This window comes from Aeromonas sp. 600948 (assembly GCF_049174875.1).
GTDB classification, from domain to species: domain Bacteria; phylum Pseudomonadota; class Gammaproteobacteria; order Enterobacterales; family Aeromonadaceae; genus Aeromonas; species Aeromonas veronii_A.
In genome coordinates this window covers 1-57671 of sequence record NZ_JAAKTY010000006.1, presented here as the reverse complement: position 1 = coordinate 57671, position 57671 = coordinate 1, and the positions used below count along the sequence as shown (strand labels likewise).

At 58.9% G+C, this 57671-nt stretch carries 45 protein-coding genes and 1 tRNA gene (1 of these 46 running past the window's edge); 21 read left to right on the top strand and 25 right to left on the bottom strand.

From position 1 onward, the window contains the following. The 9 genes from G5182_RS07065 to flaA form a co-directional block, all read right to left on the bottom strand. On the bottom strand, positions 1–161 hold the 5' portion of the coding sequence (locus G5182_RS07065) for an acyl carrier protein (protein WP_227340795.1). It extends 73 nt beyond the left edge of the window; 161 of the gene's 234 nt are visible here — the first part of the coding sequence; its start codon is at positions 159–161; its stop codon lies beyond the left edge, outside the window. After that, complete coding sequence (locus G5182_RS07060) at positions 154–1773, bottom strand: HAD-IIIC family phosphatase (protein WP_227340796.1); 1620 nt, start codon at positions 1771–1773, stop codon at positions 154–156. The genes G5182_RS07065 and G5182_RS07060 overlap by 8 nt, the downstream gene beginning before the upstream one ends. An 85-nt stretch (positions 1774–1858) precedes the next feature. Beyond that, a complete protein-coding gene (locus tag G5182_RS07055) occupies positions 1859–3943 on the bottom strand; it encodes a 6-hydroxymethylpterin diphosphokinase MptE-like protein (RefSeq protein WP_227340797.1) in 2085 nt (694 codons plus the stop codon). Between the two features lie 6 nt (positions 3944–3949). Then, on the bottom strand, positions 3950–4258 hold the full coding sequence (locus G5182_RS07050) for a hypothetical protein (protein ID WP_129503714.1): 309 nt from the start codon (positions 4256–4258) through the stop codon (positions 3950–3952). After that, positions 4255–4677 carry a flagellar export chaperone FliS gene (gene fliS, locus G5182_RS07045; RefSeq protein ID WP_005346697.1) on the bottom strand — a complete coding sequence of 141 codons (423 nt, stop codon included), beginning with the start codon at positions 4675–4677 and terminating at the stop codon, positions 4255–4257. Before fliS ends, G5182_RS07050 begins: the two co-directional genes overlap by 4 nt. Positions 4678–4702: 25 nt before the next feature. Beyond that, the gene (gene fliD / locus G5182_RS07040) at positions 4703–6121 is read right to left on the bottom strand and encodes a flagellar filament capping protein FliD (protein ID WP_216954022.1); all 1419 of its coding nucleotides are present in this window, start codon (positions 6119–6121) and stop codon (positions 4703–4705) included. A gap of 26 nt (positions 6122–6147) precedes the next feature. Beyond that, on the bottom strand, positions 6148–6588 hold the full coding sequence (locus G5182_RS07035) for a flagellar protein FlaG (RefSeq protein ID WP_227340798.1): 441 nt from the start codon (positions 6586–6588) through the stop codon (positions 6148–6150). Between the two features lie 33 nt (positions 6589–6621). After that, positions 6622–7527 carry a flagellin B gene (gene flaB / locus G5182_RS07030; RefSeq protein ID WP_129503711.1) on the bottom strand — a complete coding sequence of 302 codons (906 nt, stop codon included), beginning with the start codon at positions 7525–7527 and terminating at the stop codon, positions 6622–6624. Positions 7528–8106: 579 nt separating this feature from the next. Next, positions 8107–9018, bottom strand: a complete 912-nt coding sequence (gene flaA / locus G5182_RS07025) for a flagellin A (protein ID WP_129503710.1) — start codon at positions 9016–9018, stop codon at positions 8107–8109. Between the two features lie 382 nt (positions 9019–9400). Between flaA and G5182_RS07020 the strand changes: the two genes are divergently transcribed. Next, positions 9401–10033, top strand: coding sequence for a trimeric intracellular cation channel family protein (locus G5182_RS07020; protein WP_129503709.1), 633 nt, complete (start codon positions 9401–9403; stop codon positions 10031–10033). A 99-nt stretch (positions 10034–10132) separates the two neighbouring features. After that, positions 10133–10525 (top strand): hypothetical protein, encoded by a 393-nt coding sequence (locus tag G5182_RS07015; protein WP_042053183.1) that lies wholly within the window; start codon positions 10133–10135, stop codon positions 10523–10525. Positions 10526–10597: 72 nt separating this feature from the next. Here the strand turns inward: G5182_RS07015 and thiI are convergent, their stop codons facing one another. Then, positions 10598–12046 carry a tRNA uracil 4-sulfurtransferase ThiI gene (thiI, locus tag G5182_RS07010; protein ID WP_042053185.1) on the bottom strand — a complete coding sequence of 483 codons (1449 nt, stop codon included), beginning with the start codon at positions 12044–12046 and terminating at the stop codon, positions 10598–10600. A 177-nt stretch (positions 12047–12223) separates the two neighbouring features. Here thiI and G5182_RS07005 point away from each other — a divergent pair, with 177 nt between their 5' ends. Next, entirely contained in the window at positions 12224–13189 is a 966-nt protein-coding gene (locus G5182_RS07005; RefSeq protein WP_227340799.1) for a hypothetical protein, read from the top strand. A gap of 426 nt (positions 13190–13615) precedes the next feature. Here the strand turns inward: G5182_RS07005 and pbpC are convergent, their stop codons facing one another. The 4 genes from pbpC to G5182_RS06985 form a co-directional block, all read right to left on the bottom strand. Further along, on the bottom strand, positions 13616–15961 hold the full coding sequence (gene pbpC / locus G5182_RS07000; RefSeq protein ID WP_421254316.1) for a penicillin-binding protein 1C: 2346 nt from the start codon (positions 15959–15961) through the stop codon (positions 13616–13618). Between the two features lie 52 nt (positions 15962–16013). After that, on the bottom strand, positions 16014–20897 hold the full coding sequence (locus G5182_RS06995; RefSeq protein WP_227340800.1) for an alpha-2-macroglobulin family protein: 4884 nt from the start codon (positions 20895–20897) through the stop codon (positions 16014–16016). Between the two features lie 165 nt (positions 20898–21062). Beyond that, the gene (locus tag G5182_RS06990) at positions 21063–21722 is read right to left on the bottom strand and encodes a DedA family protein (RefSeq protein WP_043819426.1); all 660 of its coding nucleotides are present in this window, start codon (positions 21720–21722) and stop codon (positions 21063–21065) included. Between the two features lie 215 nt (positions 21723–21937). Beyond that, a complete protein-coding gene (locus G5182_RS06985) occupies positions 21938–23626 on the bottom strand; it encodes an FAD-dependent oxidoreductase (protein WP_227340801.1) in 1689 nt (562 codons plus the stop codon). A 135-nt stretch (positions 23627–23761) separates the two neighbouring features. Between G5182_RS06985 and G5182_RS06980 the strand changes: the two genes are divergently transcribed. From G5182_RS06980 to G5182_RS06970, 3 genes are all read left to right on the top strand, one after another. Next, a complete protein-coding gene (locus tag G5182_RS06980) occupies positions 23762–26698 on the top strand; it encodes a sensor domain-containing phosphodiesterase (protein ID WP_227340802.1) in 2937 nt (978 codons plus the stop codon). A gap of 65 nt (positions 26699–26763) precedes the next feature. Further along, complete coding sequence (gene pflA / locus G5182_RS06975; protein ID WP_005333994.1) at positions 26764–27561, top strand: pyruvate formate lyase 1-activating protein; 798 nt, start codon at positions 26764–26766, stop codon at positions 27559–27561. Positions 27562–27648: 87 nt separating this feature from the next. Next, a complete protein-coding gene (locus tag G5182_RS06970; RefSeq protein ID WP_227340803.1) occupies positions 27649–28290 on the top strand; it encodes an energy-coupling factor ABC transporter permease in 642 nt (213 codons plus the stop codon). An 84-nt stretch (positions 28291–28374) separates the two neighbouring features. Here G5182_RS06970 and G5182_RS06965 read toward each other — a convergent pair whose 3' ends face one another. Further along, positions 28375–29667 (bottom strand): NAD(P)/FAD-dependent oxidoreductase, encoded by a 1293-nt coding sequence (locus tag G5182_RS06965; protein ID WP_019445491.1) that lies wholly within the window; start codon positions 29665–29667, stop codon positions 28375–28377. A gap of 74 nt (positions 29668–29741) precedes the next feature. After that, positions 29742–30281 carry an alpha/beta hydrolase YcfP gene (gene ycfP / locus G5182_RS06960; RefSeq protein ID WP_139734373.1) on the bottom strand — a complete coding sequence of 180 codons (540 nt, stop codon included), beginning with the start codon at positions 30279–30281 and terminating at the stop codon, positions 29742–29744. 505 nt (positions 30282–30786) lie between these two features. Here ycfP and G5182_RS06955 point away from each other — a divergent pair. Further along, positions 30787–32193, top strand: a complete 1407-nt coding sequence (locus tag G5182_RS06955) for a nucleobase:cation symporter-2 family protein (protein WP_201957677.1) — start codon at positions 30787–30789, stop codon at positions 32191–32193. Between the two features lie 63 nt (positions 32194–32256). Here G5182_RS06955 and G5182_RS06950 read toward each other — a convergent pair whose 3' ends face one another. The 3 genes from G5182_RS06950 to G5182_RS06940 form a co-directional block, all read right to left on the bottom strand. Next, on the bottom strand, positions 32257–34053 hold the full coding sequence (locus G5182_RS06950; protein WP_227340804.1) for a M3 family oligoendopeptidase: 1797 nt from the start codon (positions 34051–34053) through the stop codon (positions 32257–32259). Between the two features lie 123 nt (positions 34054–34176). Next, the gene (locus G5182_RS06945) at positions 34177–35097 is read right to left on the bottom strand and encodes a DUF808 domain-containing protein (RefSeq protein WP_227340805.1); all 921 of its coding nucleotides are present in this window, start codon (positions 35095–35097) and stop codon (positions 34177–34179) included. 1 nt (position 35098) lies between these two features. Continuing rightward, the gene (locus G5182_RS06940; RefSeq protein WP_201906305.1) at positions 35099–35239 is read right to left on the bottom strand and encodes a hypothetical protein; all 141 of its coding nucleotides are present in this window, start codon (positions 35237–35239) and stop codon (positions 35099–35101) included. Positions 35240–35489: 250 nt separating this feature from the next. Here G5182_RS06940 and G5182_RS06935 point away from each other — a divergent pair, with 250 nt between their 5' ends. Beyond that, a complete protein-coding gene (locus G5182_RS06935) occupies positions 35490–36092 on the top strand; it encodes a DUF924 family protein (protein WP_159143493.1) in 603 nt (200 codons plus the stop codon). Between the two features lie 67 nt (positions 36093–36159). Here the strand turns inward: G5182_RS06935 and G5182_RS06930 are convergent, their stop codons facing one another. From G5182_RS06930 to G5182_RS06910, 5 genes are all read right to left on the bottom strand, one after another. Further along, entirely contained in the window at positions 36160–37779 is a 1620-nt protein-coding gene (locus G5182_RS06930; RefSeq protein ID WP_227340806.1) for a methyl-accepting chemotaxis protein, read from the bottom strand. Between the two features lie 104 nt (positions 37780–37883). Then, positions 37884–39143, bottom strand: coding sequence for a dicarboxylate/amino acid:cation symporter (locus G5182_RS06925; RefSeq protein ID WP_005334018.1), 1260 nt, complete (start codon positions 39141–39143; stop codon positions 37884–37886). Between the two features lie 204 nt (positions 39144–39347). Further along, positions 39348–39779, bottom strand: a complete 432-nt coding sequence (locus G5182_RS06920) for a CC0125/CC1285 family lipoprotein (protein WP_216980324.1) — start codon at positions 39777–39779, stop codon at positions 39348–39350. A gap of 216 nt (positions 39780–39995) precedes the next feature. Further along, positions 39996–40072: transfer RNA gene (locus tag G5182_RS06915), tRNA-Pro, on the bottom strand. A 112-nt stretch (positions 40073–40184) separates the two neighbouring features. Next, positions 40185–41528 carry a dihydroorotase gene (locus G5182_RS06910; RefSeq protein WP_227340808.1) on the bottom strand — a complete coding sequence of 448 codons (1344 nt, stop codon included), beginning with the start codon at positions 41526–41528 and terminating at the stop codon, positions 40185–40187. Positions 41529–41608: 80 nt separating this feature from the next. Between G5182_RS06910 and G5182_RS06905 the strand changes: the two genes are divergently transcribed. After that, on the top strand, positions 41609–42484 hold the full coding sequence (locus tag G5182_RS06905; RefSeq protein WP_167558073.1) for a 6-pyruvoyl trahydropterin synthase family protein: 876 nt from the start codon (positions 41609–41611) through the stop codon (positions 42482–42484). A 69-nt stretch (positions 42485–42553) separates the two neighbouring features. Here the strand turns inward: G5182_RS06905 and G5182_RS06900 are convergent, their stop codons facing one another. Beyond that, the gene (locus G5182_RS06900) at positions 42554–44566 is read right to left on the bottom strand and encodes a methyl-accepting chemotaxis protein (RefSeq protein WP_227340809.1); all 2013 of its coding nucleotides are present in this window, start codon (positions 44564–44566) and stop codon (positions 42554–42556) included. A 249-nt stretch (positions 44567–44815) separates the two neighbouring features. Here G5182_RS06900 and hinT point away from each other — a divergent pair, with 249 nt between their 5' ends. The 12 genes from hinT to tyrA all read left to right on the top strand — a co-directional run bounded on the left by hinT (position 44816) and on the right by tyrA (position 57271). Continuing rightward, complete coding sequence (gene hinT / locus G5182_RS06895; protein ID WP_167558071.1) at positions 44816–45166, top strand: purine nucleoside phosphoramidase; 351 nt, start codon at positions 44816–44818, stop codon at positions 45164–45166. Continuing rightward, positions 45166–46602, top strand: coding sequence for a COG3014 family protein (locus G5182_RS06890; RefSeq protein ID WP_227340810.1), 1437 nt, complete (start codon positions 45166–45168; stop codon positions 46600–46602). The genes hinT and G5182_RS06890 overlap by 1 nt, the downstream gene beginning before the upstream one ends. Before the next feature lie 83 nt (positions 46603–46685). After that, the gene (locus G5182_RS06885) at positions 46686–47084 is read left to right on the top strand and encodes a YcfL family protein (protein ID WP_064339841.1); all 399 of its coding nucleotides are present in this window, start codon (positions 46686–46688) and stop codon (positions 47082–47084) included. Further along, positions 47084–47680, top strand: coding sequence for a penicillin-binding protein activator LpoB (lpoB, locus tag G5182_RS06880; RefSeq protein ID WP_227340811.1), 597 nt, complete (start codon positions 47084–47086; stop codon positions 47678–47680). The genes G5182_RS06885 and lpoB overlap by 1 nt, the downstream gene beginning before the upstream one ends. Positions 47681–47690: 10 nt before the next feature. Beyond that, a complete protein-coding gene (locus G5182_RS06875) occupies positions 47691–48515 on the top strand; it encodes a phosphotransferase (protein WP_227340812.1) in 825 nt (274 codons plus the stop codon). A 3-nt stretch (positions 48516–48518) separates the two neighbouring features. Further along, entirely contained in the window at positions 48519–49376 is an 858-nt protein-coding gene (locus G5182_RS06870; RefSeq protein ID WP_227340813.1) for a DUF6279 family lipoprotein, read from the top strand. Positions 49377–49472: 96 nt separating this feature from the next. Continuing rightward, positions 49473–49907 (top strand): hypothetical protein, encoded by a 435-nt coding sequence (locus G5182_RS06865; protein ID WP_227340814.1) that lies wholly within the window; start codon positions 49473–49475, stop codon positions 49905–49907. A gap of 158 nt (positions 49908–50065) precedes the next feature. Continuing rightward, positions 50066–51868 carry a protein translocase subunit SecD gene (gene secD / locus G5182_RS06860; protein ID WP_227340815.1) on the top strand — a complete coding sequence of 601 codons (1803 nt, stop codon included), beginning with the start codon at positions 50066–50068 and terminating at the stop codon, positions 51866–51868. 150 nt (positions 51869–52018) lie between these two features. After that, positions 52019–52936, top strand: coding sequence for a protein translocase subunit SecF (gene secF, locus G5182_RS06855; protein WP_005334046.1), 918 nt, complete (start codon positions 52019–52021; stop codon positions 52934–52936). Positions 52937–53226: 290 nt separating this feature from the next. After that, a complete protein-coding gene (gene glgC / locus G5182_RS06850; RefSeq protein WP_005334047.1) occupies positions 53227–54528 on the top strand; it encodes a glucose-1-phosphate adenylyltransferase in 1302 nt (433 codons plus the stop codon). 409 nt (positions 54529–54937) lie between these two features. After that, positions 54938–56011 carry a 3-deoxy-7-phosphoheptulonate synthase gene (locus G5182_RS06845; RefSeq protein WP_021231016.1) on the top strand — a complete coding sequence of 358 codons (1074 nt, stop codon included), beginning with the start codon at positions 54938–54940 and terminating at the stop codon, positions 56009–56011. Between the two features lie 132 nt (positions 56012–56143). Next, positions 56144–57271 carry a bifunctional chorismate mutase/prephenate dehydrogenase gene (gene tyrA / locus G5182_RS06840; RefSeq protein WP_005334049.1) on the top strand — a complete coding sequence of 376 codons (1128 nt, stop codon included), beginning with the start codon at positions 56144–56146 and terminating at the stop codon, positions 57269–57271. The last annotated feature ends 400 nt before the right edge of the window (positions 57272–57671 follow it).

The window sequence follows — 57671 nt, the reverse complement described above, 5'->3', positions numbered from 1 at the left end:
GGCTCGAAGCGTACCGAGAACGTCTGCTCAACCAGCAGCAGAAAATTGAAATGACCAAGCGAATCCCATTCCGGAAAGGCCCCAAGTCCCAACTGATAGTCGCCTCGCGTGACGGTTGCAGAAGGAAACTGCTGTTCCAACAAAGTGAAGAGATCAGTCATGGTGATAAAACTCCAAAAAAGGCAAATTCAGCTGTTCGAGCGCCAGACTATGGTAATGCTCATGGGAAAAACGGGCGGGATCCGGATTATCACAGGGGGTCAACGGCAGGGATGCCAACCATGTCAGCGCAGGTTCATTACGTGCACAACGATTCGAGCCAATAACCAGACGCTCGATCCCCGCCTCGCGCAATGCAGCCGAGACGCTATCCAGTAACCAATATTCGAGTCCTCTGGACAACACTCTGCAACTCAGAGCCAGCGTATCGAGCAATGCCAGTTTGGGCGTGATGTTTATGATCAGCACCAAGCCAACCAAGCCATGATCGGCAAAGCGATCCTGCAACGACACTAGCCAGCACCAGCCAGACTGCGCCAGCCGTTTGAGCTCGCTCGCCTCATATCGCAGACAGGAGAGATTAAACTGGTTGGTTTTATGGATGATCTGCTCGGCACGAGCAAGGTTATCCACCGCCAACGGCTGTATCGCCGCACGCAACGACAAGGAGGCGAGAAAATGTTGTTCACTGCCAACCTCGCTACGTAACCGGGCGGCGTCTGCCAATGCCAGATAGGAGGCTTGACGAAGAGCATCATCACCACTGAATATGCGCGAGAACCCCCCATAAGTGAGCAAGGTTGTAGGCCATGCCCAAATATCTACTGGTGGTTCAATGACATCGACTTGTGGCAGGGCATGGCGAACTTCAGCCCTTTCCAGGGGGGAATCATCCCAGAAGACCAAGGCCTCAAGCCCCAGATTGAGGCTGGCAGCAATATGTCGCAAACCTTGAGATTTAGAGCCCCAACCAATGGCAGATGCTGCAATATTTCGCCTTTTGAGTCTCATGGCGCCATGCTGCTCAAACACCAGCCAAACATCTGCAGGCTCGTTTTTAGAGCACAATGCCAACAACACGCCGCGCTGATACCAGTAGAGCGCCGCATCCTGAAACGACTGATAGAGTTTGCCGAGACCGTCCTGACCAAGGTAAAGGCCAGTCAACCCCTCTTCACCCACTACCCCCCCCCACAGGGTATTGTCACAATCGAGCACCAGCACCTTGCGTATTGGCGCCTGATCAAGCATCCAACGCGCGGCAATCCAGTCGGCAAGGCTGGTCAAGCCGTGCATCGAGAGAGGACAAGAAAGAAGGTAACGATTACGCTCGTCCACACAATGGGCTCGCCCCTGCTCAGAGAGCCAGCGACCCAGCCCCAAATCCCTAATGTGGTGACGTGCAAGCGCTCGGGTAAAGCAGACATCCAGCTGCATCATCCAGGGATGAAGAGCGCTACTCACACCACCGCCTTGCAGTGAACAGGCACCAAGATAAAGATGAGGGAGCCCCCGCAGTGGCGAGAGCAATGCTTCCAACCAGGTGTCGATGGTCTCGGACAATGCGGGTTCAGCCAAGGTGTACCAATGCTGGCATTCGCTGTCGGTCAGCAGTTGCTCCCAAAACCAGAGCACCAGATGTCCGTCACAAGCGGCCATCGGCTGCCATTGACCTTGAGGGCAAAATTGCAACTGTGCATGTCGGGCCAAAGGAGCCCATGCCACATTACCGGGCATGAGAAATGCGGTGGATGCCAGGGAAAGGGTGGCCATATATGCACCTGAAAGGATTAAATACTTCTATATCATACTGTTAGGGAATGGAGATGAACAGAGTCATCCCCATCCGATTCAAGGACTAGCGCTTGAACACATCCAGGCCGGTAAAATAGGTGGTATCATGGCCATCGAACGCATCGGCATACATCACTTTGCTATCCTCGAAGAATAACTCCAGAATTGCCTGCGCCTCTTTTATCTTGCCCGCCAGCACCTCGGGTTCTGCTGTCACCTGCGCCATCATTAGGCTGATGATATTGGCGTAGAAATAGTTAATTGAACCAATCAACACACGATAGAGATGTGATTCGCGGCTCATCAGCAGATAGAGCAGATAGTCGTGATGGCGTTGCATCATGGCCAATACCGCATTGTGTTCACAGGCTACCTGGCGCCAGTCATCGCGCAACTTGTCTACCAGCTCAACGAACAGCGGCACCTGCAATGCAGCAGCGAAATCAACGCTGCTCATGTCAAAGGACTGGAAACAAGTGGCCATCACTTCATCCATGAGCGGGATTTTGTCGAGTACCGGCCATTCAGGTTGCAACGATTCAACACGACGAGGGATTGCCCCTTCTATATAAGCGCCGTCACTACTGTTGACGCACTGCATCTCGGGATAATCACGCAATACACTGGCCATATTGTGAATGGCTAGCCCAAACAGATGATTGATACGCACTTCGTCGCCAAAGTTACCCGGTGCCGGGAAAGTATCCTTTAAATTTTCCTCGTATTTCGCCTCTTGCTTGTCGTTGTAATAGAGACTCAGGCTGGAGTGATGCTGTCCGGCTGTTTTATAGCCATTGTCGATACCAAACAAATACACCTGCTTGAAACCAAGCAAGGCCGCATAATTGAGGCCGGTATTGCCGACGAACGGGTTGGAAAATTCAATGGTATCGTACTCAAATGCCTGACCAAACGCGCTAATCAGCATGGAGAACATCGGCTCGTTGGGCTTGAACGCCAACCCTGTTTTACGAAAGAAGCGCTTGCATTCAGGGTGAATGACATCAACGCTCAGAAACACGGTGTCCTTGATAAAGTCATCGGCATTGAGAATGCTCAGAAAATCGGCTGAGCTCTTGGTGCGCTCTACTGCAACGTAGATATCCGGTTTTACGCCAGCTTTGTAGAGTGCACTGACCGCAGTACCGCAGGCGATAATGATTGCCTGCTGCTGATGCTGCCGGATGAACTCGATGCTCTGATCCAGCGAGGGGCCATTGCCAACCACAAAGACAGGGATCTGCTCGAAGGCACGGCTATCGCGCCACCGTTTCAGAAAGGGGGTGCCGTCTTGCAGATGGGTGTGGCTATGGGCAAGTGCATAGATGTTGTCATCAAAGAACCCCCACCCCGTTTTGAGCAGATAGAACTCCCTTTCCACCTGTGTTATCAAGGCGTGCAGCTTGGGGGAATGGTAATGACAGAACGAGAAATAGCTTGCCGACCAGAATGCCCCCTTGCGATGCAGCGCCTCCATCATGTCAGCGACCAGCAATCGCTCGTCAACACCGATAAAGAGGTGCAGACTGATCGACTCCTCCTCCATGTAGGCGAGCAGCTGATGCCAATCAAAACAGAAGAGCGAGGCGTAAAACATGTCAAGATCAGGCTCGAAAGCAAACAGATTCTTGATCTTGCACTGTTCATACAAGCAACCGAGCTGGTAGCCCAAACCAATGCCATACATCAGTGCCAGAGGAATATCGGTATGTAATGCTGCCTTTAGACGCAACCCTTCCAGAGCTGACTTCTCTTTTAATTTGGAGATTTCATTGTTGTATTTGATATGGATTTGGCCATCGATATACCACTGGGGCACAAAATCGATGCACTGCAAGACACTGTGTTCAATGACCTCGGAAATCTGCGACTGAACCTCGCTAAATGGATCATCCCCATAAAGCGAGATACCCTCGTCGAGCCACAGAATATTGGGAACGCCGTTTTCATTACAGAAGAAACGAAAAGGCCTGGCAGGCTGGTACTCCTTGAAAAAGTCATGAATGGCGGGCATGTATTTGGCAAACGCAGCCATATTGAGTTCATAACGAACGGGGAGTACTTCCAGCATGGCGGCCTCCTGCTGCTTTTGCAGAGCCAGGCGTGCCAGTTCACTTTCTACATCATGAATCTTGTGATGGATATCCATGTCAGACTAACCTGCATTCAGCTTGTAAAGACCGGATGCACGTCCGGCCTGGGAGAATTGTCGTAATTGTGCTTCAGCCTGCTGCTTTTCCTGACCCACCCAATCATAAATAAGCTGGAACTGCATCAGTGCCTGCCGCTGTTCCACATTGAGAGTCTCTCCCCAAGGCAGTGACCCGAATACCTCTTCCAGAGCATGCAGATAAAGTTCAGCCAGCTGTTCTGCTGCAACCAGCTCACCTTGCACCAGTAGAGACTGCAACTGCTCGCCCTGTCTCATCAAGGCAGACACAGAAGTACTATTGACCTCATTCATGCCGGTCTGCCTACCTTTTGCTGTGCCAGCGCCTTGTCTCGCTCATCGACAGGGATGGCATCCCAACCGCTCTTGACCGTCAGCATCAGGTTCATCACTTCATCAATGGCGCCTACATCCATGTCACGGCTGGCATCCATCATGCGCACTTTCATATAGTCATAAAGTGCGAACAGGTCTTCGGGGACCTTGCCATAAGAGAGATCAAGTGAATCTTGCAGACCATTGATAATGGCCAGCGTCTTGGAGATAGATTGGGACTTACCCTCGAAATCGCGACGCTCGACTGCACCGCGAGCCTGAGCGAGACGTTCGAGACACCCTTGCATCAATAACTGGATCACGCGATAGGGATCCGCCACTGCCAGCTCAGACTGCAAACTCTGGGTTGTATAGGCCTTGATCGTTTTTCGATACATACGAGACTCAGCTCCTGACTACAAATTAACTGGTTTTGTTGTTGGTATTGAGCAGGTTGAGATAGGAGGCAGATTTGTTCATCTTGGCCAGCAAGGTATCCAGACTGCCGTAGCGTGCCCTCAACGTCTCTTCATACTTGGTGAGCTGCGCCGCGACATCTGCTTGTTTGCGGTTGACATCACGCAGATCAGAATTGAGTGTCTCTTCCCGCTTGGCAAGCAGTCCCCCTGTCTTGGAGTAGGTCTCAAGCTGGCTGGCCAACTTGCCAGCAACACCGTCCTTGCCACCAAATACAGCCACTACCTGGTCGAAGTTCTTCTCGACCGCTTCATCGAATTTCGTCGAATCAAGTGAGAGCACTCCCTTGTTGTCCATCTTGACCCCCAACTGAAAGATGGTAGAGAAGGTCGAAGAGTTGTTAGAAGGCTCGGTGACGGTGCCACTCATCAGGTTGGTCACAGCCTTGGTCGTCGCATCCCCCGCCAGGGCTCCACCATCATTCTGGCTGACACCGGCCACGATAGAGCTGCGTTTGCCCAGATCGGTGCTCTTCTTCACCAGAGCGTTATAGCCATCGATGAAGCTCTGCACCATGGTCTTGATGCCAGCCTTGTCTGTCGTCACATCCACTCTGTTTGGCTTGTAAGTGGTCGTCACGGTACCATCACTCGGGTTCGTGGTAGTGGTGCTCTCCGACTCTTTCAACACCGTAATCTTGAGACCCACAATGGTGCCATCAAAGGTGTTGGTCGCACTGGTCAATTTATTGCCATCCACGCTTATCTCGGCATCACGGGCTTGTTGCTTCTGGGTCAGCTTGGAGATGAAATTGTCAGTCAGTTCAGGTGTACTGCCGGTTATCTGCAGATCTTTACCTGTTCCACTGACACCGGAGTCAATCACAAGGGCCGCCTTGCCATCGGAGGTATTCATGATATTGACGCTAAGACCAAAGTTGTCACTATCATTGTTGATCCGCTTGCGAATGGACTGGAGTGAATCCCCTGCTTTAACATCCACATCAAAGGTCTTGTCACCTGCCTTGAATGTCAGGGTGCCATCTTGAGTGATCATGGGCGTGGTCGAAGAGGCGAAACTACCTTCAAATTTGCTGGTCTTCGCCAATTTTTCGACACTGATGTCATATTGCCCGTTGGAAGCGCCACTCTTGCTCTCCACCTTGAGAACCGGATTATCTTTATCCTGGGTGATGTTTATCGCACGTTTGTTAAACGCATCATCCTTTGACATAGCCTGCAGAGTGGTGACAAAAGTCGCGATCGCTGACTTCAGCTGGCCTACCCCTGAGAGAGTGATCTGGGCGTTGGTCTTTTTGGTGGTAATTGGCTGCAACAGCTGCGCCTTCTTGGCATCAACACTTGCAGCAATGACAGACTCCAAGTCCAGTCCAGAGCCCGCACCAGCAGACGTAATTGTGGCCATACTCACTCTCCTCGCAAACGTAACTATTAAATCTCTTTATCAAGCAATAACCCGACTCGAGAGCCACCGCCAATCACATCACCTTCGCGCAGAGCCTGGATTCGTTTGCTGATAGCCAGCAACTCTTCGCTTGGTATCTGACGGATCATTGATTTGGTATCGGCATCCATTACCTTGATAACAACCTGCTCTAGTTCCTTTTCAACACTGAAATTGACGGTCCATCCTTGCAACTGACTGAACTCTTGCAAGTTTTGTACCCCTTTCTCAATTTCCTTGTCTGAAATCTTCGGCTTGCCAGCCCTCTCCTGCTCAGGCAGCACCTGTTGCTTTTCCATGTCCTTTGCCGTCCCCCGCTGCTCTTCTGCTGTGCCAGATAGCACTTGAGCGGCCGACTGGCCGCTCTTGCTACTTGACTGAAGAGAAGAAGGAGTGACCGATGACGGAATTCCAATTTCATTGGCCATATCGTCGCTCCTTTTTTATCTCATCACAGCCTGTTAACCCAGCAGGGACAGGGCTGATTGCGGTCTTTGGTTGGCTTGAGCCAGGATGCTGGAAGCAGCCTGTTGCAGAATGTTCTGCTTGGTCAGGTTGGCTGTCTCGGTCGCAAAGTCTGCGTCACGGATACGGGAACGTGCTGCGCTCAGGTTTTCAGAGACGTTGGACTGGTTGCGAATGGTGGAGTCAAACCGGTTCTGCACCGCACCCAGCTCTGCCCGTTTGCTGTCCACAGCCTTGATCATGAAATCAAGGTTGGCCATGGCCAGCTGGGCAGCACTGGCAGAGCTGATGCTGCTGACGCTGGTAGAGGTTACTGCAGATGTTCCCTTGGTCACGGTATAGGGCTCGCCAGAGGCACTGGTAGCAACGGTCGCGCTTCCCTTGGTTGATGCCGCAATCCCACTGATGGTAAAGGCGGAAGTCATCTTGAAGGTGATAGTCTGACCAGCATCCGCCCCCACCTGGAACGACCCCTTGTAGTTGCCATCCAGCAGCTTCTGGCCACCGAAAGTGGTGTCGTTGGAGATACGGTTGATCTCTGTAGTCAGTTGGTCAAACTCTTGCTGCAATGCAGTACGGTCATCGGTGTTGTTGGAACCGTTAGCAGATTGCTGTGCCAGCGTGCGCATACGCTGCAGCATACTGGTCACTTCATCCATGGCCCCTTCAGCCGTTTGAGCAACCGAGATACCATCGTTGGCGTTGCGGTTACCTTGATCCAAACCGTTGATCTGGGAAGTCAAACGGTTGGAGATCTGCAAACCGGCAGCATCATCTTTGGCAGTGTTGATACGAAGTCCCGATGCCAGTCTGGTGTAAGAGGTATCCAGAGACTTGTTGGTATTCATCAGGTTACGCTGGGCGTTCAGTGATGAAGTATTCGTGTTGATATACATGGCCATAAAATATTCTCCCGAAGAACATGCGACTGCGGGTTGCGCCGTCAAAGCGGCGTCCCACCGTTAGAAGAACAGGTTGAACGAGCCTGAGTCTTCTGGCGGGTGTCTGTTTGAACGGACAGGTCACCCGCAGTAGTGCAAACGTTGGATTCCGAACACCCCTCGATTGCTTCACCTTGTTTAACGGCAGTGCAGAGGCAAGCTTTAGGAAAATTGTTGCCTAACGCGGCAATTTTTCTCCGGTACATGGCAAGGAAAGCGAGATGGCAAACATAGTGCAAGACGTAATAGAGGGGTTGCAGGATGGTGTGACAGGATTATTTTTGTGGCACGATTTGTGCTTAAGTTGGGTAGAGTGACGTCGATTTGACGACACAATAAAAAGAGGCCGGTAAACCGGCCTAAAGATGAGCATATGCTCAGGAGAATATGACCAAGCGTGACAGAACTGAACAGCTGGACAACACTTGGCATTACTAGTAGAGAATTATATCTCTCCCGATAGAACAGAGTGCGAACCGAACACCCCTTTGTTCCATCTCTTGACCAGGGCGGCCTGAACAACCGCCCTGTTTTCTTTTGTTAGCCTTGCAGCAGCGAAAGAGCTGACTGGGGGCGCTGGTTCGCCTGGGCCAGTATGGTTGATGCGGCCTGTTGCAAGATATTCTGCTTGGTCAGGTTTGCAGTCTCGGTGGCGAAGTCTGCATCACGGATACGTGAGCGTGCAGCACTAACGTTTTCGGAGACGTTCGCCTGGTTGCGAATGGTCGAGTCAAACCGGTTTTGTACCGCCCCCAGTTCAGCACGCTTGCTGTCCACCACCTTTATCATGTAATCCAGGTTGGCCATAGCCGACTGGGCCGAGCTTGCAGCTGTAATGGTCGACATACTGGTAGATGTGACCGGCGTTCCTGCTGTCTTCGTGATGTTATACGGCTCGCCCGAGGTCGTGGTTGCCACTGTCGCACTACCACTGGTGGCAGAGGCCATGCCCGAGATAGTAAAGGCGGTCGTCATCCGGAAGGTGATGGTCTGCCCTGCGTCTGCCCCCACCTGGAAGGTGCCCACATAGCCGCCATTAAGCAGGTTCTGACCACCAAACGTGGTATCTTTGGCTACCCGGTCAATTTCAGTCATCAACTGGGTATACTCTTGCTGCAGCGCAGTACGGTCATCAGTGTTATTGGAACCGTTGGCTGACTGTTGAGCCAGCGTACGCATCCGTTGCAGCATGGAGGTAATTTCATCCATTGCCCCTTCGGCAGTTTGGGCAACAGAGATACCGTCATTGGCATTACGGTTACCTTGATCCAGACCGTTGATCTGGGAGGTCAAACGGTTGGCAATTTGCAGGCCGGCGGCATCGTCTTTGGCGCTGTTGATACGCAGACCGGATGCCAGTCGAGTGTAGGATGTATCCAGTGATTTGGTCGTGTTCATCAGGTTACGCTGAGCGTTGAGTGATGAAACGTTAGTGTTGATATAAAGGCCCATGACTATTCTCCTAAGCTATTAAATTTACTCTTCTATTTGCTCTGGCTTTATTATTTTCTGTGCCCGATGCGTCTTATTTAACGGCCCGTTTTTCGATGTCTTTAGCATTTTTTTCAACGCTTCATCACGTTAACGCCGCTTACCCTATATATCGACAGGTCGGGGATAAACTTAAGGAAAAAAACGCCCACTAAAACGTGGCAGAAACTCATCGCGCCCCTCCTCCAACAAGGAGGTAAACAGGCACACTCGAGCCCCTCCTTGTCCATGATGCGAGAAAAAAGCGGTGTCGACTCTCAATTTTGTCGAGCACAGTTGGCGATTGGGCTCTCCAGCCCCTAAAATCGCAGCCCCATCAACAATTTGGCGTGAGTTGTTTTCCATGCAGACACTGGTTGAGCAGATTGTTTACATCAGCGATATGTTTGGTACTGCGGTATTCGCGTTTTCAGGGGTTCTGGTGGCGGGCCGGCTCAGAATGGACGGATTTGGCGTCATGGTGTTGGCGGCAGTCACCGCCATCGGCGGTGGTACCATCCGCGACATGATCCTGGGAGCAACCCCGGTGTTCTGGGTTCGCGATCCTCTCTATATCTGGGTGGTCATTGCAACGGCGCTGATCGGGATGTGGATGGTCAAACTGCCCCGCAGAATGCCCTGGTATGTACTGCCCGTCGCGGATGCCTTCGGGTTGGCCCTCTTTACGGTGATTGGGGCGCAAAAAGCCCTCAACTTCGGTACCCCGGGACTGATCGCTGTGCTGATGGGGACCATGACAGGGGTAGCAGGCGGCATGATCCGTGATGTACTGGCTAGGGAAGTGCCTATGGTGTTGCAAAAAGAGATCTATGCAACAGCCTGCATTTTGGGCGGAATCCTCTACACCCTGGCACTGGAGGCGAACATGGACAGAGTAACCGCCATGCTCATCTGTATGACAGCCGTGTTCGGTTTGCGGGTAGCTGCTATCTACTGGCACCTGTCGCTACCAACCTTCTCGCTGCAACGCAACTGAAAGCACACCCGCAGTGGAATATGGCTCTGTGGGTTGTGCGTTGAACCAAATGGGCTTTTCTGTTGTCATAGAAGCAGTCGTTGTTAGCCGGATATTCTCATGCACAAAATCGGTATGCTTACCACTCTCCTCCTTGCGAACGTGACAGCAGCACATGCCGAAGCACAAGCCGTTTTTGGACGACTGGCATCGGCGCCAGTGCAGCAGTTCAACCAGCAGATACGTCAGGCGAACGAGCTACATCAGAAATGGGTCAATGACTACCGTGAGGTAGCACTTCGTTTTGTCGGTCATAGCGACATCCCCAGTCGCATCCATGCACAGCAACTGGATAATGATCTGGTACTCTCGGTTGCCCTCGATGGCAGCAAGAACGACATGCTCTATATCCTGACTCTCTATCGCAGCGATAACCTTTGGCAAATGAGGGGAGCGGAAATGGGTTGGCGTTGCCTGGGGGAGCACTCCTTCACTCCCGTTCCCTGTCCATAAATCCAAGCTCCGAGCTATAAAACAAAAATCCGGCACATTGGCCGGATTTTTTATGGGAGATTGAGCGTCAAATTACGGACGGTAAACTTTGACGTTGGCAAAGCCTTTCTCTTTCAGGTAAAGCGCCTGCAGCTTGCTCATCACGCCGCGATCGCAGTAGAGCAGGTAGGTCTTCTCTTTGGGCAGATCGCCAAAGGCGGTGGCCAGCTTGAAGAAGGGGATATGCAGTACTTCACGACCTTCCACCACCAGCGGCTTCTCGTCGTGTTCGTCGGCAGAGCGGATATCCAGGATCACCTCGTCAGCGCCCAGCACCTGGGTGGTTTCCACCTCTTGCACTTCAGCAGCAGTCTCTTCACCGATACGACGGATATCGAGGTAACGGGCCTCGGAGACCACCTTGTCCAGAATGGAGAAGTCAAAATTGGCCTCTTCCTCTTCAATGCGGGAGAGCTCGGCCTTCACAGTCGGCTTTTTGGAGATGACCCCACAATACTCCGGCATGGTCTCGGCGAACTCCAGGGTGCCGATGCGGCGGGCTTCACTGATGATATCCGGCTTGTCCCAAGTGATAAGCGGGCGCAGGATCACCTTGTCGGTGACCCGGTCGATCACGTTCAGGTTGGTGAGAGTCTGGCTGGATACCTGACCCACACACTCGCCGGTCACCAGCGCCGGGATCTGGAACTCATCGGCCACCTTGGCGGCAGCACGCATCATCATCCGCTTGAGCACCACGCCCATCTGACCGTTGTCGATCTTCTCGAGGATCTCGGCAACCACCGGCTCGAAGTCCACAGCGGTGAAACGTACCCGGTGGGAGGAGCCGAAACGGTTCCACAGGTGGTAGGCCACCTGCTTGACGCCGATTTCGTGGGCAGCACCGCCCAGATTGAAGAAGCAGTAGTGCACGCGGCAGCCGCGCTTGATGAACTGGAACGATGCCACGCCGGAGTCAAAACCGCCGGAGAGCAGGCTCAGCACATCTTCCTGGGTCGCGATGGGCATGCCGCTCAAGCCCTGATGGATGGCGCTGACAATAAAGAGCTCTTCGCCGTCGATCTCGAGGTTGATCTTCACATCCGGGTTCTTGAGGCGCACACCATTGCTTTCGCAGTGCTGGTTCAGTCCACCGCCCACATAGCGCTCAATCTCGAGAGAGGAAAACTCGTGCTTGCCGTGGCGCTTGGCGCGCACGCAGAAGGTTTTGCCCTTGAGCTGGTCGCCCCACACGGCTTTCACCTGCTCGAAGATGTCGTGCAGATCGGTAAACTTGCTGGCTTGTACCTCGAGGAAGGCCTGAATGCCGGGAATGCAGGCCAGGGCTTCGATTGCCTGCTCGCGGAACTGGTCATTGCGGGAGCTCACGATCAGCTTGTCCCAATCCATCCGTACGCGGGCATCGTCGTCGAAGCGGCGCAGGACATTGCGGATATTGCCCTGCAGGATCTTGATAAAGCGCTGGCGAACCGACTTGCTCTTGATGGTGATTTCCGGGAACAGCTTGATAATGAACTTCATGGTAATGACTCGGGTGACCTTGATTTAAGGGCGCGAATTATATCAGAACTTTGTGGCCAGCGCCTACTGGATGAGCGTTTGCTCACATTACCCCACGCAGTGTTTGCCGTGCAGCGCCAATCTTGCGTATATTCCCGACCCTGCGCCTCGCCAGATTTTTGACAACAGACTGATCCGATGAAGACCTATATCTACTACCCCGGCATGGAGGTACGCGACGAGCTCTGGCTCAAATTTGCCCTGCTCTATCTGGAGCGGCTCGCCTTCGTCTTCACCGTCAGTGAAAAAAGTGGCCTCACCACCCTGCTCGATACCCTGCAACAGCAGACCGATCTGCTGGCCGAGCGGCCCGATGCCGCCTTCTTTGCCGCCATCACTCCACAGTTGGAGAGCCAGATCAGTGGCCTGGTGGCCCCCGATTTCATACGCCACAAGGTGTTTGGCAACAAGGAGCTGATTGGCCGCTGGCGCCAGGGCGCCAACCACGACTGCTTCTGCCCGGATCAGGCGGGGCTGGAGCGGCTGCACGGCTTTTGCCTTACTCACGGATTTGCGACCCGGGATGAGGGGGGGATCAGAATGGCGCGGCGCTTTGCCAATCTGCTCTCCATGCGTCTCGCCCGTGAGTGGGCACTCGCCAATGACGGGGCGCTTATTACCGATCACGACTATCTCGACCGCCTGCTCCACCTGCTCGAATCCCGCTACCACAATCGCGGTGGTCAGGATTGCTTCCACCTCGAGATCCCTTTGCAAGTGCCCACTCACCTGGCCGACATTTCGTTTGCAGAGCTGATTGCCCTGCGCGGGCGCAGCGGCTTTCGCCAACAGCTGGCCGAATTTCATCTGGCCATCGACAACCTGCTCGCCATGCTGGGTAGCGGCTATGCCGACCCGGCGGCCCTGACCCGCTTTGAGCAGGCTCAGCAAGGGCTCAATCAACTGCTGGGGCCCGAGACCCTCAGCATGCCACTCACCACCCTGGTCAGCACCAGCCTGCCCGCCGTAGCCATGCTCCACCAGTTAAAAGCGAGCCATCCCGAAAGCAACCTTATCTTCCATCCCATCAAGAAGAGCCACTTTCACCAACGCAAGAGCCAGCACTTCTTCACCCGGCTCGGTCATCTGCGCCAACCGGGCTGAATTGGCGGAATGAAAAAGGGGTTGGCATCTGCCAACCCCTCTCGTTTTCTGCGGCCTACCAATCATCACCCCGGTGATTAGCCCGCTCTTGCGCCTGCCTGCGCGCCTCCATCGCCCTGTCACGGCGGATATTGGAAGGGGTACAGGCAAACTGTTTCTGATAGCAACGCGCAAAACTCTCGGAAGCAGGTTCGAAAGGTGAATAGAACCCGGTACGTTCAGGAGAAACATGGTGATCACCATGATTGGTTGTGGCACAACCCGAACTCATCAGCACCAGCAAGGGACACAGAACACGCAGCAAAAGAGAACTCCCGATTGGATTTGAATGAATTCGTAATTATTCACAAATTAATTCATCCAATCAAATATTGATGCATTTCAAATAGTTAATTACATTCACCTCAATGGCTGTCGGCAAAACGATCAACGGGTGATGGTGCCGGCATCACTGTCAGGATGCACCACGCGAAACTCGATGCGATCGCTGTTGCCCGCTTCATCGACCACCACCAGCTGATAGCGCCCCGCCACACTCAGCACCTGATCGCCATCCCAGCGCAGCCGCTGACCATTGAGAAACCAGGCCGGCTTGCCGACACCGCCCAGCACCTTGGGCTGCAACCGGTAGCGCTGACTGCGGATAAGGTTGCCCTCCCCCAGCGCCACGATGCGAATGGGGGCCTGCAGCTCGGCGCTCTGCCCCTCCCCTGCACAACCGCTGGCCAGCAGCGCCTGCCGTCGCTCGCCGGGGGACCGCCACGGCTCCAACGACAAAGGCCAGAGTGCCCGAAAACCGGATTGCGCCGCATCTTGGCAGCGGGCCAAGGTCGGCTTGCCCGCGGCGGTCAGTGCGACCTGACGCAGCGGCGAGGGCCAGTCCATGGGATCCGGCAAGGTGGGAGGATCGCGCCCTTCCAGCAACCAGGCGCTCTGGCGCTGCAAACAGGCTTCAGGCAGGGTCGAGCTCATTTTGCGCCCCAGCGGCCAGCAGATCTCTGCTTCGCTCACCGTGTTGGGTTGTGCCGGCAAGGGGCTGTTGTCCGAGAGCCGCGAATAGACAGAGAGCAGCAGCGGCACCGCCGCGCTCTGCCCGTAAAAACCGGGCATGGGGGTACCGTCGGGGCGACCAAGCCATACGCCGATGGTCCAGCGACCAGAAACCCCCATCGCCCAGCTGTCGCGATAGCCATAGCTGGTGCCGGTCTTCCAGGCCAGTCGATTGACCCGGCCGGTCGCCTCACTGGCAAAGGGCTGATCAGCCCGCCCCTGCGCGCTCAGGATCTGCCAGATGATCCAGGCCGCTCCCGGGCTCAACAAGGGGCGCGACACCGCCTGCTGCCCCGCCAGCCAGACCGGCATGGCCACCTGCCCCTGTCGAGTGAGCGAGCTGTAGAGCGCGACAAGCTGCTCGAGCCGAATACCCGCCGCCCCCAGCGCGATGGCCGGATTGGGTTTGTCGGAGAGCGCCAGCCTCACCCCGGCGTTGTCGAGGCGGCTGACCAGTTTGTCGGCCCCAAGCGCCTCCAGCACCTGCACCGCCGGCACGTTGAGGGATTGCTGCAGCGCCTGCGCAAGGGTCACCGGCCCCTGAAAGGCGCCGGAAAAGTTGGCGGGGCGGTAGTCCGAGCCCAGCCTTGGCGCATCGGAGAGCAGGGAGGCCGAATGCACCAACCCTTCGTCCATCGCCAGACCGTAGATGAAGGGCTTGAGGGTGGAGCCGGGAGAGCGGATTGCCTGCACCATGTCGAGATAACCGTGGCGGCGCAAATTGCCATACTCGGCGCTGCCCACATAAGCGCGCACCGCCATGGTTTTGTTATCTACCAAGAGCAACGACGCTGAGGTCTGCTCGGGGAAGCGGCGAATGTAGCTCGCCACCCGCCCCTCCAACCAGCGCTGCAGATCGCCATCAATGGTGGTGTGCACCAGCGCCCCGGCCTGATGGTCGGCGGCGAGACGGGCAAAGAGCGGCGCCTCCATCGGCGTGAAGTGACCGCGGGCCAGCACCGGCTCGATACGTCCCTCCAACCACACCGGCTCGGGCCAGACACCCTGAGCCACCAGCCGCTGCATTACCTTGTCACGGGCGGCGCGGGCCCGCTCGGGATGACGGTCCGGCCGGTTGCGGCTGGGAGCCTGTGGCAGCACCGCCAACAGCGCCGCCTCGGCATAGGTCAGCTTGGCCGCACTCTTACCGAGATAGGCAAAACTTGCCGCCTGCACCCCCTCCAGGTTGCCGCCAAACGGCGCCCGGTTGAGGTAGACGGTGAGCAGGGTGCGCTTGTCGTAGTGCCACTCCAGTTGCAGCGCACGGGCCATCTGGCGCAGCTTGCCGGGCACGCTCCGGTGGTAGGGCTCGATAAGGCGCGCCACCTGCATGGTGAGGGTCGAGCCGCCCGACACGGCACGCCCGTAGCGCAGCCACTGCCAGACCCCGCGCACCATGGCCACCGGATTAACCCCGGGATGACTCCAGAAGTAGCGATCCTCGTAACCCAGCAACGCCTCGATATAGCGCGGGGAGACCTGCTCCAGGGTAACGGGGTAACGCCACACGCCGCTGGTATCGGCAAAGGCACGCAGCGGTCGCCCCTTCATGTCGAGCACCACCCGTGCGTAGGCAGGGTCGAGCGGTGGCGGCGGGAAGAGTCTATCCAGCGCCAGCAATGACAGCAGCAGTGCTACAACGCCCAGCACCGAGAAACACAGCCAGCGTGGCAGGCGCCCAAGCCAGCGCCAGCCAGCGCGGCCAGTGCGAACTAATTTCAGCCAGCCACGCTGCCAGAAAGTGAGCGGGCGAACCCGCTCAAGGGAGGGAATGTTACTCAGAGATGATCACCTCATGGATATCCTCACCCACAGCCCGCAGCTCGGGGCGGTACATATCCTCCACCTGGGTCGGCGGCACCTGATAGCGACCCGGCGTCACCGCCCGCATCAGGTAAACCAGTTGCTGGTTGCTCCCCTCGCTCAGATCCAGCGCTGCCATGTAGCGGTCATCGCGAAACTCCTGATGCTTGAGATAGTCGTTCCACTCGCTCTGCCACGCCGGTTTCCCCTCGATGGAGAGATCTTCCAGCTTGATGCTGTTGCCAAGGGCCAGGTTCTCCAGCTCGAAGCCGGCGGGCACCATCTCTACCAGCAGGGCATCGGGCACCGCCGATTCACTGCTGACGTTGAGCCGCACCACCACCAGATCACCCACCTTCACCTTGGCGGGATCAAACGGCTGACCGTCGCTATTGAACCAGCTGCGGGTCACGCTCATCCCCTTGCTGATCCGTGCCGGAGCCTGTTCGGGGTAACCTACCAGAGTGCGCTGCACATAGAGGGATCCCTTGCCCTCGTTGGTGACGGTGCTCGCGGCCAGTGCCTCGGGGGCACCCTGCTGCAACGGAGCCGAACCGCTCAGGGATCCACTGCCAAGAGAGGAAGTTACCTTGGCCTGCCAGTCGACGGCCGGATCGAAGCGGGCTAGTCGCAGCAGGGCGAGCCGCTCCTGAGTGCTGAGCCACTGACGATGGGCCAGGGTATCTGCCACCTTGGCACTGAGGGCTGGCCAGCGCTCCACAGCCAGCTTGTGCTGGCGCAGCAAGGAGAGCTCAAGGGCTTGGTCACGCAGCGGCGAACCGTAATCCCCGAGATAGTCGTCACCACGCTCGGTCGCCAATGCCCGGCTGAGGGCCTTGGCGGCGTTCTGCTCATCCCCCATGGCCGAGAGCGCCAGCGAGAGGTGCAAGAGCGGCAAACCGGAGCGAGCGTGATCAGCCTGCTGCTCCCAGATAAGGCGCAAGGTAGCGAGCGGCGCCTTGCCCACCCGGGCCAGCACATAGGCGCTGTAGGCCTGATAGGCCAGCCGGCTGTGCTCGGGGGCACTGCTCCAGCGCTCGCCATACTGGCTGTCGGTGAGATAGCTTTGCAACCGGTTCAGCGCCTGATTGAGCATCGCCTCCGGCACGGCGTCGCCCGCCTCCTTGCGGGCCAGCAGATAGTCAGCGGCATAGGCGGTGAGCCACTGCTCCTCGTCGGAGCGACCATCCCAGAGGCCAAAGCCACCGCTTGGCAGTTGCAACCGCTGCAGCCGTTGCAGCAGGGCGCGCTGCACATCCGCCTCGCTCGCCGCTTTCTTGCCCTCTGCGGGTTTGCGCCAAGCGGCCCGCTCATCGGCCGTGGTCAGCAAGTAGGGCCAGGCACGGGACAAGGTCTGCTCCAGACAGGCATAGGGGTAATCGGCCAGCGCCTGCCACTGGGCAGCCGGATCCCAGGGGGGAGTACCGGAGAGGCTGAGCAGCCCCTGCAGGTTGGCGCGATCCAGCCCGACCAGCTCAGCTGGCGCAAAGCTCATCTGTTGGCCGAGGGACAGCATCTGATAGCGCTGGCGAGTCTCGGCAGGCCAGGGGGAACGCAGCGGCAAAGTCCAGTCGCGGCTGATGGCAAAATCCTTGCCGCTGGCCGCCAACTGCAGGCTCGCCACGCCGCTCGCCCCGGTCACGGTGAGCGGCAGGGTCAACCACTGCTCTTCGCCGTTTTTAAGGGCAAGGGTGCGGGGCAGCTCGCCGTTTGCCTTGAGCCCACCGTTGAGGGTCCAGACAAGGGAGAGGGACTGATCCTCGCCGCTCATGTTGCGCAGCTGCACCAGCGCCCGGGTCTCATCGCCTCTGGCGCCAAAGCGCGGCCAGCCAATCTCGGCCACCAAGGGCGCCACCACCTTGACGGCGCGCTCGGCCTCACCGACTTGCTGCTCATTCCAGGCCAGCGCCATCAGTGCCAGCTCGCCGTTGAAGTTGGGCAGTTCGAGCGGGATCACCGCTTTACCCTGCTGGTCAAAACTCACCTCGCCGCTCCACAGTGCGGCTATCTCGACCCGGCTCTCCAGCGCGCCACCCTTTTTCAGCGGCGCCCGATCGCCCCCGTAGTTGAGGCGGGCCAGCTTGCCATCCTGCGGCGGGATCACCTGGCCGTAGTTGTCGAACAAATCTTGGGCGAAGCGCTTGCGGCCAAAGAAGATCTCGAACGGGTCGAGGGGTTGATAATCGCTGATATTGAGCACGCCCCGATCCACCGCCGCCAGCACCACACGGCCTTGGCTATTGGGGGTGGAGGTTGCGGTCACTTCCAGCCGGGTAAGCGGCACCGCTTTATCAGGTGCGCTCAGGGTGAGCGGCAGACGGCGCGCTTCCCGATCCAGGGTGAGCGGCACCAGACCGACCGAGCGCAGGCTCTGCCCCTGCTGGCTGCTGACCGGTTTGGAGGCGCTGTCTGGTGCGGCGATCTGGGCCGAGATATGCAAGTCATGGCGCTGCCACTCGGGACTGACCGGGATCTCGAACTCGCCGCGGGCATCCTTGGCATCACCGCCGGCCCCCTTGAGCTCGATACGCTGCCACCAGCGTAGGCCGTCGCCACCTTCCACCAGCAACAACCCCTTGCCGGGGCGCGGGGCCACCAGCGTCACTTTGGCCTTGTCGCCCGCCTGATAGGCGCGCTTGTCGAGGGTGATGGCAATCTTGTCAGGCCGCGCCTGCTCGCCACCGCCGCCCCAGGCGTAACTGCCGATCTCCACCCGCAGGCTCGATTGATGGCCCTGACTGTTCTCCACCTCCAATCGATACCAGCCCGCGGCGAGTTGCAAGCTTAGGGGGGTCGGCCCCTTGCCATCCAGCTGCAGGGTCTGCTCCTGCTCCAGATAAGGCTGGCTGTTGAACTCGTACTTCCACCCCTCGCCATCGGCGTAGTGCCAGTAGTAGTCGCGGTACTCGTTGATAAGGCGCACCTTCACCGCCCCCGCCACCGGTTGGCCTTGCTCATCGAGGTTGAGGATCTGGAAGGGCAGAGGCTTGCCCCCTTCCACACGATCGGCCACGAAGTCGGCCTTGAGTGCCGGCCACTGGCTGCCCGCAGGCCAGCCATACTGAGTGCGGCTGCGATTGACGGCGCGGCCACCGGGCTCGGCGAGCGACACCCGATAGGCCACCTCCAGCGGCCCGAGGGCGCGCACCCCGTCGAGCTCATCAGCCAGCGAGAAGGTCCCCTGCCCCTGTGCATTGAGGGTGAGACTGCGCGCCTCGAGATCCTTGGCCTGCTCGGCGAGCAGCACGTCACCCAGCGTGAACTCCTGCCACTGGGTAAAGGGCATGGTGGCGCGGCTGATTTTTACCTCCGCCTTCGCCTTGGTGGCGCTCGCAGGCGCACCGTAGAGATAGTCCCCCTGCAGTGGCATAGTCAGGGCGGCGTCCAGATCCGTTACTTCACCATCCGGCCCCTTGCCGAGCTGCAGTTTGAGCCGCTCCGGCAAAAACTCCTCCACCAAAAAGGGCCACTCGAAGCGACTACCAGCGGCGGTCTTGAGGTTGATGGTCCAGCGCCCGAGCGGCGCATCGTCCGGCAAACGCAGACCGTAGTGGGCCGCGCCCAAATTGTCCGGTAGCAGCCGTTTCTGTTCGAGCAGCTGGCCGTCCGGCTGTTTCACCTCCAGCTCCACCGCCATCCCCGGCAACAGCTGACCATCTTGGCCCTTGAGCAGGATCTCGCTGTCGAGCCGCTCGCCGGGACGATAGAGATCGCGCCCGCTGAACAGATAGAGCTGCTGGGCCTGCCAGGGCTGGGTGCCGAGATCGAAGGTGGAGAGATCGAGCGCCGCCCCATCGAGGCGCAGCACCGCCAGATGGTTGCCCTGTTCGGCCAGCAGCAAGCGGGCCCCCTGCACCTGATCGAAGCGACGATGGCCCTGCGGATCGGTGGTTTGCACCTGCAGCCGGTTACCCTTCTCGTCGAGCAGGGAGAGCTGCACATCCTTGAGCGGGTCGGCGCTGGCCAGGGAGCTGACGAACACCTCCAGCTGATCGCGGTAACGGCGGGCACTGAGCCCCATGTCGCTCACCGCAAAATAGGTGGTCTCCTTGCGCCAGTCGTAGTTGCCAAGGGGGGACATCACCGCAAAGTAGACGCCAGCCTCAGCCAGCTGCGGCTCCTTCACATTGATGAGGCGGGTCTCGCGCCGGTTGGCATCAAGCTCCAGCGCATAGCGGCCGCTGAACACCCGCTTGGCCCGCTTGGTGATCTGCTCGAGCTCCCAGTTGCCCATGCCGGCACCGGGGCGATACTCGGCCAGAAAACGGGGCAGGTATTCGGCATCGACCCGAAAGAAGTCGATATTGACCTCATCCACATTGACCGCGCTGATGGGCAGGCGCAGCTCTTGGCGCAGCGGCAATACCATGCCACTGGCGGTAAAGGAGGCTCCCGCCTCCAGCGGCCGGGTCTTGAGGGTCCAACTCTGGGGGGATGGGCCCAACCCCGCCTTGAGGCTCACTTCATAGCTCTTGTCGGGCTGGACGTTCGGGAAATAGAGAGTGCGACCATCGTCGGCGAGGATCCACTCCCCCTGCACCTGCTTGCCACCTTCACTGACCCCGAGCCAGCTCTGCCAATTGGGCTTGGGCACCAAGGGGCCGGAGAAGACCAGCGCCAGTGCTGGCGCATCGCGATATTGGCGGGCATTGGCCTGCACTACAGAAGTTGGCGCCCCGGCCTCCTGCTGCGCTGTGGATTCTGTGGTCGATATTTGGCTGGCAGGCTTGTCAGGGCCGCAACCAGACAGCAAACCGACCACCCCGCAAAGCAGCAGGGCCGACCAGCAGCGGCGCAGAGCGCCGGTTCCGGCGGTAGTGCGGTGAAAAGCAGAGGGAGAGTCGAAGAGGCGCATAGGTTCCATCCCGAGTTGGAGCGCTGCAAACGCAGCGTGGCTGGAAACAGGATAAGGCATCCTGCTCACCCGACACAAAGCTCATTACCCGAATGGGCACAATTCCGCGCCCCTACTGCACGAGAACCCCCTTGCCCACTGATTCCGTGCGGCAAGGGTTGTCATCTAGTCGTGGCTGGTCTCGTTTTTTGCTCCGCCTTTGAACCAGCGAAACAGAATGGCCATGACGGCCGCCAGAAACAGCACCAGCGAGGTAATCAGCAGGGCCCGGGTCAACAGTTCGCTGTGGTGGAGGAAGAAGGGGGTATTCATCGCCAGCTTGCCCACCAAACTGAGGCAGAGCGCCCACATAAAGGCACTGGCAAAGCTGGCCACGCACATCCGCAGCACGCTCAGGCGGCCAATCCCCATCAGCATGGGGGTCAGTACCCGCACGAACGGGATAAAACGGGAGGAGAACATCGCCAGAAAACCGTACTTTTTCAGTAGCCGGGTCGCCTTGGGCAAGCTGTCGGGAGGCAACATCCGCTCGATATGATCCATAAAGCGGGTGCGCTGCAGTGCCCGTCCCTGCCAGTAGGCGAGCACGGAACCTATGCCAGCAGCCAACGGCAGATAGAGAAGGGTCACTTCGGGGCCAAACACCCCCATGCCCACCAACCCACCGGCCAGCAGTACCAGGCTGTCCCCCGGCAGGGGCAGAAAGACGAATGCGGACTCCAGCAGCAGTACCAGCATCAGGCAACTGATCAGCAGGGGTACCGCCTGCATCTGAACCAGGGCGTCAAAATCCTGATGCCAAATGGCCATCAGCATATCCAGCATGTCACTCTCCCTACTACACGGTTCATCATGAACGAGGCAGGGGTTATAGCACCCATCCCCTGAACAAAACGTTAATTTTGTCCGGCACAGGAAATAAAGTGTGTCGAAATATTGCAGCAACGAGGGGAATGCAAGGAGGGCGAAAAGCAGAAACAAAAAGCCCCTCATCTTGCACGCACAAGGGAGAGGGGCAAACAGGCACAGAAATAAAACGGTTACTCGGCGGTGGCCATCTGCCAGGTTTTGAAGCCGCCGGAGAGATTCTTCACTTTATAGCCGTGCTGGCTCAGCAGGCGGCAGGCGACATGGCCGCGCAGCCCGACCTGACAGCTGATAAGCAGCTCTTTCTCTTTGGGCAACTCATGGAGGCGACCACGCAACTCGTCGAGGGGGATATGCAGCGCCCCCGGAATGCGGCCCAGCTTGTCGAGCTCCGGGCCATTGCGCACATCCACCACCAGCTGATGGGGGTTACGAGCCTGCACCTCGGCCACGTGGCAGAGTAGGGTGTCCCCCTTCAGGTGGTTGCTCGCCACAAAGCCCGCCATGTTGATCACATCCTTGGCTGAGCCGAACGGCGGCGCATAGGTGAGCTCCAGATCCTGCAGGTCAAACACGGTGAGACCGGCGCGCTGGGCCACCGCCAGCACGTCGATGCGCTTGTCGATGCCATCCTTGCCGATGGCCTGGGCACCGTAAATCTTGCCATCCGGGGCAAACAGCAGCTTGAGGCTGACCGGATGGGCGCCGGGGTAGTAACCGGCGTGGCTGCCCGGGTGAACATAAACCTTCTCGAATGGCAATCCCAGTTGCACCAGTCGCTTCTCGTTGAGCCCGGTGCTGGCCACCGCCAGATCGAACAGCTTGCAGATGGCGGTCCCTTGCGTCTTCTTGTAGGTTTCGCTTCGGCCCAGCATATTGTCGGCGGCGATGCGCCCCTGCCGGTTGGCCGGGCCCGCCAGCGGGATCAGCACAGATTCGCCGGTGACGAAGTCTATCTCTTCCACCGCATCCCCCACCGCGTAGATGAAGGGATCCGAGGTACGCATCCCGGCATCGACCTTGATGCCGCCGCGTGGGCCCAGCTCCAGCCCTGCCTTGGCGGCGAGCAGGGTTTCCGGCTTGACGCCGATGGCGAGGATCAAAAGACCGGTATCAAGATGGGAACCGTCATTGAGGGTCAGGCGCAGGCCACCACTTTTGGCGGTCGGCACGGCGGAGGTCTTCTCGGCAGGCAGATCCAGACTCTCGATGGCGGTGAGGCCGGTGCGCAGGCGAAGGTCGATCCCCTCTTCCCGGATGCGGGCATGGAGCATGTTGGCCATCTCCTTGTCCACCGGCGCCATCACCTGATCGGCCAGCTCCAGCAATGTGACATCCAGCTTGCGCTGGTGCAGCGCCTCCATCATCTCCAGCCCGATAAAGCCGCCGCCCACCACGGTGACGTGGCGTGGCTGATCGTGATGCAGGGCCGCCAGAATGCGATCCATGTCCGGGATGTTGCGCAGGGTATAGACATGGGGGCTGTCGATACCGGGGAAGGGAGGACGGATCGGCGCCGCCCCCGGGCTCAGCAGCAGCACATCGTAATGCTCGCGCTGCTCTTCACCGGTTTGCAGGTTGCGCACCAGCAAGGTCTTGCCCGCCTTGTCGATCTCAATCACATCGTGGAAGACCCGCACATCGACGTTGAAACGGCGCTTGAAACTCTGGGGAGTCTGCAGCAGCAAGGCATCCCGGTCGGGGATATCGCCCCCGATGTGATAGGGCAGACCGCAGTTGGCGAAGCTGACAAACTCGCCCCGCTCGAACATCACGATCTCTGCCTCTTCACTCAAACGACGAGCACGAGCCGCCGCCGATGCGCCCCCCGCGACACCACCGATAATCAGGATCCGTTTCATCTGCAAGACTCCTCATACATGATAATGGGCAATAAATTAGGCTTTTCTAATTTAGAGTTCAATGAAATTTTGTTTCACACCATTTTGCAGTATTCTTGCAACCCCGACGGTTGCTTAACAGGATGTTGTTTGTTCATGTCGTCTACCGCACTCAGTCATCTTCCTCCTGCCCTCCAGACGCCGCTCTTTTTCCGTCTGGACCTGCGCAGTCAACGGCTGGTCGCCCTGACCGACGTGATGCAAACCCCGCTCTACTGGCTCGACGAACCGCGCGCCCCCTGGCCTGCCCAGCTGCCCGATGCCCTGCGCCTGCCCATCGAACAACTGTTGGCCAACGGCCATGGCGGCAAGATCACCGTGCGCTTTGCCAGCCAGTTGTGGCATATCGCCCTCGCCCACGAGCAGGATGGCTTCTGGCTCATCTGTCTGCAGAACCTTCGCCAGGAGCCCATCGCCGATCTGGCATTGCAACTGCCGCGCCTCAGCCAGATGGCGAGCCAGCAACAGTATGCGCCCCTGCTAGAGGCCCTTAAAGAGAGTTTGGGGGCCGATCGGCTCATCCTCTGGCACTATCAGGCCAACGGTGATCTCGGCAGCGAGCAGCTCACCCCCGTATTTACCCTGGGCATAGAGAGCATTTATCCGATCCGCGGCGACAGCCGCTATATCCGCGCCCTGCGCACCCGCAAAGCGTTGAGTTTCTCGGAGGCGGCCCACCAGCCAATGCTGAGCAATCACCTCTATCTGACCAGTGCCGGTGTGCGCTCACGCCTCGATGGTGCCCTGCTGGAGCAGGACAAGCTGTTCGGGGTGCTGAGTCTGGAGTATCTCGATCCCACCCCCCTTAGCGAGGAGATGTTGCAACTGGTGCGCAACAGCGCCCAACTGCTCGGTCACTGGCAACCACAGTGCGAAGAGCAGGAGGGGGAAGCAAGTTTGCCTGCCGAGCTAAGCCAACTGACCGGTATGAGTTACTGCAAGACGCTGATCCGCTGGGCCATGAGCCTTAGTGGTGCCCGCGCCGGCTGGCTCGGCGAGTTCCAGCCCCGCGGTCAGGAGCTCTGGATCATTCCCCGCTGCGTATTTAACGGGGAGCTCTTCTCCACCCTCAAACCCATCCAGCTAGAGCAAGGTCCCGCTTTGGAGCTGTTCCAGCACGGTCAGGCCATCTATGTCGAAAACCTGGCACTGCGTTACCCCAAGGCAACCCGGCTGCTGGCCCTCAAGGCCGACATTTATATCGGTATCCCGCTTCATGACCAGCACGGTACCGTCATGGGGCAGATCACCCTGCTGCTCGACGCTCCGCTGAAAAAGCCCGAGCTCCTGCTGGATCTGTTGAGCAGCCAGCACGAGCGGGCCGCCATCGAGCTGCAACGCCTCGCCGCCGACGACGCCCTGCGGCTGGCGGAAGTGGCCTTCAATACCCACGATGGACTGATCGTGATGGATCACAACGGCATCATCCTCAAGGTCAACCACTCCTTCAGCCGGATCACCGGCTTTGGCGAGGTAGAGGTGCTCGGCCACTCCATTCGCAAGCTGCGCCCCACCTACTTCGGTGATCACCTCAAGGAGGATGTCAGTCGCGCCGTCAACGAGCAGGCGTTCTGGCTCGGGGAAGAGCGCTGTCTGCACAAGGATGGGCACCTCTTTCCGGTGCGCTTGATGGTGAACGGCGTCAAGGATGAGCAGGGAGAACTGAGCCACTTTATCTGCAGCTTCTACGACATCACCCGGGAGAAGGAAGCAGCCAGACACATCGAGCAGCTCGCCTATTACGACGATCTCTGTGGCCTGCACAACCGACGCAGCCTCAACCATATTTTGCAGCAGACCCTGAGCGCCTCCAACGGCCAGTGGGGCGCCCTGCTGCTGGTGGATCTCGACAACTTCAAGTCGATCAACGACTCCCTTGGTCACGCCTGCGGCGATCTGCTGCTGCAGGCCGTGGTGCAGCGTTTCAGGGAGCTGCCCCAGGACAATCTGGTACAAGCGCGCATCTCTGGGGATGAATTTGCCCTGCTCTTTACCCAGCTCGGACAAGGGGAAGTCACAGCCAAAATTTTGGCAGAGCACTTCGCCCGCGAGCTGATGGGGCTGTTTCGCACCCCGTTCGACATCGGCGATCACAAGCTGCACTGCAGCGCTTCGGTGGGGATCAGCCTCTTTGCCGGCAACGGCATGGATCACCTCACCCTGATGCAACAGGCCGACACCGCCACCCACATGGCCAAGCGGGCCGGTCAGGGCCACTACGTCTTCTTTACCGAGGCAATGGCCCAGCAGGAGAAGAACCGCCTGACCCTTACCAATGAGCTGCGCGATGCCCTGCGTCATCACGAGCTGCAGCTGCATTATCAACCACAATACCGGGTCGACAATGGTTCACTGTCGGGTATCGAGGCGCTGCTGCGCTGGCAGCGCAGCGACGGCACCATGGTGCCACCCGGGGAGTTTATTCCCATCGCCGAAGAGACCAGCCTGATCCTCGAGATCGGCTACTGGGTGATGAAGACCGCCTGCGCCCAGTACAGCTTCTGGCTCAACCGTGGCCTGCAGATCCCCCATCTGTCGGTCAACGTCAGTGCCCGCCAGTTCCACACCCAGGGCTTCGTACAACAAGTGGAGTACATTCTGCGCGACACCGGTGTGCCCCCTTCCCGCCTGCTGCTGGAGGTAACCGAATCGGTAGTCTTGGAGAATCGGCAGGAGAGTATTGCCAGAATGCGCCAGCTCAAGGAGCTCGGCATCCTCATCTCCATCGACGACTTCGGCACCGGCTACTCGTCGCTGGCTTACCTGCGGGATCTGCCCGCCGACGAGGTGAAACTGGACAGAAGCTTCATTCAGACCCTGGTGCACAGCGAACAGGACAGGGCTATCGTCAAGGCTATCCTCGATCTGGCCCAGGTCTTCCGCTTTACCGTCACTGCCGAAGGGGTGGAAGAGGAGGCGCAACTGGCCATCCTCAAAACCTTGGGATGCCAGCATTATCAAGGGTATCTCACCAGTCGGCCGCTCACCGTCAAGGGGCTGGAGCAGCTGCTTGGCAGCCGGGCGGCGGACTAAAGGTGTAGGATCAATAGGGGTTTATGTAATAAAATAACGGCCTGCTCGAATCGTTGGAGTTGTTTATGTCTGTCATTAATCGGATCCCTGCCGTTGAAATCAGCCAGCCAGCCGGAGCTCACGGCACCGTTGGCCGGATCCATTCCGTCGAAACCTGCGGCACTGTCGATGGTCCGGGGATACGCTTTATCGTATTCATGCAAGGCTGCCTGATGCGCTGCAAGTACTGCCACAACCGTGATACCTGGGATACCGAGGGTGGTCGCGAAGTGACCGTACCGGAGTTGATGAGTGACATCACCAGCTATCGCCACTTCATGAATGCCTCCGGTGGCGGTGTGACAGCGTCCGGCGGTGAAGCCATGCTGCAACCGGCTTTCATCACTGAACTCTTTACCGCCTGCAAAGAGAAAGGGATCCACACTTGCCTCGACACCAACGGCTTCGTCCGTCATCTCGACGAACAGGTGGACAAGCTGCTCGACCAGACCGATCTGGTGCTGCTCGACATCAAACAGATCAATGACGAGAAACACATTCCGCTGACTCACGTCAGCAACAGATACACACTGGAGTTTGCCCGCTATCTGGCAGCCAAAGGCAAGACCATGTGGATCCGCTACGTGGTGGTGCCGACCTGGAGCGACGACGACGAGAGCGCCGAAGGGCTGGGTCAGTTTATCGCCGAGCTGGGCGAGAGCGTGGAGAAGGTGGAGCTGCTCCCCTACCATGAGCTCGGCAAACACAAGTGGGACGTGCTGGGAGACCCGTACGAGCTGAGCGGGATCAAGCCCCCCAGCAAGGAGACCATGGAACGGGTCAAGGGCATCCTCGGCAAGTACCACAACAACGTCAAATATTGATGGTAAAAGCAGGCTGACTCGTCAGCCTGCTCTGCTATGGGCGGTCGGGAAGGCCGCCCGGACTCTACTGCATGAATGGACGACAAGATGAGTGAAGGACAACTCGCCGCCCTCCTGATCTGGCTGGTACTGCTGGCCTTCAGCCTGCGCCGCTCCCTGTGGCAGACCCTCCATGACAACCCCCTCTATCAGCACCTGCTGCTGGGCAGTGCCATCGCGCTGGTGCCGCTCTGGTATCTAAGGGCCGGTCTTCATGAAGGGCTGGAGGTCCATTTTCTCGGGCTCACCTCCCTCACCCTGCTGTTGGGCTGGCGGCTGGCACTGCTCGCCCCTTGTCTGACCCTGCTGGTGCTCGGTTACTTCGGTGTCACCAATCTGGCCGATTTTGGCTGGCAGGCACTGGTTGGCATCGCCCTGCCGGTAGCCACCAGCTGGCTGCTGTTTCTGGCCAGCTGGGCCTGGCTGCCGCGCCATCTCTTTGTCTATATCTTCGTGGCCGCCTTTCTCGGTGGCGCCATCACCATCTCGGTCAAGGTGGCCGCCAATGCGTTGCTGATGGGGCTGAGCGACAGCTACCCCTGGCACACCATCACGGCGGATTACCTCTCCATCTGGCCACTGCTGCTGTTCCCCGAAGCCCTGCTCAACGGCATGGCGATGACGGTGCTGGCCATCTACCGCCCTCACTGGGTCAATACCTTCTTCGACCGCACCTATCTGGGCAAGTAACGCTCTCTTTCCTGATCTGCGCCCATAAAAAAGGAGAGGCCATCGCCTCTCCTTTTGGTATTCAACATGGTGCCAAATCCCGGCTTAGTGCAGCTTCAGGGTCGGGCGCAGTACCCGGTTGATGCGACCCACCAGCATGATGAGGCCGGTCTTGACGTAGCCGTGCAGGGCGATCTGGTGCATCCGGTAGAGGGAGATGTAGACCAGACGGGCGATGTAGCCCTCCACCATCATGGAGCCACGCATCAGGTTACCCATCAGGCTGCCCACGGTGGAGAAGCGGCTGAGGGAGACCAGCGAACCGTGGTCGTGGTAGAGGTAGGGCTTCATCTCGCCGCCGTTCATCTTGGCCAGAATGTTCTTGAACGCCTGGCTGGCCATCTGGTGGGCAGACTGGGCACGCGGCGGCACAAACTTGCCATCCGGCTGCGGGCAGGCCGCGCAGTCACCGATAACGAAGATGTTCTCGTCACGGGTGGTCTGCAGGGTCTCTTTCACCACCAGCTGGTTGATGCGGTTGGTCTCAAGGCCGGCGATATCCTTCATGAAGTCAGGCGCCTTGATACCGGCCGCCCACACCATCAGGTCAGCTTCAATCAGCTCGCCATCCTTGGTGTGCAGACCGTCGCTGGTCGCTTCGGTGATCATGGTGGCGGTACGCACATCCACACCCAGCTTGACCAGCTCCTGATGGGCGGCGCCGCTGATGCGCTCCGGCAGAGCCGGTAGAATGCGCGGGCCCGCTTCCACCAGGGTCACCTTCAGGCTGTCGGTGGTGAGGTTCTTGAAGCCGTAGGCGTAGAGCTGCTCGACCGCGTTGTAGAGCTCGGCAGAGAGCTCAACGCCGGTTGCGCCGCCGCCGACGATGGCAATCTTGACCTTGTCGCCCGGCTTATATTCGGTGGCGAACTGCAGGAAGCGGTTCATCATGCTGTTGTGGAAACGGTGCGCCTGGGAGGGGCTATCGAGGAAAATACAGTGATCCTTGATGCCCTTGGTGTTGAAGTCGTTGGAGACAGAACCGATGGCCATCACCAGATAGTCGTAGGGCAGTTCGCGCTCGTTGACCACGATGTCGCCATTGTCGTCGTGGATCGGGGCCAGCACGATGCGTTTATCGTCACGCTTGATGTCGGTCAGGGTGCCGAGCTGGAAGTCGAAACCGTGGTTCTTGGCGTGAGACTGGTAGCTCAGAGCATCGATGCCCGCGTCCATGGAGCCGGTGGCCACTTCGTGCAGCAGGGGTTTCCACAGGTGGGTGCGGTTGCGATCGACCAGAGTGATCTTGGCCTTGTTCTTCTTGCCAAGCTTGCGACCCAGACTGGTGGCCAGCTCCAGGCCACCGGCGCCGCCGCCTACAACGACAATATTCATCATGATGATTTTCCTCGGTTCCTCAAAACGAAAGGGAGCCATTGGCTCCCTAAAACGAAATCGGTCGACGTGATGGATCAGGCTTCTTTGAAGGCCTTCATCCGCTGCAGATGATGCGAGATATTTTTGAACTTATGAGTCTCGCGCTCATCCCACACGATGTCGTAATAGTTCTTCAATTCACGTTCAGTGTCCCGATTATCGCGCACTTCATCCTCAACGGAAAGGATACACAGGCAGTTTCCTGAATTTTTCTTACGAAATTCAGTTACACACTTGGTACCGATATCGTCATATTCTTCCGGCCGGTCGATCTTGCCCTGCATGTTCTCTTCCGGATGGAGGTTGGGGTTGAAGATCACCTGGCGAATGCCGCACAGAAAACCGATCCGCTCGCTCCAGTAGCCACCAAGACCCACGCCGCAGATCAGCGGCTTGGGATCGGTACTCATATCGAGCTGTTTTTTCACTTCCTTGAGCAGATGGCTCATATCATGACGGGGGTGAACCGTGCTGTAGTGCACGAAACGCACATCATCATCAATAAACTGCAACTGCAGCACTTTCTCGTGATTGCCTGGGCTGGTGGCATCAAAGCCATGCAGATAGATGATCATGGATAAGACCTCAGGATCTGTGTCGGTTTTATCGAAACTACCCCAGCGGCGGCCCCGTGCGCCACCAAAACATCCAACTTTCTTGCTTTGGATCACGCCCCCGCCCCCGATTGCGCCCAGCAGCCCGCGAGCGCCGTCACATGCAGAGGGGCGCATTGCGAGCAACCCTCTGGTGCCCGACTATCAAAGTGAGATCGCCAGACCGATAATGATAAATCCCTTACCAATCTGAGATGCCCTCACCTCCTTCCCCTGCCAGCAGCCGGACACTTATCTGGCCGGTATGTGACTCATCCCGCAAAAACAAGGCGTTATCACCAAACGTTTTCTCTCGTGAGCGGCGTTGTGCATGTTTTGTGCACTGACCCGTGCTGCACCGGATCCCTCTCACTACTGCCGAGGGATCTGGCACCTCTGTCAATACACGAGATCAATGACCGGGAAAGCTGCGGCTTTCACTATCTTGCCTGTAGCAGTTGCGCGGGCTTCAAGGAGTGATCTGTTCATGAACGAGACCAATCCCCCCTCCCCCCGACCGGGTGCGCGCAAGCGCCCGGTGGATGAAGTGGAGCGCATGCTCCCCATGGGCCAACTCTTTACCCTGGGCCTGCAACATGTGCTGGTGATGTACGCCGGCGCCGTGGCGGTGCCACTGGTGATTGGCGGCAGTCTGGGGCTGCCCAAGGATCAAATCTCCTACCTCATCAGTTCGGATCTCTTCTGCTGCGGCATCGTCACCCTGCTGCAATGTGTCGGGATTGGCCGCTTTGCCGGGATCCGGCTGCCGGTCATCATGTCGGTCACCTTTGCCGCCGTGATGCCCATGCTGGCCATCGGAGCCAACCCGGATCTGGGGCTGACGGGCATCTTCGGCGCCACCATCGCCGCCGGTATCATCTCGACCCTGCTGGTGCCGCTGATAGGTAGGCTGATGCCACTCTTCCCCACCGTTGTCACCGGGGTGGTTATCACCTCCATCGGGATCAGCATCATGCAGGTGGGGATCGACTGGATGGCGGGGGGCAAGGGTAATCCGGAATATGGCAGCCTGCGCTACATCGGCACCAGCTTTCTGGTGCTCGTCTTTATCCTGCTGGTGACCCGCTTCACCAAGGGCTTTTTCAGCAATATCTCGGTGCTGCTCGGGATCATCTTCGGTTTCGTGGTGGCCATCGCCATGGGCGAAGTGAGCCTCGATGGCCTCGGCGAGGCAGCCTGGTTTGCCCCCATAGTGCCCTTCGCCTTCGGCTGGCCCACCTTCGATCCCATCTCCATCGCCACCCTGACGGTGATCATGCTCATCACCTTTATCGAGTCGATGGGGATGTTTCTGGCCCTTGGCGACATCGTCGGCCATCCGGCCAGGCGCGGTGATATCGTGCGCGGGCTGCGGGTGGATGGCATCGGCACCATTATTGGTGGGATATTCAACAGCTTCCCCCACACCTCGTTCTCCCAGAATATCGGTCTGGTGAGCGTGACCGGGGTATCGAGTCGCTGGGTCTGCGTGATGTCGGGGGGGATCCTGCTCGCCTTTGGCCTCATCCCCAAGATGTCGGTGCTGGTCGCCTCCATCCCGCCCTTCGTACTGGGGGGCGCTGGCATCGTGATGTTCGGCATGGTGCTGGCCACCGGGATCCGCATCCTGGCGCGCACCGATTACAGCGGCAACCGTCACAATCTCTATATCGTCGCCATCAGTCTCGGAATTGGCATGATCCCGACGGTCTCCGGGAATTTTTTCCAACAACTTCCGGCGCAGCTACAACCGCTTTTTCATAGCGGTATTCTGTTGGCCACCATCAGTTCGGTGCTGCTCAACCTCTTCTTCAACGGCTATCAGCCGGATCTGACTCACCAGACCCGCCCCCTGTTCGTTGGCCCCATCAAACCGCAGCAAGAGCAGGCATAACAAACAGGCCCCCGGACAGCGAGACTGTCCGGGGGCCTGTTGTTCATATCACCGCTGACCCAATCAGGCAGGCAACTGCGTGAAGCGCTCTACCGCCTGCGCTACTTGTGCCAGACTCCCCTGCCAGAAGGCGGCCTCACGGATATCCTGCCCCAGATGCTTGGCTACCAGGTCTTCGGCGCTCATCCGGCCGGTATCGCGCAACAAGGCACGATAGGCCTCGGCAATGCCCTCTTCCCCCGCCGCCTTGCGGCTCATCAACTGCTGATAGACCCCGAGGCTGAACAGATAACCGAACAGATAGGGGTAGTTGTAAAAGCCCAGCCCCGCGATGGAGAAGTGCGCCTTGGCCGCCCAGAACATGGGGTGATAGCGGGTCAGACTCCCCTCATACCAGCGTCCCCATGCCTCGTCAGTCAGCGCCTTGAGCCGCTCTGCCGGCACATAACCCTGCGCCCGCTCTGCCACCAGCGCCCGCTCGAAATCGAAGCGGGCCGGAATATTGACCAGGAAGGTGGCCGCGCCGTCGGCCTCGGCCCAGGCGATGACCAGCTGCTCTTCCGGGCTTTGCGCCTGCTCGAACAGGGCGCTGCGCACCAGAGTTTCGGCGAAGATGGAGGCGGTCTCCGCCAGCGTCATGGGGTAGCTGCGCTGACTCATCGGCAGATCGCGGATCACCCAGTTGTGCCAGGCGTGACCCAGCTCATGGGCTAGCGTAATGACATTGTCCATGGTGCCGGCATAGGTGACGAAGACCCGCGGCTCGACCGGTTCGGCAAACTTGGTGCAGTAGGCGCCGGTGCGGCGATTTGGTGTGGGCGCCGCATCAATCCACCCCTTCTCGGCCATCATGCGGGCAAATGCCCCCATCTCGGGATCGAAACGGCTAAAGGCATTGGCAATCAACTCGATCGCCTCATCAAAAGGAATGTCGCGGCTGCTGGAAGCAGGCGGCGGCGCAAAGAGATCCTCCGGCCCCAGATCGTCGAGACCAAGGCGCTCGGCCATCAGCCCCAGGGCGCGCTGACCCAACCCACGGGCTCGCCAGGTTTCGCTCATCAGGGCATCGAGGGTGGCACGCTCGATATGGCTCTGGTGGCAGGAGAGATCCAGCGCATCAAGCACACGGGTTTTGCCGCGCTGACGGGCCAGCTCCAGCCGCCAGCCGTTGAGGGCATTGAGGATAGCGGCAACCGTCTCCTGCTCACCTTCCCAACCGGCGCTGATGGCATCAAAGGCTTCTAAACGCAGCGCACGTATCGGGCTGGAGAGCAGATTGCTCGCCTCGGCCAGCCCCATCTCGCGGCCATCAATGGTTAACCGGATCTTGCCCACCAGATCGTTGTAGAGGTTGCCCCAGGCGTGCAGGCCATCGGTACCCAGACCGATCACCAGTTGCTCCGCCTCCACCGGCAAGCGCTGATCCTGCAAACGACGCTCGTGGCGCAGGCGGTACGCCTCCTCACCGAGCAGTGGATCACTCATCAGCGCGGCGAATTTCTCTTCCGGCAACGCCAGCATCAGATCTTCCACCGGCGCCAGCGTCTTGAACAGATCGGCATTAAGGGCGCGGGCACGAGACGCCAGCTGTTTGGCCTGCGGATCCCGCGCATCCTGACTGCCGCGGCACGCGGCCAGAATGGCGACGTTCCAGCCGATATGGCGAATATCACGGGCGCGCAGCCGCACTTCCCGCAAGAAATCCAGCAGCGCAGCTGCATCGTCGCGTACCCCGTCCAGACCCGCCATATAGCTGGTCAGCTCTTCCAGCGCGTGGCGGGCTGCGCGCATGTCCGCTTCCAGCTCTGGGCTGTCGAGGCCCGGGTAGATATGGTCGTTATTCCACTGTTGTTGATACATAACTTCTCGCAAAGGCCTTTATCGGGAGGCGCAACAGACCTGCGGGCAGCAAGTCCGACACCGGGCAACCCGAAGGCCAAAAAATGAAGAGAGGAAAAAAGAGACAATGGCCCGCAAGCTCGCTTATCCCTTGGCCGGGGCAAGACGGCTCACCAGCGTCATCACGGCAACCAGCAGCAGACCCGCCACCACACCGGCCACGGCGTTGAGCAGAGTCGGCGTCACCGCCGCCAGTACGGCCCCTACTGTGGGCAGGGTAGCAACGACAGCGGCTGCGCCTTCAATCAGGTGATGGGCAAAAGGCCAGCCATGCACCAGAATGCCGCCGCCCACCATAAACATGGCGATGGTGCCGACCAGTGCCAACAGGTGCATCAGACGGGGCGCCGTCACCAGCAGCCCCTGCCCCACCGCGCGGCGCAGGGCGCTGCCATCGGGCTTTTGCAGCAGATGCAGACCGATGTCATCGAGCTTGACGATCAGCCCCACCAACCCGTAGACCCCGATGGTCATCAGCAGGGCGATGCCTGCCACTACCGAGAGCTGCAGCGCGAGGCTTGCTCCCTGTACCGTGCCAAGGGCGATGACGATGATCTCGGCAGAGAGAATAAAATCGGTGCGGATCGCTCCCTTCACCTTCTGCTGCTCAAACGCGGCCAAATCATCGGGAATAGGAGCAGTGTGTGCCTCACCCCCGCTCACTTCATGAGGCAGGAACTTGTGGGCCAGCTTCTCGGCCCCCTCAAAGCAGAGGTAGGCGCCTCCCAGCATCAAGAGTGGCGTGATAAGCCAGGGCACCAGCGCACTGATGGCGATGGCTGCGGGCACCAGAATCAGCTTGTTGCGAAATGACCCCTTGGCCACCGCCCACACCACCGGCAACTCCCGCTCGGCGCGCACCCCGGAAACCTGCTCCGCGTTGAGGGCCAGATCATCCCCCAACACCCCGGCAGTCTTCTTCGCCGCCATCTTGGTCATCAGCGCCACGTCATCGAGCACGCTGGCGATATCGTCGAGCAGGGCCAACAAACTGGTTCCAGCCATATCAAAGATCCCTTATATCAGTGAGAAACGTCTTCCCGAAAAATGTCTCGCGCTTGTTCACCACGACCGTGGTCATCAGCGCCACGTCATCAAGCACGCTGGCGATATCATCGAGCAGGGCCAACAAACTGGTTCCGGCCATATCAAAGATTCCTTATATCAGTGAGAACAACCCCGGGAGAGAGGTTTACGTCCCGATAACCACCAAGGTCAACAGGACCACCTCATGGCGATCGCAGGCCATCATCGGCCGAGCCAAGAATCCGGTGCTCACCATCGGGGGTTACGTCTTTCGGGCAAAAGATGGCACAGTGTAACGAGAAGCCGCCGTTTCGGCAGCACCCCTGAGCCATTTGTTCCTGGTTCCCTCTGAATCACCTCAAGGAGTTCCCATGCAACCCTGGCAACCTCTGCTCGCTCTCTGGTTTGGCGACGAAGCCGATGACGTCCTGCGGGCCACACGGCAAGCCCCCCTCTGGTGGGGAAAAAGCAGCGAAACGGATGCCCTGCTAGCCAGCCGCTTTGGCGAGCAGGCAGAGGCCGCAGCCAAGGGCAGTCTCACCCACTGGGCCGATCTCCCCAGCGGTCGGCTGGCGCTGCTCCTGCTGCTTGACCAGCTGCCCCGCAATATCCATCGCGGCACGCCTGCGGCCTTTGCCCAGGATCCGCTGGCACGGGATCTCTGCCTGAAAGGGCTATCCATCGGGGCGGACAAATCCCTCTCGCCACTGGAGCGGGTCTTCTTCTATCTGCCGCTGGAACATGCCGAATCCCGCGAACAACAGGCTAGAAGTGTGGCGCTGTTCGAGGCACTCGCTGCCGAGCAGGCTGGCACACCGGCGCAGGCGACCTTCGCGGGCTTTGCCGACTTTGCCCGTCGTCATCAGGTGATCATCGAACGCTTTGGCCGCTTTCCCCACCGAAACGACATTCTGGGTCGCACCAGCACACCGGAAGAGGCGGCATTTTTGCAGCAACCGGGCTCAGGCTTCTAAGCAGGTCATATAAAAAATCCCCGCCAGCTGGCTGGCGGGGATAGCAGATGGATAACAACCGTCAGCATTACTGAATGCGGTAACGGGATATCTGCTGGTGGATACTCTCGGTGGTGACATTGAGCTCCTCGGCTGCGGCAGAGGTCTCCTCTGCTGTGCTGCTGGTTTGCTGCACGACCTGAGCTATCTGCTCCACCTGATGAGCGATCGACTCGGCGGCCGAACTCTGCTCGCGGATGGCATTGGTGATCTCGCCCACCTGCTCCATCACCCGGTGCGACGCACTGCGGATCTCGGCAATAATGGCACCACTCTCTGTCGCCATGGTGACCCCCTGGCTCACCTTCTCCTCCACCAGATGCATGCGGGAGACCGTATTGTTCGACTCCTGCTGGATCGCCTCTACCGTGGCGGAGATCTCCTGGGTGGATTGCGCCGTCCGCTCTGCCAGTTTGCGCACTTCATCTGCCACCACCGCAAAGCCACGGCCGGACTCCCCGGCCCTCGCCGCCTCAATGGCCGCGTTCAAGGCCAGCAAGTTGGTCTGCCCCGCCACATCACGGATCACGTTGACCACACCGCCAATGCGCGAAATGCCCTCACCCAGCGCAATGACCTCGGCCGAGGCCTGCCGGATCGAGTCGGCTATCTCGTTGATGGCATGGACGGTGCGCTCGATGGTCCGGCCCCCCTCGGTCGCCAGCTGCCCCGACTCGTTGGTGATGCGGCTCGTCTCCAGAGTGCGCTGGGAGATATCTGTGATGCTGACCGTCATCTCTTCGACACCGGCGGCTATCAGACTGGTGGCATCATTGGCCTGATTAGCCGAGCTGGCCAAGTGTTGCGCTGCCTGAGAGAGGGATTCGGCAGTGCTCTTGATCTGCAAGCTGCCGACGGAAAATTCGGTAAATGTCTGCTGCAAGGTATCGAGCAGACGGTTGACCGCATTGAGAGTCAGGCCAATCTCATCCTGCTGTTTCACATCCGCTCTGAGGGTAAAGTTGAGGTCGCGCTGGATCCGGGTCAGGGTATCCATGGCGGTGCGAAGAGGATTGGCCACCTGATTGAACAACCAGACAAACAGCCCCATCGTCAGCACAATGGTGCCACCGGCGATAAACAGCAGGGTTTGCAGGCTGTTGTCGTAGTTCTCCTGGCCCTGCTTCTTGAGCGCCAGTCCCAAATCCATATTGAAGTTGACGTGAAGCTCGATTGCCTTGGCAAACTGCTGGAACACTCTGGTGGCTTCTCCCGCCAGCATGTCTCGCGCTTCATCGTTCTTGTTTTGTCTGGAGAGCTGCAGAACCTTGTCTATCTCCTGATAATATTGCGCGACAATACGTTGATCATCGTCGGTCAGGCGCCGATCTTCATCATTGGAGAGCATCTCAGCTTTGTATTTGTCGAGCAGTGAAGTGATCTGTCCCTGTATCTCGGTGATACCCGTTTCGATCTGCTGCATCTTGCCGGTGTCGGTATTGAGCACATGTGTCTGCACCAGCGAGTGCAATTCATAGAAATCGGCCTGCACTTCCTTAATCAGCGAAATACTGGGCACCGTATTGTCCGTCACATAGCCTAAATCCCGGTTGGCCGAATCGAGGCGGTTGATACTGAACCAACTGAGAAAAATGAGCGTCAGCATCACCAGCAGCGCGATCAGTTGCAGTCGACGAGCAATATTCATAACCGTACACTCCAGATGAAAACTATCTAGCAGTGTAGACGAGCCATAAACAACAACGGCCCGCATTGGCGGGCCGTTGTTGTTTATTTTTCATGGCGTTGTGATCAGGCTTTGGCTGGCTCACTCTCGCCCAGCGCGACGGTTTCACCCAGACTGTCTTCGGTCTTGGCCACCACGCTGGCGGCGATGGCGTTGCCCAGCACGTTGGTGGCAGAGCGGCCCATGTCGAGGAAGTGATCGATCCCCAGCAGCAGCAGGATGCCCGCTTCCGGAATATGGAATTGGTTCAGGGTGGCGGCAATCACCACCAGAGAGGCGCGCGGTACCCCGGCCATCCCCTTGGAGGTGACCATCAGCAGCAGCAGCATGGTGATCTGCTGGGCCATGGAGAGCTCGATTCCATACGCTTGGGCAATGAACATCACCGCGAAGGTGCAGTACATCATTGAGCCGTCGAGGTTGAAGGAGTAACCCATCGGCAGCACGAAGCTGGCAATGCGCTTGTCACAACCGAACTTCTCCAGACGATCCAGGGTCTTCGGATAGGCGGCTTCAGAGCTGGCGGTCGAGAAGGCGAGCAGGATGGGTTCGCGGATCATCGCCAGCAGCTTGATGACACGACCACGCAGGAAGACGCTGCCCATGGCGATCAGCAGCAGCCAGAGGCAGGCCAGCGCGATGTAGAACTGGGCCATAAAGCTGCCGTAGGTAACCAGAATACCCAGCCCCTCTTTGGCCACCATGGCGGCGATGGCGCCAAATACCGCGAACGGCGCAAAGTTCATCACGTAACCGGTCACTTTCAGCATGATCTCGGCAGCGCTGGCCATCAGCACCACCACCGGCTTGGCCAGATCGCCGAGCGCAGCGGCGGCCAGACCGAAGAAGAGTGAGAAGACCACGATCTGCAGGATCTCGTTGGTGGCCATTGCCTCTACCACGCTTTTGGGGATGGCGTGGGTCACGAAATCTTTCAGGGTAATGGCACCGGCAGCAATGCCCGAGCTGGCGGTGTCATTGGGCAGGGAGAGCGAAAGCCCCACACCCGGCTGCATCAGGGTCACCATCACCAGACCCAGGCTCAGGGACATCAGGGAGGCCAGCATAAACCAGCCGAGGGTCTTGGCACCGATACGCCCCACGGTGCGGGTGTCGCCCATCTTGGCGATACCGACCACCAGGGTGGTGAAGACCAGGGGAGCGATGATCATCTTGATCAGTCGCAGGAAGATATCGGTCAGGATCGTGATGTTATTGGCAAAATCCGCAGCCTGATCTGCGGCAAACATCCGATAGCCCTGGCCGGTGAGGATGCCAAACATCATGGAGATGAGGATGGCGACCGTCAGTTTATTCATTTTCATGGGGGAGTCCCGGTTTTGATTGGTGCAAGCCGTAAACGGTGGCATGGGAGCCACAACAGTCCGTTTTTGTGATCCGAGCCGTTGATTCCTGGCGGCTGGTATGCTGGGAGAATGCCTAAAAGCAGGGGGTAAATCTAGAGGCTTTCTCCAGAATTTTATCCTGCCATTAGGTGTATGTGATATAGATCTTGCAAACCACCAATATTAATCACTGTTTATTTTGATTTCAGCGAGATATTTCGCATCCAGAGTTCGCTCATCGAGTGCCCGTGGCAACAGGCGAAAAGTGAGCAGCGCCGAGATGGTATGCTGCACCTGCATCTGGGCCATAAAGAGATCCGGCTCATCCTCGTCAAAGCCGAAGATCGGCCGTGATGGGGTCACCCTGACGGCATCGCGGTTAATGGTCAGCTCATCGACCTTGAGCCAGGAGTAACCCTCTGCCAGTGCCAGCTCCCCTGCCCGCTTGAGCACATATTTGCGGGCGGTCTCCCTGTCCACCAGATCGTTGCCGACAAACTCCAGCTGCCACTTGTCCGGGCCAAGCCGGGTCTGGGAAAAACCGGTCTGGCCGTTCCAGAATGACTTTTCACTCTGGTAAGGGGTGGCGCAGCCCACCAGCAGCAGGGTGAGCATCAGCAGACAACAGGGTTTAGATACGGATGCAGACACGAGAGGCCTCGCCAGGCAAATGAGCAACAGAGTTGTTACTACACCATAAAGCGCGGTGACTGCACAATCTGCTCACGCCAGCAGCGACCAGCGTGCATCACCACAGGCTTCACGCCTGTGCGGCGAATCGCAGGCAAAAGAAAAGGCCTTGTCGTTTGACAAGGCCTTTACCGGGGAATTTGGTCGGTGTGAGAGGATTCGAACCTCCGACCCTCTACACCCCATGCAGATGCGCTACCTGGCTGCGCTACACACCGACGGAGTCAGCTCGGCTGACGGGGGCAGAGTTTATGGAGATGACCCCGCCCTGTCAACAGGGAAACGCCGCCAATTCCTCGGCCACGGTGCGTTCGCCTGCTTTGCGAACAATCAGCGGTTAAAGGTCAGCCGCTTGCCCAGGATCTGGTCAGTCACCTGCCCGTTTTGCCAGGCGATCTGGCCATTCACCAGCGTCATCTCCACCGTGCTGTGGAAGCGGTAGCCGTTGAAGGGTGACCAGCCACAGTGGTAGAGGATGTTGTCGTCGTTGACCACATAGGGCTTGCCCAGATCCAACAGCACCAGATCGGCGAAGTAGCCCTCGCGGATATAACCGCGATCCTGCACCTGGAAGCGCTCGGCTACCGCGTGGGAGGTCTTCTTGACGATAGTCTCCAGGGTAAACACGCCGTTGTGGTAGAGCTCCAGCAGCGCCTGCAAAGAGTGCTGCACCAGCGGTACGCCGGACGGCGCCTTGAAGTAGCTGTTCTGCTTCTCTTCCCAGGTGTGGGGCGCGTGGTCGGTGGCGATGATGTCGAGCACGTCGTTGCGTACCGCATCCAGCAGTGCCTGCTGGTCGGCGGCACTCTTCACCGCAGGGTTGCACTTGATCAGGCTGCCCTGGGTCTCGTAATCGGCTTCATTGAAGAAGAGGTGGTGAACGCACACCTCGGCGGTGATGTTCTTGTCCTTCAGCTCGCTCAGGTCGTGGCTGGCGGTAAACAGCGACAGCTCCTTGGCCGAGGTCAGATGCAGCACATGCAGCTTGGCACCGTATTTTTTCGCCAGCGCCACCGCCATGCTGGAGGATTTGTAGCACGCCTCGTCACTGCGAATGCGGCCGTGCTCGCCCATCGGCACATTCTCGCCCCACTTGGCTCGCGCCGCCTCTTCGGCCTTGGCAATGGTCGGGGTGTCTTCGCAGTGGGTGACGATCATCACCGGACTTTCGCGGAAGATGGCCGCCAGGGTCTCCTGATTGTCCACCAGCATGTTGCCGGTCGAGGAGCCCATAAACACCTTGACCCCGCAGGACTGCTTGGGGTCGAGACGCTTGATCTCTGCAAGGTTGTCGTTGGTGGCGCCGAGATAGAAGCTGTAGTTGGCGACGGAGGAGTTGGCGGCGATCTGGTATTTGGCTTCGAGGGCGTCGAGGGTGGTGGTCTGGGGATTGACGTTGGGCATTTCCATGAAACTGGTGGTGCCACCGGCGACGGCGGCGCGGGATTCGCTGGCGATGGTCCCCTTGTGGGTCAATCCCGGCTCCCGGAAGTGGACCTGATCATCGATCATTCCGGGGATGAGGTGGCGACCTGCCGCATCGATAACCAGCGCATCGGGCGCCTCGATATCCGGGGCAATGCGGGTAATCCGTTCCCCCTCGATCAACACATCGGAGGCATAGATGCGGCCTTCGTTGACCAGGGTGGCATTTTTGATAAGCAGTTTGTTCATGGGGGGTTCCAGTTCCTTTGCCGATAATCGCGGGTCATAATAGCGCAAAACTGCCCTTTCTCTGTAGCAAGGCCTGACTGATGAAGTTATTTGTAAGAGATTTGACCGTGATCGACTCCAGCTACCTCTGCGAACGCCGCGGCATGGTGGGCGAGAGCTGGCTGGTAGATATCGAAATGAGCGGTGAGCTCAACGAAATGAGCATGCTGCTGGACTTTGGCCGGGTAAAGAAGCTGATCAAGTCGATCATCGATGAAGAGGTGGACCACAAGCTGCTGGTGCCGACAGAGTGCCCGCTGATCCACGTCGAGACACTGGATGGCGACGAAAGCACAGTGGATCTGCTGCGCCAGGGGCGCTCCATCCATCTGCGCTGCCCATCCCAGGGCTTCGCCTTTATCCCGGCACCGCAAGTTGATAAAGAGTCGGTGACCCGCTACCTGCTGGCGGTGCTGGCCAAACGGCTACCGGGCAATATCAAGGATCTCTCCCTGACCCTGCGTCAGGAGGCGATCACCGGTGCCTTCTACCACTACAGCCACGGCCTGAAAAAGCACGATGGCAACTGCCAGCGCATCGCCCACGGCCACCGCTCCCCCATCGAGATCCACGTCGATGGTGAGCGCGACCAGGAGCTTGAGTTCAACTGGGCCGAACGCTGGGGCGATATCTACCTCGGCACCGAAGAGGACAAGGTGGCACTGACCGAGCTCACCTTGAGCCCCCGCGCCAATGCCCAGCTTGGCGAGCATCACACCGGCTTCAAATATATGGCGCCCCAGGGGCTGTTCCAGCTGGCCATCCCCACCGCCGAGGTAGAGATGATCGACACCGACACCACGGTCGAGCTGCTGGCCTGCTACATCGCCCGCGAAGTGAAGAAGATGGTGGGCGACAAGTTCGTCAAGATTGTCGCTTATGAAGGGGTCGGCAAGGGCGCCATCGCCTACGCGTAATTCCTGCGTTGACTACCGCAATAACAAGGCCCCGCATCTGCGGGGCCTTGTTATTTCAACTCTCGACCATCAGGCGCTGAGGCGGAAGCGCTTGACCAGGCTCTCCTGCTGCTCGGCAAGGGAGTCCAGCTGCTGGCTGGTCTCGGCTACCCGCTCAATCCCCTGATAGTTGAGATCCGAGATATCGGAGATGCGGTTGAGGTTGGTGGCAATGTCGGCGCTGGTGGCCTGCTGCTGCTCAGCGGCAGAGGCGATCTGGCTCGACATGTCGCTGATCAGCACCACAATCCCCTGCACCTCCTCCATGGCGTTGTTGGCGTGGGAGCTCTGTTCGACGCAACTGTCCATCTCGCGGGAGCACTCCTGCATCACGGTTACCGCCTTGGCGACCCCCTGCTGCAGGTTCTCGATCATGGTCTGGATCTCGCTTGTGGACTGGGCGGTGCGGCCCGCCAGACTGCGCACCTCATCCGCCACCACCGCAAATCCGCGCCCCTGATCGCCGGCCCGCGCCGCCTCAATGGCCGCGTTGAGAGCCAACAGGTTGGTCTGCTCGGCAATGCCGCGAATGACATCGAGGATGTTGCCTATCTGGCTGCTCATGGCGCTCACATCACCAATCACCTTGCCGGTCTGTTGCAGCTTGCCCGCCAGCTGATGGGTGGTGGTGATATTGCCCGCCATCACCTTGCGTCCCATCTCGGAGGCCTTCTCCACATCCTGCACCCGCTCCAGAGTCTGGTTGGCAGCCTGCGCCACCTCGCGCACCGAGGCCTCCATCTGGGTCATGGCGGCGGCGACCGAGGCGGTCTCCTGGCGCTGTTTCTCCAGATCCGCCCGTACCGATTCGGTGGTATGGCGGTTGCCGTGGGCGGCATCGTTAAGCTGGGCCGACGCTTGTGAAAGCTGCGCCAGCACCTCCCCCATCTGGGCAATCAGCAGGTTGATCTGGCTGCCCAGCTGACCAAATTCATTCTTGCTCTGAAAACCGATGCGCTGGGTCATATCGCCCTGGGTTACTTCGGTCAGCACCCGCAGCAACTCCCTGAGCGGACGGCGAATGGCCTTGCCTAGGGTATAAGCCACCAGCATGGCAATCAGGATGGCGACCGCTATGCTGGCTCCCTGAGTCAGGGTGCTCTGGCTCTGTGCGGCTTTGGCATGCTGAATGCTCTGGTTCATCAGTTGCTGGCTCTGAGAGGTGACCCGCTCAAGCCGATCCTGAATTGCCACGATGAGCGCACTCGCCTGCTTGCTCTTCTCCCGCATCTGCTCCTGCTGTTGCATCAGCGCCAGATACTGGGCCAGGACACCTTCATTACCGGTCGTATCGCGCACGAAACCGTGGACGTAGTGACCCATGTTGTTGTCGAAATCCTTGAGCTCACCCTGCAGATCCTTGATGGTGCTGTTGAACCCCTCGATCTGCATCCTGTTGCGCTTGAGCGCAGCTTCAATGGGGGCCGGAATGCTCTGGTTGAGGGCATCCATGGTGGAGAGTTCGATAGCGGAAAGCTTGGTGGTCAGGGTCTCGGAGAGCATCTTGATGAAGCTGTCGTCGATGGTGATCATCATGTCCCCCAGACTCTTCTTGAACTGGGGCAAGCTGACCTGAAACTGCCCCTTGGCCAGATTGACCTTGTGCAATCGGGTGAGCAGCGCCTCGTGTTCGCCCGGCAGGGTATCGGTCAGTTGCAGGTAGCTGTCGACCTGCTGGCTCAGAGTGCCCATCTCCCCTTGCAGTTCGGGGTGGTGGGCGACCTGCTGGCGCAAGGCATCGAGGCTCTTGCCCACCGCGGCCGTGGCCTGTTTCAGTTCGGCCACTTCGGCAGGCAGCTGTTTGGGGTCCTGCTCGGTGAGCACATCCCCCAGCCACTTGTTGGCACTGAGCAGGGTGATCTGGGTCTGGCTGCTGGCAATCACCAGCGGCATAGACTGCCGGGTCACCTGTTCCAGCGCTCCCCCCAGAGTATTCTGACTACGAAATGTGAGTAGTGAACTGGCCACCATCACGGCCACCAGGATCGCGAAGCCAAGGTAGACTCGCTGCAAGATGGAGAGATCCGACATTGTTTGTTTCATTATTGTCCCGCTGTATATGCAAAAGTCCCTTGCCTGAGTACCCCGTCCTTTTGATACCCTGCAGACCCCTGAACAGGCGCTGCAGATGACGTCCCTCTGGCTATCGGTATTCTTAACAATAACTGAAGGGAATGGGACATCAGCTGTGTCAAATCTCGGCTTGTGTCACACTTGACGCGCTGCTCGCCTTCTTTCGGGAGCCGCTTGGGATGCAAGTTCAATTTTCTTTTTCATATAAGGGAGTTAGCCATGGCGCAAGAAACCATTTTCAGCAAAATCATCCGTAAAGAGATCCCTGCCGACATCCTTTATCAAGACGATCTGGTCACCGCATTCCGGGATATCCAGCCCAAGGCCAAGACCCATATCCTGATCATCCCGAATGTGCTGATCCCCACCGTCAATGACGTGGAAGCCGAACATGAACTGGCCCTTGGCCGGATGTTCACCGTGGCCCGCAAGCTGGCAAGCGATGCGGGCATCGCCGAAGATGGCTACCGCCTCATTATGAACTGCAACCGCCACGGCGGGCAGGAGGTCTACCACATCCACATGCATCTGGTCGGCGGCGAGCCGTTGGGACCGCTGCTCAGCCTGTAATGAATCGCAACGCCTCAACCTGCCGCAGCGCCCTGTTGCTCTGCGGCGCCCTGCTGTTGCTGGGGGGCTGCGCCTCCCGCTGGCAAGACATGTTCGTCTCCTACTCCGATCAGATGGTGCCGCTGCGCAACCAGCTGCTGCTGGGCCATGCCGCCGAAGCGCTGCCCGAGGTGCGCGACTCCACCCTCGGCGATGACACCTTTATCCTCGATCGCCTTGAAGAGGGGCGCATCGCCTGGCTGGCGGGTCAGGATGCGGGCAGCAAGCAGGCGTTCACCGCCGCCGACAGCCGCCTTCAGTGGGAAGACAATCAGGCCGAATACCGGCTGAGCCACGGTCTGGATCAGGTGGGCAGTCTGCTCACTAACGATCAGTCGATGGCCTATCGTACTCCCGATTACGAACGCACCATGCTGCATCACTATCTGGCACTCAACTATCTGCAACGGGGTGATGCCAATGGCGCCCTGGTGGAGGTGCGTCGGGCCAATCAGGTGCAGGAACAGGCCCTGAAACGGCGAGCCGATGAGGTGCGCAAGGCGAAGGAAGAGAGCGAAGAGGTCGAAGCAGAAGGCGAGATGCGCCAGCTGATGTCGCGCGGCGCACCGGATCTCGACCGGTTGATCGGCAAGGTCAAAAACGGTTTTCAGAACGCCTACACCTTCTATTTTTCCGCCGTGCTCTATGAGGCGGCCGGGGATCTCAACGATGCCTGGGTCGACTATCAGCGCGGCTACCAGATAGCGCCGGACAACCGCAGCCTGCAAGATGCCTTGCTGCGTCTGGCGCGGCTGCGTGGCTCACCGGACGAGATCCGCGAGACCGAGAAAAAGATAGGCCGCAAAGCGCCGCCGCTTGCAAAAGATCAAGGCCAGCTGGTGGTGCTGTTTGAAGATGGTTTGATCCCGGCACGGCGCGAACTGTTCCTGCCGCTCCCCATCTCCACCTCCCGCGGCGATTTTCGCACCTTTACCGTCGCCATCCCCTATTACGATAATCGGGCCAGCGACACCGGCCCGCTGACGGTGGAAGTCGGCAAGCGGGTCGAGCAGACCAGCGAGCTGGTCAGGCTGGAAGCGCTGGCCGCCAAAGATCTGCAGGAGCGGCTGCCCGGCATGCTGACCCGCCAGGCGCTGCGACTGGTGGCCAAGGAGCAGATGCGCCGCACCGCCGCCAAAGAGGGAGGGGATGTGGGCAATATTCTGGTGGGGATCTTCAACACCCTCTCGGAGCGGGCCGATACCCGCAGTTGGCTGACGCTGCCAGCGCAGGCATCGAGCTGGCAGGGGATGGTGCCGGCAGGTGAAATCAATCTCACCCTGGGCGCGGGGGCAGCGCAGCGGCAATTGCCGCTCACCATCCACAAGGGCCGCACAACCCTGGTCTGGGTACAGCGCCTCGGCGCCGGTCTGACCACCAGGGTGATGCCGCTCTGAGCAGACGGCGAAGAGAGATGAGCAAGACAATTAACCGGGCAGGCACACTCGCGGCCCCACTCACCCCGATTAAGGAGAGCAAGATGAAAGCATACGGGTTGGCCCTCGGGCTCGCGCTGCTGCTGACCGGCTGCGCCACCAACACCTCCGGCGTGGCGCTCTATGGCCCGGCGGGCGGTGCACCAGTGGCAGAGCAGCATCAAAACGTCAACGTCACCCTGACCGAGCTGAGCCGCCGCCAGCAAAATGGCCTGCTGCAGGTCAATGTGGCTGCCGCCAGCACCCAGCGCGGCGACAACAAGCTGCAATATATCTTCTATTGGTATGATGAGGCCGGTCAGGAGGTCGCCAGCGATGGCCGCGGCTGGACCCCCATCAAGCTGCATGGCTATCAGACCCGCACCCTCTCTGCCCTGGCGCCCAGCCCGGCGGCGCAAGGTTACCGGATTTACGTACGCGAAGTGATTGAGGAATCCTACTGATGAAAATGAATCATGCCCTGCTGATATTGACCTCTGCATTGCTCTTGGGCGGCTGCTCCAGCACTACCGTCAGCTATGGCGATCCCACTGAAACCGAAACCGTCACCGTCGATTACGGCTCAAGCGATCTGCAGGCAATCGCCGACAAGATGGCGGACTCCATGCTCGCCTCCCCGGCCACCCGCGAGATCACCGCATCTGGTCGTCCGGTGATGTTTATGGACTCCATCCGTAACAAGACCTCCGAGCACATCGATACCGAAGCCATCACTGACACCATCCGCACCAAGTTGCTGCGGGCCGGCAAGTTCCGCTTCGTCGACATGAGCAAGGTGGCCGCCGTCAAGCAGCAGCTCGAATACCAGCAGAGCAGCGGCATGGTGGATCCTGCCTCCATGGTGCGTCTGGGCAAGCAGACCGGTGCCCGCTACATGGTCTATGGCAACCTCGCCAGCATCGTCAAGGACAATGGCAAGGTGAAAGATGTCTACTACCAGATGACCATGAACCTGATGGATCTGCAAAACGGCGAACTGCTGTGGGCCGATCAGAAAGAGATCCGCAAACAGGCGAAGAAATCCACCTTTGGCTGGTAACAGGCTCCCGGTGACAGGCAACTGTGATCCGCTACTGGCCAGCCTGCCCGCCCCCTGGCGGGAGGGGCAGCTGGAACCACTCGGGTTAGGCCTGACCAACTGCAACTATCGACTGCGCCTCCCCTCGGGGCGCTGTTACTTTTTGCGTCAAGGGCACCCCGATCCGCTGCGCCTTGGCATCGACCGCTCCACCGAGTGGCAGCTTTATCAGGGGGCGATGGCCGAAGGGTTGGCGCTGCCCTGCCACTATGGCGATCCCGCCAGCGGTCTGATGTTGCTCGAATGGTGCGATGAGCCAAACTGGGTACACGCGGCGCCACCGGAAGCCGATCAGCCCCATCTGCTGGCAGAGGTGCTGCGCAAGCTCCATCGCCTGCCGCTACCTGCGGTGGTGATGGCGGTGCGGGCTCACGCCGCAGGCTATCGCGCCAGACTGGCCCACATTCCCTCCTGGCTGCCCGCCCTGGAGCGGAGCTTGCTCGCCAGCAGTGAGCCAAATGATTGCTGGCGCCCTTGCCACCATGATCTCAATCCGGCTAACTTGTTGGGAAGCAAACCCTGGGTCATCGACTGGGAGTATGGCGCGGCAGGTCACCCCGGCTTTGAGCTCGCCAGCATCCAGCGCACCCATGAGTGGCCCGCCGAGCGGCGCGACGAGCTGGAAGCGCACTATCTGCAGGCCCTGCCGCGCCACCAGTGGCCTGATTTTCGAAGCGAGGCATTTTTACCCTGGGTCGACTATATCGGCCTGCTCTGGGCACTGCTGATGGCAGAGCAACAGCCCTCACTCGACTATGACACCCTGATCGCCATCAACCGGCAACGACTGGAGTAACAGATGATAAACAAGGTGCGCTGGCACAAGCCGAAAACCTGGGGTCTGCTGCTGATCGGCCTGCTGCTGACCGGCTGCTCCACCCGGGTGATCTACTACTGGCTCGATACCGCCATCATCTGGCAGCTGGATGACTACTTTGCCCTCTCCTATTCGCAGAAGGATCTGCTCAGCCGCGAAGTGAAGGGGCTGATGGCCTGGCATCGCCAACACGAGCTACCGCGCTACGCCAGGGATCTCGACGCGCTGGCCAAAGCAGTGGCCAGCCCCATGACGCCGGAGCAGATCTCGACCAACCTAGATGCGGTGCAGCAGAGCCTGACCCGCACGCTGGAAAATACTATCCCCCGCGCGGTCAGGCTGGCGCGCACCCTGACCGACGAGCAGGTAGCCCGCTTTATGACCGATCGGGTCAAGCGGCAACAGGAGCGGCAAAAGGACTTTGCCACTGAGCCCAAAGAGCAGATGCTGGCGGAGTTTCGCGACAAGATGAACAAGCGGCTCGAGTTCTGGATTGGCGAGGTGAAACCTGCACAGGCGCCACTGGTGGCCCAGTGGGCCGAATGGCAATACGAGCTGATGCCCCCCTGGCTCGAGTTTCAGGAGTCCTGGACCCAGGAGCTGGACAGGCTGATGAAGCAGCGCCAGAGTCCCGACTTCACCCGCGAGCTGACCAACCTGCTGGCCGAGGGGGATGGACTGATGGATGGCCGTTTTACCGGCTATACCGAGCAGTCGCGCCAACGTACCGTCAACTGGCTGAGCGCCATGAGCCAGTCGCTGGATATCTCTCAGCGGGCCCATCTCTACTCCCTGCTTAAGGGTTATGTCCGCGACTTCAAGCAGATGAGCGGCAGCTGACGAGCGGCACCGAATGGTGCCATGCTCCCGGGGCAACCTTGTTCAAACCGGGCGCTTATGGTAGTTTGCCCTTTCTATTTATCGGGAATTAACTTTTTGCGCCTTATCGACAAAGTAAAACTGGTGCTGGTAACTCTGGTTATTGCCTTCACCCTGCTTTGTTCCATCGCCCGAATGGAAGGCCCGCTGCTACCCGCATCTCCCCAGAGTGAACAGCAGCAGACTCAGGTGTTCAATCAGCTTAGCGACAGCGATGATGGCATCATCAAGTTTGTCGGCAGCCATCAGAATCACCTGCTGCGTCTCGAACAATCCCTGCGCAGTGACAACCAGCCCAAGAGTGTGGTCTACGAGCTGATCCAGAGCTGGTCGGCCCAGGCCATCCTGCTGTTACTGCTCGGCTGGCTGATGCTGGCCCCCGAGCTCTATCACAAACAGAGTTTTCGCGATCGCTTCGGTGCGATCCATCGGCGCCATCTACAGCGCCAACATCTGCAATACCGCTTCACCCAGAGCTATCTGAACGCCTGACCCCGGAGGGGCTGACACATCCACTGTTTGCTCATCTCCTCTTCCTGACGGATCCGGCAACTGCCTGATCCGCATCTGATGCATCCCATTTTTTGCGCCTTGCCGAGCCTTGATGCTATCGGCCCGGACACCATTCTCCTGACAGAGGCTTGTTTGCCATGAGAAAGAGCAATCGCACCGTTCTCAACCGCATGAGCAAGTGGCAGTACGCACTGCTGCTGTTGATGCTGTTGACCTTTACCTTTTACTCCCTGCCCACCTTTTTCGGTGAGCAGCCCTCCCTTGGCCTGCACGGACAGCAGCGCCTGACCACCCAGCAACAGATGTTGCTGAGCGACAAGCACCTGACACCGGTCAAGGTGATCGAGCAACCTGAGCGGGTCGAGCTGGTCTTTGACAGCCAGGGCGAGCAGCAGCGAGCCAAGCAGTTGCTGGAGCAGCAAGGGGTCGACAGTGCCGCCCTGACCCTGGAGTTTCACTCCAACGCGCCGGCATGGATCACCCGCCTCGGCGCCGATCCCATCAAGCTGGGACTCGACCTGCGTGGCGGCTCCCAGCTGCTGATCGGGGTGGACGTGGACTTTGTCATCGACAATCAGACCAAGAATCTGGTGGATACCCTGCGCACCCGTTTCCGTGAAGCCAATCTGCGCGGCGCCAGCGTCACGCGCACGGCACAGGGCGCCGTAGCCGTCACCCTGCCGGAGGTGGCCGAACAGGAGAGCTGGCTCGCCATCATCAAGGAGAGTGCCGGTACCCGTCAGGATCAGTGGAAGCTGACCCGCTCCGGCAATGATCTGAAACTGGTGCTGAGCGAGGCTGAGCGTACCCTGCTGGTCAACAACGCCGTGACCCAAAACCTGTCGATCCTGAAAAAACGGATCAACGAGCTCGGCATTGTCGAGGCCTCGGTGGTGCGTCAGGGCCAAGATGGCATCCGTATCGAACTGCCCGGGGTGCACAACCCCAAGCAGGCGAAAGAGGTGATCGGGGCCACCGCCTCGCTGGCCTTCTACGAGGCCAAAGCCGACAGCCACTTCTATATCGCCGATCGCAACGGCCAGGCCGTCGGCATGGCGCGCAAGCCGGTACTCACCGGAGAGCACATCGTCGATGCCCGCGCCAATATGGGCGAGATGGGTCAACCCCAGGTCAATATCGTGCTCGACACCCTGGGTGGCAGCAAGATGAACCAGTTCAGCCGCCAGCATGTGGGCAAGCCGATGGCGACCGTCTTCACCGAGTACAAAACCAACGCCCTGGGCAAACTGCGCGCCCAGAGCGAGGTGATCAACGTCGCCACCATCCAGACCGCCCTTGGCAACCAGTTCCGTATCACCGGCATTGGCAGTCTGCCGGAAGCGCAAGAGCTGGCCATGCTGCTGCGTGCCGGCGCCCTCACCGCCCCGCTCAAGATCCTGGAGGAGCGCTCCATTGGCCCGACGCTGGGGATGCAGAATATCGAGGCAGGCTTCACCGCGCTGGCCTTCGGCATGGCAGGCATGATGCTGTTCATGATGGCCTGGTACCGCAAATTCGGCTGGGTTGCCATCACGGCGCTGGTCGCCAACCTGTTGATGCAGGTCGGCATGCTGGCAGTGCTGCCGGGCGCCGTGCTGACCCTGCCGGGGATCGCCGGTCTGGTGCTGACGGTGGGCATGGCGGTGGATACCCATGTGCTGATCTTCGAGCGGATCAGGGACCGTCTGCGAGAAGGGGGCTCATTGGCCAACGCCATCGACTTTGGCTATCGCTCGGCCTTCCACACCATTTTCGATGCCAACATCACCACCCTCATCTGCGCCGTGGTGCTCTACTCCATCGGCTCCGGGCCGCTGCAGGGCTTCTCCATCACCCTCATTCTGGGTCTGCTCTCCAGCATGATCACTGGGATCTGGGGAACGCGCGCCATCATCAATCCCCTGTGGGGACGCAGCAACGAGCGCACGCTGAAGGTGTAACGGGACAGCAATCCCTCTGATGAGCGGCTTTGGTTGCGCCATCGGCCATGGATATGGCCGGAGCGGCCAAAGCAGAACACTATTTCCCGGCGTGTCGCGACACGTCGTGATGGGCCAACAGCCTGATGCTGGCTGGCCAAGGAGAGAATTATGTTGAGAATGATCGTTGCCATGGGGCTGACCCGTTGGCGTTATATCGGCCTGTGGGCTTCCATCCTGCTGACCGTGGCCAGCGTCGCCATCTTGCTGGTGAACGGCCTGACACTGGGGCTCGATTTTACCGGCGGGATCCTGCTGGAGTTTCATATCCAGACCCTGAAAGAGGCCCATGAGCTCAATGCCATGCTGGTTTCCCCGCTGGCGGGAGCCGTTGAGCTGAGCTCGGCCGGAATTCCCGGCGAGTGGCTGATCAAGCTGCCCCCCCACGAACTGCCCTGGCCCGCGGCGGATCTCGCCACCATGCTGACCCAGCAGTTGGGGATGCCGGTCGAGTTGCTGCGCACCACCATCGTCGGTCCTCAGGTGGGTGCCGAGCTGTTCCAGCAGGGGATGCTAGCGGTGTTGGTGGCTTCGCTGGCGATGTCGGCCTATCTGGCGTTTCGCTTCGAGTGGCGTCAGGCCATCGGCATCCTGCTCTCGGTGGTCCATGACGCCATCGTAGCGCTGGGGCTGCTGTCACTCTTTCAGATCGAATTCGATCTGAACATCATCGCCGGTTTGATGGCGGTGATCGGCTACTCCCTCAACGACAGCATCGTCATCTCGGACAGGTTGCGGGATCTGCTGAGCTCGCGTACCCAGATGGGGATCCACGAGTGCTCCGATGTGGCCATCAAGGCGACCTTCAGTCGCACCATGATCACTTCGGGCACCACCCTGTTTACCGTGGGCGCTCTGTTGCTGTTTGGCGGTGACGCCCTCTACGGCTTCTCCTTCACCCTGTTTGCCGGGATCCTGGTGGGCACCGTCTCCTCCATCACCGTCGCCTCGACCGTACAGGAGCTGCTGGGCCTCACCCCGCAGGCCTACCAGAAGAAGAGCGAGGAGCCACTGGCCAACGCAGCCTGAACCTTGTTAACCAGGCCCGGCTCACCGGGCCTCAACAAACCGGGCTCCTGCCAACCATTGGCAGGGGCTTTTTCCCATTCCTCCTCTCGGTCTCTCACCGCCCCTTTTGTTGCTCGGCTCGCCTCAATTGACAACTGACCATATTGAAAGCAATGACGGATCAACCCGTCATTTTTAATAACAAAAAGGTCATTTTATTACGTCGGAAACCATAAAATGTGACTGAAAGCACTTTCTTGAGGGCTCAAAGGAGGCAACATTGTAGTGATTTATCTACAAAGGGATATGAGATGTTGTTACAACCTGCCAATACAGCAAAATCCAGACAGTTGCTGAACGAGACCATGGCTTTGGTACTCGCAGGAGGGCGGGGTAGTCGCCTCAAACAGTTAACCGACAACCGTGCAAAACCTGCCGTTCATTTCGGCGGCAAATTCCGCATCATCGATTTCGTGCTCTCCAACTGCATCAACTCCGGCATCCGTCGGGTCGGTGTCGTGACCCAGTACAAATCCCACAGCCTGTTGCGCCATCTCCAATCGGGCTGGTCTTTCCTGCGCTACCAGATGAACGAGTTTATCGATCTGCTCCCTGCCCAGCAGCGGGTGGATGAGGTGAACTGGTATCGGGGTACCGCCGATGCGGTCTACCAGAATCTGGATATCATCCGCGATCACGCCCCCAAATATGTGGTGGTGCTGGCAGGCGATCACATCTACAAGATGGATTACGCCGCCATGCTGCTCGACCACGTCAATATGGGCGCCAAGGTGACCGTTGCCTGCATCGAGGTGCCACGCAGTGAAGCAAGCGCCTTCGGGGTAATGGCGGTGGATGATGATCGCAAGATCAATGCCTTCGTCGAAAAGCCTGCTAACCCGCCCGCCATGCCGGGCAAGGCCGACACCGCGCTGGCCTCAATGGGCGTCTATATCTTCGATGCCGAGTATCTCTATCAGTTGCTGGAAGAGGACATTGCCAACGAGCAGTCCCATCACGATTTCGGCATGGACGTGATCCCCCGCGTGGTGAAAGAGGGCACCGCATTCGCTCACCCGTTTGGCATGTCCTGTGTCGGCTGCTGTCCGGATCGCCGCCCCTACTGGCGCGATGTGGGCACCGTGGACTCCTTCTGGGAGGCCAATATGGATCTCGCTTCCGTCACGCCTGAGCTGGATATCTACGATCAGGACTGGCCCATCTGGACCAGTCAGAACATGACTCCTCCCGCCAAGTTCGTGCAGGACCGAAACGGCCAGCACGGCATGACCATCAACTCCATGTTTGCCGGGGGCACCATCGTCAGTGGCTCTTTCATCCTGAGTTCGGTGCTCTTTACCAATGTGCGGGTCGACTCCTTCTGCACTCTGGATCAGGCCGTTATCTTCCCGGGTGTGGAGATTGGTGCCGGTTGCCGACTGCGCCGGGTGGTGATCGACAAGGGGTGCAAACTGCCGGAAGGCACAGTGATAGGTGAAAACGCCGATGAAGATGCACGTCGCTTCCACCGCTCCGAGCAGGGCATAGTGCTGGTCACCCAGGGGATGCTCACTCGCCTGAACAAAGAGCTGCAGGGAAAACAAAAGCGCTGATCCGCAGCCAGACGGGATCCCCCTTCCTACCGCAAAGGGAGCCATTATGGCTCCCTCTTTCTATGGCTGACCAGATAGCCACCTCACACCATCACTGCCATCGCGTTGCAGTCTCCCAGAGATACCATTTACTGTGGGTTAACAGCTGTGCAACGCAGCCTTCACGCCCTCAAATCGTAAACATTAAATTACACAAAAACCATTAACCCTCCGAAAAACCCTCTGTATTATTCCTGTTCGCGCTATATAGCAGCTCCTTTATCTGACTTTTTAGTGGTAAACCCACTAGTTTCACTTGATTGTTTGTTTTTCCTTGGTAAGGTGAGGGCGGTTGCGTAACAAAGCAGGTACCAGTGTAAATATATGGGTACAATCGCTTTTGGCTTAATACAGTAGAGAGAATGAAATCATGCAAAGAGACCCCCTGAACAACATCCATATCCAGTCCGAACAAGTGATGATCACGCCTGCCCAGCTCAAGGAGAAGTTACCCATCTCCGACAAGGCGCTGGCATTCGTGCAAGGGGCCCGCAATACCATCGCCGACATCATTCACCGCCGCGATCACCGGCTGTTGGTGATCTGTGGTCCCTGCTCCATCCACGATATGGACGCCGCCAAAGAGTACGCAACCAGACTCAAAGCGCTGCATGATGCCTACCAGGACTCTCTCTACATTGTCATGCGGGTCTACTTTGAGAAACCGCGCACCACGGTCGGCTGGAAAGGCTTTATCAACGACCCCAATCTGGATGGCACCTTCGATGTGGAGCTGGGGCTGCACCGTGCCCGCGAGCTGCTCTGCTGGCTGGCGGAGCTGGAGTTGCCGCTGGCCACCGAAGCGCTCGACCCCATCAGCCCGCAATACCTGGCGGAGCTCTTCTCCTGGTCAGCCATCGGCGCCCGCACCACCGAATCCCAGACCCACAGGGAGATGGCGTCCGGCCTCTCCATGCCGGTCGGCTTCAAGAACGGCACCGACGGCAACCTGGGGACTGCCATCAATGCGCTGCAGGCGGCCTCCTCCCCTCACGCCTTTATGGGGATCAACCAGCAGGGCCAGGTTGCGCTGCTGCAGACCCAGGGCAACCCGGATGGCCACGTGATCCTGCGCGGCGGCAAACATCCCAACTATGACTCGGTCAACGTGTCGCTGGCGGAAGAGGCGCTGGAGAAAGCGGGCCTGCTGCCGAGCCTTGTGGTGGATTGCAGCCACGGCAACTCCAGCAAGGATCACCGTTTGCAGCCCAAGGTGGCCGACAACGTCATCCACCAGATCCAGGAGGGCAACCGCTCCATCATCGGGGTGATGCTCGAATCCAACCTGTTCGAGGGAAACCAGTCCAGCGAGCAGCCCAAGGAGCAGATGCGCTACGGGGTCTCCATCACAGATGCCTGCATCGACTGGGACACCACCGCTACCCTGCTCGCCCGCTGCCACAACCAGCTGGCTGACCCCCTCAAGGGCAGAACTGCACGGTAAGCCGTGGTATCTTGTCGTAACCTATTGAACAATCTGGGTATCACCGCAGGTGGCATCTGGCCGCTCATGCCGTGATACCTTGTTGCATCTTGATTTTCAGGGCGCCGCTCGCGGCGCCAGCAGGGACTGGATATGGCTGAAGAGTTGAATGTACTCAGGGACAAGATAGATGCGGTGGACAAGCAGCTGATCGATCTGCTGGCCGCCCGTCTGGCCCTGGTGGGAGAAGTGGGTGAGGTAAAGAGCCGCCACGGCCTGCCCATCTATGCACCGGATCGGGAAGCGAGCATGCTGGCCCGCCGCCGCGCCGAGGCTGAGCAGTTGGGGGTGCCCGGCGATCTCATCGAAGACGTGCTGCGCCGGGTGATGCGTGAATCTTATGCCAGCGAGAAAGATACCGGCTTCAAATGCATAAAGCCGGATCTTGGCAAGGTGGTCATCATCGGCGGTCAGGGCCAGCTTGGCCGCTTGTTCGGCCATATGTTCAGCCTCTCAGGCTATCGGGTCGAGACGCTGGAACAAGCCGACTGGCCGCGCGCTGACGAAATCCTCGCCGGAGCCGGTCTGGTGATGGTGGCGGTGCCCATCGATATCACCTGCCAGATCATCGACCGCCTCGGCAACCTGCCCGCCCACTGCCTGCTGGTCGATGTCACCAGCGTGAAAGCGGCGCCGCTCGAACATATGCTGGCGGTGCACCAAGGGCCGGTACTGGGACTGCACCCCATGTTCGGGCCGGATGTGGCGAGTCTCGCCAAGCAGGTGATCGTCTGCTGCCAGGGTCGTGACCCCGCCGCCAGCCAATGGCTGCTGGATCAGATGACCATCTGGGGCGCCCGCTTGCAACAGGTAGAAGCCAAGGCCCACGATGAGGCGATGACCCTCATTCAGGCACTGCGTCACTTCGCCACCTTTGCCTATGGCTGGCACCTCTCCCGGGAGCAGGCCAATCTGGATCGCCTGCTGAGTTTGAGCTCCCCCATCTACCGGCTGGAGCTCGCCATGGTGGGGCGGCTGTTCGCTCAGGATCCCCACCTCTATGCCGACATCATTTTGTCGTCACCGCAGAATCTGGCGATGATCCGTCGCTACTACCAAAACTTCGGCGAAGCGCTGGGGCTGCTGGAACGAGGGGACAGAGACGGTTTCATCGATGCCTTCTCGCAAGTCTCCGGTTTCTTCGGCGAGCATGCCGACCAGTTCCTGCGTGAAAGCCGCATGCTACTGGCCCAGGCCAACGACCGCCGCCAACACGGCTGATCCTGCAAAAGCAGCTACCTCATATCGCCAGAATGGGAAGATGCCTGGGCATCTTCCCATTTTATTTGTTACCGATTTAAACACTGACGTCAGTCACGCTCGGCCCTACGTCGAGCCCCCACAGCTGACTGGCCTCAATACCCTCCCCTGGCGCTGCCTCACATCCAGCAAGTATGCCCCCTCAATATCCACGCAATCCGCGCAAATAGCACCGCCCCTTGCAAGGGCTGCCAGACTCTAACGGTCAAACCAAACTGCTGCGAGCAAGGCTGTACGACGCAAAGGAGAACGGTGTACTCCCCATCAAAGAGATAAACAGGAAGCAGGAAGCAGGAAGCAGGAAGCAGGAAGCAGGAAGCAGGAAGCAGGAAGCAGGAAGCAGGAAGCAGGAAGCAGGAAG

Bases quoted from the DNA above. Each gene is read 5' to 3' on its own strand.
- G5182_RS07060 (WP_227340796.1), bottom strand. From the start codon at position 1,773: ATGGCCACCCTTTCCCTGGCATCCACCGCATTTCTCATGCCCGGTAAT.
- G5182_RS07055 (WP_227340797.1), bottom strand. From the start codon at position 3,943: ATGGATATCCATCACAAGATTCATGATGTAGAAAGTGAACTGGCACGC.
- G5182_RS07050 (WP_129503714.1), bottom strand. From the start codon at position 4,258: ATGAATGAGGTCAATAGTACTTCTGTGTCTGCCTTGATGAGACAGGGC.
- fliS (WP_005346697.1), bottom strand. From the start codon at position 4,677: ATGTATCGAAAAACGATCAAGGCCTATACAACCCAGAGTTTGCAGTCT.
- fliD (WP_216954022.1), bottom strand. From the start codon at position 6,121: ATGGCCACAATTACGTCTGCTGGTGCGGGCTCTGGACTGGACTTGGAG.
- G5182_RS07035 (WP_227340798.1), bottom strand. From the start codon at position 6,588: ATGGCCAATGAAATTGGAATTCCGTCATCGGTCACTCCTTCTTCTCTT.
- flaB (WP_129503711.1), bottom strand. From the start codon at position 7,527: ATGGCCATGTATATCAACACGAATACTTCATCACTGAACGCCCAGCGT.
- flaA (WP_129503710.1), bottom strand. From the start codon at position 9,018: ATGGGCCTTTATATCAACACTAACGTTTCATCACTCAACGCTCAGCGT.
- G5182_RS07020 (WP_129503709.1), top strand. From the start codon at position 9,401: ATGCAGACACTGGTTGAGCAGATTGTTTACATCAGCGATATGTTTGGT.
- G5182_RS07015 (WP_042053183.1), top strand. From the start codon at position 10,133: ATGCACAAAATCGGTATGCTTACCACTCTCCTCCTTGCGAACGTGACA.
- thiI (WP_042053185.1), bottom strand. From the start codon at position 12,046: ATGAAGTTCATTATCAAGCTGTTCCCGGAAATCACCATCAAGAGCAAG.
- G5182_RS07005 (WP_227340799.1), top strand. From the start codon at position 12,224: ATGAAGACCTATATCTACTACCCCGGCATGGAGGTACGCGACGAGCTC.
- G5182_RS06995 (WP_227340800.1), bottom strand. From the start codon at position 20,897: ATGCGCCTCTTCGACTCTCCCTCTGCTTTTCACCGCACTACCGCCGGA.
- G5182_RS06990 (WP_043819426.1), bottom strand. From the start codon at position 21,722: ATGCTGGATATGCTGATGGCCATTTGGCATCAGGATTTTGACGCCCTG.
- G5182_RS06985 (WP_227340801.1), bottom strand. From the start codon at position 23,626: ATGAAACGGATCCTGATTATCGGTGGTGTCGCGGGGGGCGCATCGGCG.
- G5182_RS06980 (WP_227340802.1), top strand. From the start codon at position 23,762: ATGTCGTCTACCGCACTCAGTCATCTTCCTCCTGCCCTCCAGACGCCG.
- pflA (WP_005333994.1), top strand. From the start codon at position 26,764: ATGTCTGTCATTAATCGGATCCCTGCCGTTGAAATCAGCCAGCCAGCC.
- G5182_RS06970 (WP_227340803.1), top strand. From the start codon at position 27,649: ATGAGTGAAGGACAACTCGCCGCCCTCCTGATCTGGCTGGTACTGCTG.
- G5182_RS06965 (WP_019445491.1), bottom strand. From the start codon at position 29,667: ATGATGAATATTGTCGTTGTAGGCGGCGGCGCCGGTGGCCTGGAGCTG.
- ycfP (WP_139734373.1), bottom strand. From the start codon at position 30,281: ATGATCATCTATCTGCATGGCTTTGATGCCACCAGCCCAGGCAATCAC.
- G5182_RS06955 (WP_201957677.1), top strand. From the start codon at position 30,787: ATGAACGAGACCAATCCCCCCTCCCCCCGACCGGGTGCGCGCAAGCGC.
- G5182_RS06950 (WP_227340804.1), bottom strand. From the start codon at position 34,053: ATGTATCAACAACAGTGGAATAACGACCATATCTACCCGGGCCTCGAC.
- G5182_RS06945 (WP_227340805.1), bottom strand. From the start codon at position 35,097: ATGGCTGGAACCAGTTTGTTGGCCCTGCTCGACGATATCGCCAGCGTG.
- G5182_RS06940 (WP_201906305.1), bottom strand. From the start codon at position 35,239: ATGGCCGGAACCAGTTTGTTGGCCCTGCTCGATGATATCGCCAGCGTG.
- G5182_RS06935 (WP_159143493.1), top strand. From the start codon at position 35,490: ATGCAACCCTGGCAACCTCTGCTCGCTCTCTGGTTTGGCGACGAAGCC.
- G5182_RS06930 (WP_227340806.1), bottom strand. From the start codon at position 37,779: ATGAATATTGCTCGTCGACTGCAACTGATCGCGCTGCTGGTGATGCTG.
- G5182_RS06925 (WP_005334018.1), bottom strand. From the start codon at position 39,143: ATGAAAATGAATAAACTGACGGTCGCCATCCTCATCTCCATGATGTTT.
- G5182_RS06920 (WP_216980324.1), bottom strand. From the start codon at position 39,779: ATGCTCACCCTGCTGCTGGTGGGCTGCGCCACCCCTTACCAGAGTGAA.
- G5182_RS06910 (WP_227340808.1), bottom strand. From the start codon at position 41,528: ATGAACAAACTGCTTATCAAAAATGCCACCCTGGTCAACGAAGGCCGC.
- G5182_RS06905 (WP_167558073.1), top strand. From the start codon at position 41,609: ATGAAGTTATTTGTAAGAGATTTGACCGTGATCGACTCCAGCTACCTC.
- G5182_RS06900 (WP_227340809.1), bottom strand. From the start codon at position 44,566: ATGAAACAAACAATGTCGGATCTCTCCATCTTGCAGCGAGTCTACCTT.
- hinT (WP_167558071.1), top strand. From the start codon at position 44,816: ATGGCGCAAGAAACCATTTTCAGCAAAATCATCCGTAAAGAGATCCCT.
- G5182_RS06890 (WP_227340810.1), top strand. From the start codon at position 45,166: ATGAATCGCAACGCCTCAACCTGCCGCAGCGCCCTGTTGCTCTGCGGC.
- G5182_RS06885 (WP_064339841.1), top strand. From the start codon at position 46,686: ATGAAAGCATACGGGTTGGCCCTCGGGCTCGCGCTGCTGCTGACCGGC.
- lpoB (WP_227340811.1), top strand. From the start codon at position 47,084: ATGAAAATGAATCATGCCCTGCTGATATTGACCTCTGCATTGCTCTTG.
- G5182_RS06870 (WP_227340813.1), top strand. From the start codon at position 48,519: ATGATAAACAAGGTGCGCTGGCACAAGCCGAAAACCTGGGGTCTGCTG.
- secD (WP_227340815.1), top strand. From the start codon at position 50,066: ATGAGAAAGAGCAATCGCACCGTTCTCAACCGCATGAGCAAGTGGCAG.
- secF (WP_005334046.1), top strand. From the start codon at position 52,019: ATGTTGAGAATGATCGTTGCCATGGGGCTGACCCGTTGGCGTTATATC.
- glgC (WP_005334047.1), top strand. From the start codon at position 53,227: ATGTTGTTACAACCTGCCAATACAGCAAAATCCAGACAGTTGCTGAAC.
- G5182_RS06845 (WP_021231016.1), top strand. From the start codon at position 54,938: ATGCAAAGAGACCCCCTGAACAACATCCATATCCAGTCCGAACAAGTG.
- tyrA (WP_005334049.1), top strand. From the start codon at position 56,144: ATGGCTGAAGAGTTGAATGTACTCAGGGACAAGATAGATGCGGTGGAC.